Source organism: Gilliamella sp. ESL0405 (assembly GCF_019469205.1).
GTDB lineage: Bacteria > Pseudomonadota > Gammaproteobacteria > Enterobacterales > Orbaceae > Gilliamella.
The window spans coordinates 288,358-346,028 of record NZ_CP048265.1 but is presented as its reverse complement, the minus strand read 5'-3'; the positions used below and the strand labels follow the sequence as shown (position 1 = coordinate 346,028).

Below are 57,671 nucleotides of genomic sequence, written 5' to 3'. Positions count from 1 at the left end.
CCATTCTCTTGTAATTTGTTATCTTAAAATTCTTTATTGATAAACAGTTTTATTTATCAATGACAATGACGCCAGTTTATTGCCACTCTTAGTTGGATTTATTTTCTAGCGCTTCATAAAACGGTGATTAATTTTTTTAAAGACAGTGCAATTAATATTTCAAGATTAAAACATATCTTTCTATTAATAATCTGTCATTTGACAATCAATTGTATTAACGGAAATAGTGCTATGCCGTATTACATACAATAGAGTTTAAATGGTAAGCTTTTTAAGCACAAATTTAAAGCTATAATATTTCACTTTACCCTGATTATTGCGTTAATTTTAGTCAATAGCGCTCTTTTTATTATTCTACTGTTTAATTCGAATAAATAAACATCACTAACTGTCAAAAAAAATCTTAATAATTCTTAACAATTTAGTTTACGATTGTTTAAATTATTAAAAATTGACCAGTTAATAGATTTCGCTTTAATCACGCCGAATTGATATTATAATCGGCGCTTTTTAACAGTTACCTCAATTATTAGCCAATGGCTAATTAAGCGAGCGATAATCAAGTTATTAAATTCGTTTGCTATCCCCAAATTCTTTGTACATGCACGGTGATCTCTTCGCGATCATGATAAAGCTGTTTTGCCTCTATTTGTACATTAATCTGATGATTTTTCAGTTGGTTATGTAGTAGCTCCAAATTTTGTTTGACTTCTTCATAACGCTTTTTCATAGGTAATTTGAGATTAAAGATCGTTTCTCGACACCAACCATTGATTAGCCACTTTGCAATTAACTCAGTCACTTTAGCGGGTTTTTCAACCATATCACAGACCAACCAATAAATATTATGTTTTTTCGGTTCAAATTTAAAACCATCCTCACGAAAGTGTTTAACTTGACCGGTTTCCATTAATTTTTCATTCATTGGTCCATTATCGATGGCATAAACCATCATACTACGTTTAACTAGCTGATATGTCCAGCCGCCCGGGCAAGCGCCAAGGTCGACGGCATTTAAGCCGCCTTTTAAGCGTTCATCCCACTCTTCATAAGGAATAAAAATATGAAATGCTTCTTCCAATTTTAAGGTTGAGCGAGACGGTGCATCAGACGGAAATTTCAATCTTGCAATCCCCATATAAAAAGGCGAATTGTTTTGGCTTAATGAATAGCCAACATAACAGCTATGGTTATTGATAAATAATAAGTGAATAACCGGGCGTGAAGGATTTTGCACTTTTAGTAGAATTCGCTTATTTCTCAGAGCCTGTCTGAGCGGAACAGTAAATTTACGGCAAAACCCCGCTAACGCTTTACCTTCATTGGTATCAGCAACTTCAACCCGCAAATCGCCCGCTTTTTCGACACATCCGGTTAGTGCATCAATTATTGGTGATATGCGATCGTTGGTTGGCAGATCTGTTAGTAGGTCACCAGATACAAACATCTGCCTTGCAAAGATAAGTGTTCTAAATGATAACGTTTTAATAAGGCGCTGTGCATCTTCAGGTTGATAGCATTCAAACACGACATAACCACTGTTATCTTTTACTTTGGCAAAACCGTATATCTCATGCTGTGTGGCTTTATCGGTAATTTCTGCTGCACACTCTTTTTCAAATCCACAACGGCAATAGAGAATAATTTTATTAAGTTTTTGCATATTTCGTTTTGACTCTTTTAACCAACAATTTCAAATAACCTGTTTTAGTCAGATTGAACACTATCTGTGTATAACGGCGCCTCACCTTTTGGACGAGTTTTAAATCGTCGATGCAACCACATATATTGTTCGGGAGCTTTTAAAATTTCCTGTTCGATAGCTTTATTCATAAAGGTTGCAGCTTGAACATCATCATCGACCGGATACCCTTCAAGTGGCGGTGTAACATACACGGTATAATGACCATTTTTTTCACGTTTAGGGGTAAATGGAATAATAGCCGGGTGACCGAGTTTAACTAAAATGCGCGTGCCAATGGTTGTCGCTGCTTTTTCAACTGAAAATAGTGGCGCAAACACGCTATTTTTAGGTCCGTAGTCATGATCGGGGGCGTACCACAGTAATTCGCCATTTTTTAACGCCCGAACCATTCCTTTGGTGTTATAGCGATCTAACATATATTTATTTGATTTCAAGCGGCCTTTAAGCTGAACATAATCCATTACCGGATTATCGTTTGGTCGGTAGACCCCAACTCCCGGATGACTCATACCTAAAATACGGGCACCTAATTCAAGTGTTAAAAAGTGGATGCCAATAAGCAGTACACCCTGACCCGATTGCTGTATTTGGGTAATATAAGAATCACCGACAATCGAGGATTGTTTAGCTAGCCGTTTATCTGACCAAAACCAAGCGATTCCTGTTTCGAAAATAGCAACACCAGTTGAAATAAAATTTTCTCGCAACAATTGGTCTCGTTCTTGCTGTGACTTTTCAGGAAAACAGAGCTTAAGGTTTTGTCTGGCGGTCTCTTTACGTTTACCTATCAATTTCATGGAAAGCAAGCCTAGACCTTTACCAATTTGATAAATGATTGGATAAGGCAATAAAACGATTAGATACAAAATACCAATACCAAACCACGTTAACCAGTAACGAGGGTGTAATAAACGTTTTGAAAAAATGGGGCGTATTTCCTGATTTTGATTCATATTAAGATCAAATAATTATTTAAACAAAGTAGATTATTATATACCAAATCTTGATTTAAGAGGCAGAAAAATAACATGCCCGAGGGTTGCTTTAATCCTTCATCAAGATAAGGCGTTTGCATAAAGCTAATGATTTGAAACAGATGTTAGGGATTAAATTGATTAATCCCTATTGTGAAATTTAACACTTTAACAGCGCTAATTTTATACTCAAACGTATACTATTTCTGAAACTTCTTGACAAACAATTAGACTGCAACCGGTGCTTTAATTGCCGGATAAGGATCATAATCAACGATGTCAAAATCCTCGAAGACATAATCAAAGATTGTCGGTGGTTTACGTTTGATAACCAGTTTTGGTAACGCTCTTGGTTCACGAGTTAACTGTAAATGTGTTTGCTCCATATGATTTGAGTAAAGGTGAGTATCGCCGCCTGTCCAGACAAAATCACCGACTTCTAAATCACACTGCTGTGCAATCATATGCACAAGAAGTGAATAGCTAGCAATATTAAAAGGTAGACCTAAAAAAACGTCACATGAACGCTGATAAAGCTGACAAGAAAGTTTACCTTGTGCCACGTAGAATTGGAAAAAAGCATGACAAGGCGCTAAAGCCATTTGATCAAGCTCACCCACATTCCAGGCTGAAACAATCATCCTTCTTGAATCCGGGTCATGTTTGATTTGTTCAATTAGTTGCGAAATCTGATCGATTTGACGCCCGTCGGCAGCTCCCCATGCTCGCCACTGTTTGCCATACACAGGGCCTAAATCACCATTTTCATCAGCCCATTCATCCCAAATGGTCACTTTGTTATCTTGTAAATACTTTATATTGGTATCGCCTTTTAAAAACCAAAGCAATTCGTGGATAATTGAACGTAAATGACATTTTTTGGTGGTGACCAATGGGAAACCATCTTGTAAATTAAATCGCATCTGATGACCAAAAATAGATAAGGTCCCTGTTCCTGTTCGATCTGATTTAGGTGTTCCTTCATCTAAAATTTTTTGCATAAGTGCTAAATATTGTTTCATGGTTTTATGGCCTTTTTATTAAATCTGTAAGCATATAAAAGAATGAAAATACCACCAAAAATCATTGGTAGGCATAAAATTTGTCCCATACTAATGATGTTTAAAAATAAGCCCAACTGTTCATCGGGTTGTCGGTAGAATTCAATGACAAATCTAAACACACCATAGCAAAGCAAAAATAGACCGGATACACTGCCTGTTGGTCGAGGTTTGCGAATAAATAGATTTAAGATGATAAATAGAACAATCCCTTCAAAAAACATTTCGTAAAGTTGAGATGGATGTCTTGGCAAGATACCATTCAATTGCGAATAAAGCGAGTACCACTCAGGGTGAGACTGCACAAACATAAAATCAGCATGCGCAGATGTCGGAAATAACATGCCAATGGATGAATTGGTAACACGCCCCCACAGTTCGCCATTGATAAAATTACCAAATCGACCAAACATCAATCCGATTGGTACCAACGGTGCAACAAAATCAGCTACTTGCATAAACGTTTTGCCCGTTTTTTTGGCAAAAATTGCTATTACGCAGATGGCGCCAATTAAGCCTCCATGAAATGACATTCCCCCTTCCCACACTTTAAATAGCGTTATAGGGTCGTGCATAAAGGCTTCGAAATTGTAGAAAAAGACATAACCTACTCTTCCACCAATAAAGAGCCCTAAAAAGCCCCAGAAAAGGAGATTTTCAACTTGTTGTGCTGTCCATTGACTATCGGGTTTACTCGCTCGGCGTTTTGCCAGAAAAAGCGCACCAACTATGCCAAATAGATACATCAAACCATACCAATGCAAAGAAATAGGACCTAATGAAAGTGCAACTGGATTAAAATCCGGAAATTGTAAATATTGATTCATTTTTTTACACGCTGTTTGTTTTTTCGTTTATGAACAAAGAAATTAAATCGTTTCTTTTTAGAAACATTTGCTACAGGTAAATCCGATTCAGACTGTATGGTAAATACAGATAAGCAAAATTCTTTCATTGCTTTTCGGTATACATCCCGTTTAAAAGCAATAACCTGTCTAATAGGGTACCAATAGCTTACCCATTTCCAATCATCAAATTCCGGGGTAGAAGACATGTTTAGATTAATCACCGACGGATCAGAAATAAGCTCTAATAAAAACCATTTCTGCTTTTGTCCAATACAAACAGGTTGATTTTCCCAACGAATCATTCTTTTGGGTAATTTATAACGAAGCCAACCATTAGTTACTGACAAAATTTTTACATCTTTTGGTAATAATCCTACCTCTTCATTAAGTTCTCGAAACATTGCCTGCTCAGGCGTTTCGTTTTGTTTTATTCCGCCCTGAGGAAACTGCCAAGAATTTTGCCCGTAACGACGAGCCCAAAGTACTTGACCATACCTGTTACAAATAACTATTCCTACATTTGGACGGTAGCCATCATTATCGATCACTGACTACCTCAAAAAATTTATTTTTTATATAGCTGAATTGTTTCATACATACAGCAATAAATAAATAGAAAAATGATGTTAAACGTATAAATATGCTGTTATTCAGATGTTTTTTTCGCTAATTTGATAATCGTCACGATGTTAATCACCGCAAATGTGATTTCAATAGCCAGACTACCGAGTGAACCTATCACTAAACTATAGATTATCCATAGTGCACTACTGAGTAAGATCAGTAAGCGCATTTGCTGTTGCTGAAAACGAAAAAGCGCAATGGTTACCAGTGTCGTACCGATAACAGAGAAATAGTGAATAAATTGCGTGCAGTCGGGCGTAGTGAGAAAATAAAATATCCACATTAGGGCTATAAAAAACAACATTGCCAACAGGCTTTTGGTATATGCTGAGGTAATATTTCGGAAAATATTGATAATATTTAGGATAGCTGCCGGATAAGATTCGGGACCCAGCAGATAAAAATGCAGTGTCATAATGATATTGACTAGGGTTAATTGATTACGAAAAGCGCTATCTTTACGTTGTAAAAAAGCACTTACGCCAACAAGATAACCTAATATTCCAACCAACTGAGGAACTGTTGTATATTTTTGAATAAAATCAGATCCAAAAAACTGATATAAATACTCCAGATTATCCATTGTTCACTCCTTAGACAAATGGATTGAAATTATACGATCGTTGCGTAATCATTTAACCTAAATATTTAAACGATAAGATGCAAAAAAGCCCAGCATCTCTGCTGGGCTTTCGCTCTAATTTAAAAGTCTGGCGGCACCCTACTCTCACATGGGTAATACCCACACTACCATCGGCACTACGGCGTTTCACTTCTGAGTTCGGCATGGGGTCAGGTGGGACCACCGCGCTATTACCGCCAGACATATTCTGTCTTCTCTTTCTTCAACTGATGCGCATTATCGCATGTCTGCATCAATCGCTCAATCCGGAACAAACTGTTTTATCAATCTTTCATCACCTTTCGATGATTTCTTACTCTCAACTTGCGTAACCCAAAACAACTCCGAGTTGTAAGGTTAAGACTCTCGGTTCATTAGTATCAGTTAGCTCAATGTATCACTACACTTACACACCTGACCTATCTACGTCTTAGTCTCAAACGGACCTTACTGAATCTCTTCAGGGAAAACTCATCTCGAGGCTAGTTTCGTGCTTAGATGCTTTCAGCACTTATCTATTCCGCACGTAGCTACCGGGCAATGCAATTGGCATCACAACCCGAACACCAGCGGTGCGTTCACTTCGGTCCTCTCGTACTAGAAGCAAACCCTCTCAATTTTCCTACGCCCATGGCAGATAGGGACCGAACTGTCTCACGACGTTCTAAACCCAGCTCGCGTACCACTTTAAACGGCGAACAGCCGTACCCTTGGGACCTACTTCAGCCCCAGGATGTGATGAGCCGACATCGAGGTGCCAAACACCGCCGTCGATATGAACTCTTGGGCGGTATCAGCCTGTTATCCCCGGAGTACCTTTTATCCGTTGAGCGATGGCCCTTCCATTCAGAACCACCGGATCACTATGACCTACTTTCGTACCTGCTCGAGCCGTCACTCTCGCAGTCAAGCTAGCTTTTGCCATTGCACTAACCTCCTGATGTCCGACCAGGATTAGCTAACCTTCGTGCTCCTCCGTTACTCTTTGGGAGGAGACCGCCCCAGTCAAACTACCCACCAGACAGTGTCCCTTACCTCGATTCAGAAGTACAGGTTAGAACATCAAACATTAAAGGGTGGTATTTCAAGGATGACTCCACACACACTGGCGTGCATGCTTCATAGTCTCCCACCTATCCTACACATTAAGGCTCAATGTTCACTGTCAAGCTATAGTAAAGGTTCACGGGGTCTTTCCGTCTTGCCACGGGTACACCGCATCTTCACGGCAATTTCAATTTCACTGAGTCTCGGGTGGAGACAGCCTGGCCATCATTACGCCATTCGTGCAGGTCGGAACTTACCCGACAAGGAATTTCGCTACCTTAGGACCGTTATAGTTACGGCCGCCGTTTACTGGGGCTTCGATCAAGAGCTTCTGCTTACGCATAACCCCATCAATTAACCTTCCAGCACCGGGCAGGCGTCACACCGTATACGTCCACTTTCGTGTTTGCACAGTGCTGTGTTTTTATTAAACAGTTGCAGCCAGCTGGTATCTTCGACTGATTTCACCTACGTCCGCATGGGATTTCAATTACCGTCAGCGTGCCTTCTCCCGAAGTTACGGCACCATTTTGCCTAGTTCCTTCACCCGAGTTCTCTCAAGCGCCTGAGTATTCTCTACCTGACCACCTGTGTCGGTTTCGGGTACGATTAACTGTAACCTGAAGCTTAGAGGATTTTCCTGGAAGCAGGGCATCAATTACTTCACTACCTTAGTAGCTCGTCATCACGCCTCAGGGTCTCAGTGACCGGATTTGCCTAATCACACCCCTACACGCTTAACCCACCATCCAATAGGTGGTAAACCTAGCCTTCTTCGTCCCCCCATCGCAGTTACAGCCAGTACGGGAATATTAACCCGTTTCCCATCAGATACGCCCTTCGGCCTCTCCTTAGGGGTCGACTCACCCTGCCCCGATTAACGTTGGACAGGAACCCTTGGTCTTCCGGCGAGCGGGCTTTTCACCCGCTTTATCGTTACTTATGTCAGCATTCGCACTTCTGATACCTCCAGCATGCCTCACAACACACCTTCTACGGCTTACAGAACGCTCCCCTACCCAATACACTTTCGTGCACTGCCGCAGCTTCGGTGCATAGTTTTAGCCCCGTTACATCTTCCGCGCAGGCCGACTCGACTAGTGAGCTATTACGCTTTCTTTAAATGATGGCTGCTTCTAAGCCAACATCCTAGCTGTCTAAGCCTTCCCACTTCGTTTCCCACTTAACTATGACTTCGGGACCTTAGCTGGCGGTCTGGGTTGTTTCCCTCTTCACGACGAACGTTAGCACCCGCCGTGTGTCTCCCATGATTAAACTTGTCAGTATTCGGAGTTTGCATCGGGTTGGTAAGCCGGGATGGCCCCCTAGCCGAAACAGTGCTCTACCCCCAACAGTTACTCATGAGGCGCTACCTAAATAGCTTTCGGGGAGAACCAGCTATCTCCCGGTTTGATTGGCCTTTCACCCCCAGCCACAGGTCATCCGCTAATTTTTCAACATTAGTCGGTTCGGTCCTCCAGTTAGTGTTAACCAACCTTCAACCTGCCCATGGCTAGATCACCGGGTTTCGGGTCTATACCCTGCAACTTTTCGCACAGTTAATACTCGGTTTCCCTTCGGCTCCCCTATTCGGTTAACCTTGCTACAGAATATAAGTCGCTGACCCATTATACAAAAGGTACGCAGTCACACATACCCAACGGTACATGCTCCCACTGATTGTACGTACACGGTTTCAGGGTCTATTTCACTCCCCTCCCGGGGTTCTTTTCGCCTTTCCCTCACGGTACTGGTTCACTATCGGTCAATCAGGAGTATTTAGCCTTGGAGGATGGTCCCCCCATCTTCAGACAGGATATCACGTGTCCCGCCCTACTCTATAAGCTTCCACATAATGCATTTTCGTGTACGGGACTTTCACCCTCTGTCGTGCGACTTTCCAGACGCTTCCACTAATACACTATGCTACCCGCTTGGGCTCCTCCCATTTCGCTCGCCGCTACTTTGGGAATCTCGGTTGATTTCTTTTCCTCGGGGTACTTAGATGTTTCAGTTCTCCCGGTTCGCCTCATCTGACTATGTATTCATCAGATGATAGTGCAGTCACCTGCACTGGGTTTCCCCATTCGGACATCAACGGTTATAGCGCCTTTTATCGGCTTACCGTCGCTTTTCGCAGATTAACACGTCCTTCATCGCCTCTGATTGCCTAGGCATCCACCGTGTACGCTTAATTTCTTAACCTTACAACTCACAGTTGTCTTGGTTTCAATTACGCTTTTTTCTCTTTTCTACTTCTTCACATTCATACTTTCATACAAATGCCTTCCGTAAAAACGAGAACTCGTTTCTTTCAGCTTGTTCCTAATTGTTAAAGAGCTTTATCTTTCTATTTACTCTTAAAAGTAAATACAAACATAATTTAATTTTCAAAAGAGACGGCTTTAATGGTGGAGCTAAGCGGGATCGAACCGCTGGCCTCCTGCGTGCAAGGCAGGCGCTCTCCCAGCTGAGCTATAGCCCCATTATTTTCACTTCTCCACGTCTCAAGCTGGCTCGCTCAATGCCGTTGAATTGGTGGGTCTGAGTGGACTTGAACCACCGACCTCACCCTTATCAGGGGTGCGCTCTAACCACCTGAGCTACAGACCCAATAAAGTGACTCTTTCTTAACAAACAATCTGTGTGAACACTTACGAGCGCTTCGTAAGGAGGTGATCCAACCGCAGGTTCCCCTACGGTTACCTTGTTACGACTTCACCCCAGTCATGGACCACACCGTGGTAAACGCCCTCCCGAAGGTTAAGCTATCTACTTCTGGTGCAACCCACTCCCATGGTGTGACGGGCGGTGTGTACAAGGCCCGGGAACGTATTCACCGTGACATTCTGATTCACGATTACTAGCGATTCCGACTTCATGGAGTCGAGTTGCAGACTCCAATCCGGACTTAGACGTACTTTATGAGGTCCGCTTGCTCTCGCGAGGTCGCCTCCCTTTGTATACGCCATTGTAGCACGTGTGTAGCCCTGGTCGTAAGGGCCATGATGACTTGACGTCGTCCCCACCTTCCTCCGCTTTATCAACGGCAGTCTCCTTTGAGTTCCCGGCCAAACCGCTGGCAACAAAGGATAAGGGTTGCGCTCGTTGCGGGACTTAACCCAACATTTCACAACACGAGCTGACGACAGCCATGCAGCACCTGTCTCACAGTTCCCGAAGGCACTCTCGCATCTCTGCAAGATTCTGTGGATGTCAAGACCAGGTAAGGTTCTTCGCGTTGCATCGAATTAAACCACATGCTCCACCGCTTGTGCGGGCCCCCGTCAATTCATTTGAGTTTTAACCTTGCGGCCGTACTCCCCAGGCGGTCGATTTATCGCGTTAGCTTCGGAGCCCATCACTCAAGGCAACAAACTCCAAATCGACATCGTTTACAGCGTGGACTACCAGGGTATCTAATCCTGTTTGCTCCCCACGCTTTCGCATCTCAGCGTCAGTATCTGTCCAGAAGGCCGCCTTCGCCACCGGTATTCCTCCACATCTCTACGCATTTCACCGCTACACGTGGAATTCTACCTTCCTCTACAATACTCCAGATAACCAGTTTTAAGTGCAGTTCCCAGGTTGAGCCCGGGGCTTTCACACCTAACTTAATTATCCGCCTACATGCCCTTTACGCCCAGTCATTCCGATTAACGCTCGCACCCTCCGTATTACCGCGGCTGCTGGCACGGAGTTAGCCGGTGCTTCTTCTGTAATTAACGTCAATTGATGCACCTATTCGATACACCACCTTCCTCATTACCGAAAGTACTTTACAACCCGAAGGCCTTCTTCATACACGCGGCATGGCTGCATCAGGGTTCCCCCCATTGTGCAATATTCCCCACTGCTGCCTCCCGTAGGAGTCTGGACCGTGTCTCAGTTCCAGTGTGGCTGGTCATCCTCTCAGACCAGCTAGAGATCGTCGCCTTGGTAAGCCTTTACCCTACCAACTAGCTAATCCCATATGGGTTCATCAAATGGCGCATGGCCCGAAGGTCCCATGCTTTGGTCTCTCAACTTTATGCGGTATTAGCAGTCGTTTCCAACTGTTGTCCCCCTCCATTCGGCAGATCCCCATACTTTACTCACCCGTCCGCCACTCGTCATCAAGTGCAAGCACTCATGTTACCGTTCGACTTGCATGTGTTAAGCCTGCCGCCAGCGTTCAATCTGAGCCATGATCAAACTCTTCAATTTAAAGTTTGATGCTCAATAACTGTCTCTGACATTATTCAAATGAATCTTCAGTGTCACTTATCAAGACTTAATTTTTTGAGTCCGTAGACTTTTAATTTTTCGTCTCGCAAGTGCCCACACAGATTGTCTGTTTCTTATTTTTAAAGAGCTGACAGCTTCAATTTAACTTCACAATTGCTTGCTTCAGTTTGCTGTCTCAAGGGCTGCGTATACTACGCTACACCTTTTTATTCGTCAAGATCTTTTTTTAAAAAATTTGATCTTGCTCACTAATCACTTTTCCCGTCTGCTTTCGCTGACGCCGTGTCAGTGGATGCGCATTATAGGCACTTCATTTTTTTTAGCAAGCAAAAAATTGGCATTTTTTTTCGTTTGTCTTATATTTGTTCAGATCAATGCTTTTGGCAGATTTGATTTTCTACAAATATAAATAGGAACATTACGAAAAAACAGATTATTAGCAGAAAAATTGTTGATAAACTCATACGGCAAGCATTATCGCAAAATTATTTATCTAAATGACCAGAATAAAACTAAGGCGCCATATAAAACAGTGAGAATATCTATCAAACTGCACACCATTTCAAGGCTAAGCGCCATGTTATGCGATGATATTTTACCGTCTTGGATTGTCTATATAGGTTCAATTGTATAAATATCAAGCCCCTCTACTTACAATATCAATAAAGTAAATTGCTTGAGATCAAATCATACGCAATAACAATTCATTTTTATCATGATGATTTGATCTTTCAATCTATTTTGCTGCTGATCAATAACAAAGAGTGAGAAAACAAAAAACCAGTGCTTCGACTTGAATGCACTGGCTTTTTCGGTCAACTAATAATTATTCTTTAATCGTAGTTGATTTGAATGTGGATCAATAAATCCTATCGACTACCACCAATGAGAAATTTGGCTTTATCTCTGAAAATAAATTTTATTAGATTAGCAATTAGCACACTTATTAATAGTGTTGAGATTAAAAAGCTTATTGCTCCTAAGGCAGCTAGCTCACCATTACCAGTTTTAATGATGTCGCCAAATGGTGAGGCGATAACTTGTTGCTCTAACAATAATATGACAATTTCATGTATAAAGTAGACAGGAAAACTGATGTTAGCCATATAAGAGAAGAATTTATAAACTTTCCCTTCATTTGTTTTATGATTAATACTATCTAAAAAATAGAGTGCTAAGATAAATAAGACAATTTTTTGTAGCGTGTCATAATAAAGGTTTTCTACCCCAAAATAACTAACATAACGATAAGCATAGGGTATAAACAGACACAGGCAAAAAAAGAACATAACCAAAATTAAGTTATCTTTAACCGCTTTCATGATCTTTTCATAATTCTGCTTAATCATCATACCGGTTAAATAAACTGGTCCATAATGTAAGAGATTCAATAATGGCTTAGTAAAGTCAGGTTTAGTAAACATCACAACCCAAAACATGCAAATTAAACCGGCTATAATCAAACTTTTTTTAGACCAAGAATAAAGTAGTGGCCCCATTAAATAGATAATAATTATCATCGGCATAAACCATAAAGGTAAAAGCGCAGTACCAGTTAACATCATTTTAACTATGGCACTAACCATGCTTGTTTCTGTTGATGAATAAAATGGTAAACCGGATAAATATTGATAATGGAAAAAGAAGAAGCAGAATATCGATACGGATATATAAGGACAAACAACGGTTTTAAATTTGGATAAATAGTAGGTTTTAGTATCAAATTTATAAGTGAGATGTTGAAATAAAAAACCGGCGATTAAAACAAAAAAAGTAGTAAAGTTAAATGCAAATAAATTCAAAAAAGAAAACAGATAACTATTAGCAATTAAACCACTATTTTTAAATACCCCTAAGCTGTGGCTAAATACAATCATAATAATTGCTAAACCACGTAATACATGGATAGAATGAATTTTCTGAGCTTTTACTGATGTCATTTTCAAATACGGATAGTTAACAGATTTAATTTGCAATACATTAACACATATTCTTACAGAGAAAACTAGCTTTTACAAAAATAAAAAAACAAAATAAATCTTGACAAAAATAGACTTTAAATCCTTACATTATAATAAATATTTTCGCTTCGCTATTTTGCTAACTTTTTAGCTGCAAATGAACAGATAGGAATAATTTCCCGTTGTTCTTGCTGTAATTTTTCAACCACCCGATCTAATAATTTATCAGCAATGCCTTGCCCACGATAAGACGGCTCTATATAAGTATGATCAATCGTTGCTTTATTTTGCCCAATACGAGTAAAGGTCATTTCACCAACTTGATTATCATTTTCATCACAAACATAAAACCGATTTTTATCTTCTAAATAATGTAGTGACATAAGTTCTTTCCTTATTGACTGTTTTTAAGATTTATCGAGCGACTGCTAAGCTCACAGATGATTAAGAAAGGTAAAGACTACTTTAATATAAACGAATAATTTGCAGAAACGAAGTTTAAATCTAAAAGGTGAATTTTTGCCGATAATAACTTTAGCGCTATAAACTTCAAAATTTCACCTAATTGTTAGTTATATTACTTTGAATAACATTGCTTGAGCAATTTAAAATCAATCAATATTAAAATAAGCGTTTTGCTGTATTATATAAATCCATATCAAATGGTCGTTTCATGGTGTTGATCGCTTCGATAATATCGTGATGTACTAATTTGCCATTTTGTACACCGACACAGCGCCCAGCGTGTCCTTGCTGTAATAATTCTACCGCAAAAGCACCCATACGAGAACCTAAAATACGATCGTAAGGCACTGGTGAGCCACCACGTTGTACATGGCCTAATACTGTTGCCCTGGTTTCATGATGAACCGCCGCTTCAATATCAGCAGCTAGCTTATTCACATCGCACATATGTTCTGTAACAGTGACGATGGCATGTTTTTTCCCTTTTGCAAATCCTAATTTGATCTCTTCAATTAAGTCTTCTTTAGTATAAGAAACTTCAGGAATAATCATAAATTCACAGCCGCCAGCAACCGCTGCATTTAAGGTTAAATCACCACAATCACGTCCCATAATTTCGATAACCGAAATACGGTGATGCGAAGAACAAGTATCACGTAATCTATCAATTGCTTCAACGGCAGTGCTTAGTGCAGTGAAATAACCGATTGTGTAATCAGTCCCACGAATATCATTATCTATTGTGCCTGGTAGACCAATACATGGAAAACCTTCTTCCGTTAATCGCATTGCTCCCATATAAGAGCCGTCACCACCAATAACGACTAATGCATCGATTTGATGTTGTTTTAAGTTAGCAATAGCTTTTTGCCTAACTTCTTTATCTTTGAACTCCGGAAATCTTGCAGAACCTAAAAAAGTACCGCCTCGAGTAATAATATCCGATACACTCGAACGGTCTAACTGTGTGATTCGATTTTCACAAAGACCTAAGTAACCGTCATAAATACCAAAAACATCCAGACCTTCTGTTAGTGCAGTTCTTACTACACCACGAATAGCTGCATTCATCCCCGGTGCATCACCACCACTGGTTAAAATACCTATTTTTTTTATCATACAAAATAACTCCAAATTATTGACTTTTGGCTATTATAGAGTCTTAACAGATATCTAACAATAGAAGATAAAAGCTATTTTGAATGATTTTTCTACTGATTTTTTTCAGTAGGTACAACCGAGAGAGGATCTTGATGAATAATAACTTTTGCCGGAGAGAACTCTTTTGAGATGCTTTTTTCGATAGCATCAGCAATAGCATGCGCTTTAATTAACGGTAGATTATCATCCAGTTCAATATGCAACTGAATAAATTTAACCGGGCCGGCTTGTCTGGTTTTGAGATCATGGAAACCATGCACATCTGAATACATCGCAACAATTTCAGCGATTCTAGTGTTATCACTATCAGGTAATGCACGATCAAGTAGATCTTGAATGGCATTGTAAGCAATTTTACAAGCATTATAAAAAATATAGAGCGATATAAAAAATGCAAAGCCAGCATCGGCATAAGCAACCCCATACCAACTTAAACATAAAGCAATAACAACAGCAATATTCATAAACAAATCAGAAGAGTAATGCAACATATCCGCTTGTATAGCTTTACTTTTTGTGACTTTAATGACATGTCTTTGATATAAAATTAATGTTGCAGTAAAAACAGTAGAAATAGTTGATACCACAATACCTAGTAACGGCGTTTGAATACTGGTTGGATAGATCATTGATTTGATACTTGATAGCAATAACACCGTTGCAGAGCCGATAATAAAAGTACCTTGCGCTAACGCCGCTAGCGATTCAGCTTTACCATGACCAAAGGTATGGTCGTCATCAGCAGGTTTTAATGCATAACGAACTAAAAAGAAATTAAGACCAGACGCTAATAGGTCGATACCGGAATCTAACAATGACGCAAATAAGCTCATCGACCCGGTTAGCCAACAGGTAATTAATTTAATGATTATCAGAAAAGTAGAAATTAAAACAGCACTTAATGTCGCTCTTTTAACTAACTTTTCATACAATGCTGAAGATTGCATGTAATGGCTATTGATAGTTATCGATGCCAAGCGGTAAAACAAGTTGCTTTGCAACTTCCGCCGCTTTTTCAGCCCCTAATAAAGCATCAATGATTTTTAATGCAAAATCAATTGACGTTGCCGGGCCTTGACTGGTGATCACTTTGTGTTGTACATCAAAATAAGCTCTATCAGATTTCCAATGTTTAAATGCATCTTTAGTCGTCGGATAACCGGTCATGTATGCATCAGGAAGTAAATTATGATATTGAAACACCATTGCTGGTGATGCGCAAATCGCAGCGATAATGTTACCGGCTTGATGCGTCTGTTTTAATTTTTCAATCAGCGCCGGGCAATCTCTGAAATTTTCAGCGCCTTTTAAGCCGCCCGGTAAAATCACAATATCAAAATTAAGGTCTTTAACTTCGTTAAATGTTTTTTGCGCTAAAATTGTTACGCCTCGTGAACATTTAACTTCACGTGTTTGGGAGATACTGGCATCGGTCACTTCAATGCCTGCACGGGTTAAAAGGTCAATAACAGTCACTGCTTCTGTTTCTTCACAGCCTTCTGATAAAAAGATTAATGCTTTTTTAGTCATCATTACACTCCTTTTAACCCTAATGATTTAACACAAATTTGACAGCACAAAATTATTCGCATCTTTCAATTTTGGCCCCTAACTTTCTTAATTTGTCTTCTATATTGTCATAACCACGATCGATATGATAAATACGATCAACAATAGTTAAGCCATCGGCAATACAACCGGCTAACACCAAACTAGCTGACGCACGTAAATCAGTTGCCATAACTTGAGCGCCACTAAGTTTTTCAACACCATGAGTGATTAAGGTATTACCTTCGATTTCAGCTCTTGCACCCATACGAATAAGTTCAGGTACATGCATAAATCTATTTTCAAAAATGGTCTCTTTAATAATACCGGTACCTTGTGCAACCATATTAAGTAAAGAGAATTGTGCTTGCATATCAGTTGGAAAGCCCGGATGTGGTGCGGTATGGATATTAACCGCTTGAGGTTGTTTACCTTGCATATCTAAACAGATCCAATCATCACCGGTTTGGATATCTGCACCGGCTTCTTTTAGTTTTGATATGACGGCGTCAAGTAAACTAGGATCGGTATTACGACAAGTTATTTTACCTTTTGATATGGCTGCTGCAACTAAAAAAGTACCAGTTTCGATACGATCAGAAACAATTTCATGCACTCCGCCACCTAAACGTTCAACCCCTTCAATCTCAATACGAACAGTACCGGCACCTGTTATTTTCGCGCCTAAAGTATTTAAAAATTTAGCTGTATCTACAATTTCAGGTTCACAAGCAGCATTTTCAATAATGGTTTTACCTTCTGCTAATGTAGCTGCTGACATAATTGTCACAGTCGCACCAACACTGACTTTATCCATTACAATATGTGCGCCTTTTAATCGACCATCCACTGATGCTTTAACATAGCCTTCATCAAGGGTTATGGTTGCCCCGAGTTGCTGTAAACCGGTAATGTGTAAATCAACGGGTCTTGCACCTATCGCACAGCCACCGGGTAATGAAACCTGTCCTTGACCAAAACGAGCAACTAATGGCCCTAAAGCCCATATTGATGCACGCATTGTTTTAACTAAATCGTAAGGTGCGCAATAGTTATTAAGTTGGCTTGCATCAAGTTTAATGGAGCCATTACGTTCACACTTCACTCCTAATTGACTTAATAAAGCTAAAGTCGTATCAATATCTTTTAATTTAGGAACATTTTGTAACTCAACAGGATCTTGCGCCAAAATTGCAGCAAATAAGATAGGTAGTGCCGCATTTTTAGCACCAGAAATAACAACTTCGCCATTTAAAGATGTTGGGCCGATTACGTGAAACTTTTCCATTATTAACTCGTTATTGTAAAAAATTGTCGGTATTATAAAAGTTATTTTAAGATAGATAAATGCATTTTATTAAATATATTGTTATCTTTAGGCTTTAAATAAGTTACAACAAATATAAATGATATAAAATAACGTATTTAACCATGGTTACTGTTAATCAATGATTGACTCTAATTAATTGACATTTTATAGTGAAATGTCTTTAGTTGAATAATTTTGCTAGTTTATAAGAAACTAAAAAGTTATCATTCATAATATTATGCAATAAAACTTTACTGAGTAAGAGAAAACCTATGTTTGATTCAATTGCCAAAGCAGGAAAATACCTCGGTCAAGCAGCTAAACTCATGGTGGGCATTCCCGATTATGATACCTATGTGCAACATATGAAGTTGACGCATCCCGATCAGACCCCAATGACTTATGAAGAGTTTTTCAAAGAGCGGCAAGATGCACGTTACGGCGGTAAAGGTGGTTTTAAATGCTGTTAACCGTGAGAGATAAGTAATGACAGACCAGCTCCCTTCTTCTTTACTGCCCGCCACTTTACTAACTGGTTTTCTCGGTTCCGGTAAAACAACGCTGATCAATTATCTGTTAAAACATCATCATGATGAGAAAATAATCATCATTGAAAACGAATTTGGTCCGGTCAACCTTGATAGTGAATTATTAAATACCAGCACAGATATTCAAATTGTCGAAATGACAAATGGTTGTATTTGTTGTACCGTGCAGGGTGAACTTACCGAAGCACTACATCAATTACATGCTCAACGAGCCAGCGGAGAGCTGCAATTTGATCGGCTTATTATTGAAACTACAGGCCTTGCCGATCCCGCACCGATTATTCAAACGTTTTTTATTGATGATTTAATCCGTCAAGCCATTGAACTTGATGCAATTATTACTCTCGTTGATGCCCAACATATTACTCAACAGTTAGATGAGCACCGTGTTGCGCAATCACAAATTGGGTTTGCCGATCGCATAATTATCACAAAAACAGATTGCATTGATGATGAGCGAAAATCTCAAGTATTAAATAGAATCAATAAAATTAATAATAAAGCACAAATTTTTCAAGCCATTAAGGGGGAAATCCCGAAATCACAATGGCTAGACATTCATGCCTTTGATTTGAACGATGAGCTTAATATTAATCAAGGCTTTTTTGTCATCAACCCTTCAAAAAATCAAGAAGTTAATTTCAAATCTATCCCCTATGCCAAACCGTCTAACGCTTGGAATGATAATATCTGTTCTTATCTGTTTGAAGCCGGAGAACTTGATCTTAAAAAGATTGGCAGTTTTATGGAAAGTTTAGTCGAGCAGTACGGAAATGACATGTTACGTTACAAAGGGGTATTGGCAATTAAAGATAATGAACAACGTTTGATTGTTCAAGGTGTACATAAAGTGGTTGGATTTGACTATGGCTCACCATGGCAAGATCCAGCGCAAAAAGTGTCTCGCTTAGTGGTGATTAGTCGTAAATTACCATTTGAAACCTTAAATGAAGCATTTTTAAAAACGGTTGCCAATTAACGCTTTGATTGAAAAAGCACATTTAATATTTGTTTTTTATACTGAAACGTAGGGTATTTCTGAAAGTTCTTGACAAAAATAACGAATCTCATCAATCATTGTACGAATAAACACATTTTGCAATAAATTGTGTTAATATAAGCGCCATTCAAAAGCTCAAAACTAACGAAATAAAAGCATGGATTACGATATTGCAATTATTGGTCTTGGACCAGCCGGCAGTACACTAGCGCGTCTACTTAGCTCATCTTTCAAAGTTATTGCATTAGATAAAAAACATCAAACTGGTGATGAAGGGTTTCATAAGCCATGCGGTGGATTATTAGCCGATGATGCACAAAAAGCTTTTGTCAGACAAAATTTAAATTTACCAAAAAGTATTTTGACCGATCCTCAAATCTTCAGTGTCAAAACATTTGATTTACAATCAAAACTTGTGCGTAATTATCAACGCAGTTATGTCAGCTTTGATAGGCACAAATTTGATCTTTGGTTGAAATCTCTCATCCCGGAAAATGTCACGGTTCTACATAATACGTTATGTAAAGAAGTGAGAAGAGTCATTGATGGCTATCAAGTTACTTATCAAGACGAAAATAAAGTAGAACATAACATCACCGCACAATATGTTGTCGGGGCTGATGGTGCTAATTCAGTTGTCCGAAGAATGCGTTATCCAAATCATTCGATAAGGCAATATGTTGCCATTCAACAATGGTTTGCTGAAAAAAATCCGCATCCTTTTTATTCATGTATTTTTGATAATGCGACAACTAATTGCTATGCCTGGAGCATTTCTAAAGACGGATACTTTATTTTTGGTGGTGCCTTTGCCAAAAAAGAAGCCAATGAACATTTTGAGTTATTAAAAGAGAAATTAACTCAGCAAGGATTTGTTTTTGGTGAGCCATTAAAAACCGAAAAATGTTTAGTCGTTTACCCAAATCGATTCCGTGATTTTTATACCGGTAATGAAAACATATTTCTAATCGGCGAAGCCGCAGGATTTATCAGTGCCAGTTCGTTAGAAGGAATTAGCTACGCGCTTGATAGCGCTGAAATTTTAAGCAAAATATTCAATGATCGGCACCCCAAACCGAATAAACGTTATTATCAAAAAACCATGCCACTACGCATCAAACTGTATAGCAAAATCATTAAGGCCAAATTTTTAACCACACCATTATGGCGTAAATTAATCATGGCAAGCAAAATCCAACACATAAATACAATAAAGTAATTAGTACGTGTTAGCAGTTCACTCTGTCAAATAGTAATGAAATAAAAGGAAATAATGAGTATGTTTGATGTAAACGATCTGATTCGTTTTAATCACGAATGGTCAGAAAAAATAGAATTAGAAGATCCGGATTTTTTTAAACAGCTTGCAATTGCTCAAAATCCTAAGTTTTTATGGATTGGTTGTTCTGATAGCCGAGTCCCTGCTGAAAAGCTGATCAAATTAAAGCCCGGCGAATTATTCGTTCATCGTAATGTCGGTAATTTAGTCATTCACACCGATTTAAATTGTTTATCAGTCGTACAATATGCGGTTGATGTGCTTGAAATAGAAGATATTATTGTATGTGGTCATTTAGGCTGTGGTGGTATTCGTGCGGCGGTTGAAAATCCGGACTTAGGCTTGATCAATAATTGGTTATTGCATATTCGTGATTTATGGTTTCGTTACAGTTCGTTAATTGGTGAATTTCCGGCTAATATCCGTATGGATATTTTGTGTGAACTAAATGTTATTGAACAAGTCTATAACCTTGGCCATTCAACCATTATCCAATCGGCTTGGCAACGAGGAAAGAAAATCAACTTACATGGCTGGGTTTATGGTATTGATAATGGCAAGATCACCGATTTACACATCAGCTCATCCAGCAGTGAAAATTTAGAAATCAATTATCGTGAAGCGATTTCTTACCTGTTAAATCTACACAAATCACAACAATAATTTTAGGATGGATCTTTAAAACGGTAGATGACTTGATTGCTACTTCCTCGCCATAATAGCCTTGGTTCGGCAAGTTCTTGCACAAACTTGCCATCGATAAGTACATCAATATAAGGAATAACCGCTTGTTGTTCAGCGGTTAATTCGTCAAGTTTATACCCTGTCCATAACCAGATATCTTTATTCTCACACTCAGATTTCACCCGTTTAACCAATTTTAATATTGCCGGGACATTTTGCGGATGCAACGGATCACCGCCGGAGAGGGATAACCCTTGACGTTTAATTTCGGTGTCTTGTAAATCTTTAATAATTTGATCTTCAAGTGATTGTGTAAATGGCGAACCAGAGTTTAATCCCCAAGTACTTTTGTTATAGCAGCCGGGACACTGATGTACACAGCCTGCTACAAAAAGTACACAGCGAGTCCCTTCGCCATTAACCACATCGACTGGATAGTAACGATGATAATTCATAAGTTTTTCATGAATAATTAGCCAATTTGACCATTATTTAAGTGTTTTACTCGTCGTTTCACTTCTTCTTGCTTGCCAGCATTAAACGGACGAGCATCAGGACTACCTAAATAACCACAAACACGACGAGTCACAGAGACCTTTGATGAATCATGATTGCCACAACTAGGACAAACAAATCCTTTGCTGGTACATGAAAATTCACCCGTAAAACCGCATTCATAACACTCATCAATCGGAGTATTAGTACCATAATATGGAACACGAGTATAACTATAATCCCATACATCTTCTAATGCTTTGACATTATTGATCATATTTGGGTATTCGCCGTAGCAAATAAAGCCACCGCTGGCAACGGGTGGATAAGGTTTTTCAAACTCGATCTTCTCGTATGGATTAACCTTTTTCTCAACATCAAGATGAAAACTATTTGTATAGTAACCTTTATCCGTCACGCCCGGTATGACACCAAATTCAGCCGTATCTAACCGACAGAAGCGATCGCATAGATTTTCACTCGGTGTACTATATAAACTAAAACCATATCCGGTTTCGGCTTTCCATTGTTCAACAGCTTTACGCAGATGTTCAACAATTGCCACACCTTTAGCTCGTAATGTGTCATTATCAAACGGATGTGTTTGGTTGCCATAAAGTGCATTTAAGGTTTCATGAAGCCCGATATATCCTAATGAAATTGATGCACGACCATTTTTGAAGATTTCAGAAACGCTGTCATCCTCTTTTAGCCTTACGCCACATGCCCCTTCCATATATAAAATAGGTGCAACACGGGCTTTAACACCATCAAGACGAGCGATACGCGTCATAAGTGCTTTTTTGCAAAGTGCAAGACGTTTATCTAATATTTCCCAAAAACGCGTTTCATCACCTTTAGCTTCAATAGCGATACGTGGTAAATTTAAGCTAATTACGCCCAAATTATTTCGCCCATCATGAATTTGCTCGCCGTCTTGCTCATAGACACCTAAAAAGCTTCGGCATCCCATTGGCGTTTTAAATGAACCGGTGACTTCGACAACTTTATCGTAATTCAAAATATCCGGATACATACGCTTACTTGCACACTCTAAGGCAAGTTGTTTGATGTCATAATTTACATCACCTTGTTTATGATTTATGCCATCTTTAATCGCAAAAACCAATTTTGGGAATACGGCAGTTTTATGATTTTTACCTAAACCTTGAATACGGACTTTTAAAATAGATTCTTGAATCAAGCGTGATTCCCAGCTTGTTCCCAAACCAAAACCAAACGTCACAAATGGCGTTTGACCATTAGCAGTATGTAACGTGTTGACTTCATACTCTAAAGATTGGAAAGCATCATAACACTCTTTTTCGGTACGACTTTCAGCATAAGCTTCCGGATTTGGAATATCCCATTGTTCAGCAATTTTTTTATGTTTTTGATAACTGATTGTGACAAATTTTGCCAAAATCTCATCAATACGATTAATGGTTGTGCCACCATAAATATGGCTTGCAACTTGCGCAATAATTTGTGCGGTTACTGCTGTGGCTGTCGCAATCGATTTTGGTGGTTCGATTTCGGCATTCCCCATTTTAAAACCATTTGTTAACATGCCATCTAAATCGATTAACATACAGTTAAACATGGGGAAAAAAGGCGCATAATCTAAATCATGATAGTGAATTTCACCGCAATCATGAGCATGAGAAATATCTTTCGGTAATAAATATTGTTTAGCATAGTGCCTTGCAACAATTCCAGCGAGTAAATCACGCTGAGTTGGGATTACTTTGCTGTCTTTATTAGCGTTTTCATTTAAAATAGCGACGTTACTTTGTTCAATCAACCCTCGAATATCTTGATTTAAACGACTGCGCTCTTCACGAGCACGATCACGATCATGACGATATTCAATATAAGTTCTGGCTAGTTTTTTATAAGGACCTGACATCAACTGATTTTCAACAGCATTTTGAATTTCATTAATATCGACACTGTCTCGTTCTGCCATTTGATTGGTAACAACTCGAGCGACAGCTGCACAATAATCAGGATCTTGAACGTTAGCTGCAACAGCAGCTCTGACAATAGCATCTTTAATTCGAGTCTCATTAAACGCAGTTTGACAGCCATCTCGTTTGATTACAACAGGCATATATACTCCCCTCAACATTCATTAATAATTAGCGCTTGGCATAGGCTTGGTATCAACATAAATATTCATTGTAATTATTAAGAACAATTCATTTTTTGTCAGAATATTTGGTTTTACTTGATAAAGACCAGGATTTTCACATCGCTTAAACAACACTATATATAGTGGATATAAATGAATTATACACCATATATTGTGCTTTTCTAGATTTTTTAATAAATAAATTTGCTTGACAACGCTAAAGCTAATCGCCGCCAGTATTTTTTTTCATAGCGAAAAAAGAAACGACATAAAACAGATTAATCAAGAAAAGATAACTGAATTAGAGTGCAATTTTCATTGCACTCAATTTGAAAAGTTCAATAACAAAACAACACTATTTATGACTCAATGTTTAACCAATCAGTATGGAAAACACCTTCTTTGTCGATTCGTTTATAAGTATGTGCACCAAAATAATCCCGCTGAGCTTGAATCAAATTAGCGGGTAGCACAGCTGAACGATAGCTATCGTAATAAGCTATAGCTGAAGATAATGTTGGCACCGGGATCCCTTGTTGAACAGCTAAAGACACAACATCCCGTAATGATTGTTGATAAGCTTCAACTGTTTGGCAAAAATAAGGGGCAAGCAGTAAATTATCGATGTGATTATCAGCCGTATATGCATCGGTAATTTTTTGTAAAAACTGAGCACGTATAATACATCCGGCTCTAAAAATTTTAGCTATCTCGCCATAATTAAGTTGCCAATTATAGTGCTGTGAAGCCGCTTTTAACTGTGAAAAGCCTTGCGCATAAGAGATGATTTTACCCATATATAGCGCTTTACGCACTTTCTCTATTAACGCTTGTTTATCACCCGTAAAAGCAACCTGTTTTGGACCTTTCAAAATATTCGATGCCGCAACACGTTGCTGTTTAATGGCTGAAATATAACGTGCAAAAACCGACTCAGTTATCAATGATAAAGGTTCACCAAGATCTAAAGCGCTTTGGCTTGTCCATTTACCGGTACCTTTATTCCCGGCGGCATCTAAGATTTTATCAATTAAATAATCACCATTTTCATCTTTAAATCTGAAGATATCAGCGGTAATTTCTGTCAGATAGCTATCTAATTCGCCTTTATTCCAATCCGCAAAGACATCAGCAAGTTCATCATTAGTCAAACCGACGACATGTTTTAATACCCAATAGCTTTCAGCAATCAGCTGCATATCACCATATTCAATACCATTATGTGCCATTTTGACATAATGACCGGCACCATCGGGACCAATATAAGTTACACATGGCTCACCATTTACCTTCGCGGCAATTTTCTCTAAAATTGGGGCAACTAATTCGTATGCCTCTTTTTGACCGCCAGGCATGATAGATGGTCCTTTTAATGCACCTTCTTCACCACCAGAGACACCTGCACCAATAAAGTTAAACCCTTCATCAGAAAGCATCTTATTACGGCGAATGGTATCTTCAAAATAGGCATTACCGCCATCGATAATAATATCACCTTTATCTAATAGTGGTCTTAATTCATTGATAACAGCATCAGTACCTTTACCAGCTTGTACCATAATTAAGATTCGGCGAGGCTTTTCTAAAGAGTTCACAAAATCTTCAATGGTAAAATAAGGAACCAAGTGCTTATCAGAATGTTCAGCCATGACTTGTTCTGTTTTATCTTTAGAACGATTATAAATCGAGACAGAAAATCCGCGACTTTCAATATTCAGCGCTAGATTTCGCCCCATAACGGCCATTCCAATAACACCGATTTGTTGTTTAGACATGATTTGGCTCCTTAATTTAATCTCAAATAACCCTGTTAATAAGGTTGTTTTTACAACATCTTTAATTTAAAAAGTTCTATAAATTATAAATTACGCTATATTTTGCCACAAAAAAAGCCGTATCAGTATATAACACGGCTATTTTTCATTACTTTAATAATATTTTGTACTGACTGCGCAAATCATGAACGCTTCATCATTTCAAAAAACTCGTCATTGGTTTTAGTCATGGCAAGTTTATCGATTAAAAATTCCATTGCGTCAATCTCACCCATTGGGTTAAGTATTTTGCGTAAGATCCACATTTTTTGTAGTTCATCAGGTGAGGTCATTAAGTCTTCTTTACGCGTACCGGAACGGTTAAAGTCAATAGCAGGGAACACACGGCGCTCAGCAATTTTACGCGATAAATGGACTTCCATATTACCCGTACCTTTAAACTCTTCGTAAATAACTTCATCCATTTTAGAGCCGGTATCAATCAGCGCAGTAGCAATAATGGTTAAGCTTCCGCCCTCTTCGACATTACGGGCAGCACCAAAAAAGCGTTTAGGACGATGTAAAGCATTTGCATCTACACCACCCGTTAATACCTTACCAGATGAAGGAATAACAGTGTTATATGCACGTGCCAAACGGGTAATTGAATCTAATAAAATAATGACATCTTTCTTATGTTCGACAAGACGTTTTGCTCGTTCAATTACCATTTCAGCGACTTGAACATGGCGAGCCGCTGGCTCATCAAATGTTGATGCAACAACTTCACCTTTCACTAATCGTTGCATTTCGGTCACTTCTTCCGGGCGTTCATCAATCATTAAAACAACTAATTCACATTCAGGATGATTGACCGCTAAACTTTGTGCAATATTTTGTAGCAACATTGTTTTACCCGCTTTAGGTGGGGCCACAATCAAACCACGTTGACCTTTACCGATAGGCGATGCTAAATCAAGAACTCTGGCTGTAATATCCTCAGTTGAGCCATTTCCGCGTTCCATGCGTAATCGAGAGTTGGGGTGAAGTGGAGTTAAGTTTTCAAAAAGAATTTTATTGCGGGCGTCTTCAGGTTTATCATGATTTACTTCATTAACTTTTAATAAAGCAAAATAACGCTCACCTTCTTTCGGTGGTCTAATTTTACCGGCGATGGTATCACCCGTTCTTAAATTAAACCGTCGAATTTGGCTAGGAGAAACATAGATATCGTCCGGACCTGCTAAATAAGAACTATCGGCCGAGCGTAAAAAGCCAAATCCATCTTGCAAAATTTCCAGCACACCATCACCAAAGATATCTTCTCCACTTTTGGCATGTTGTTTTAAGATTGCAAAGATAATGTCTTGTTTTCTAAGGCGGGCAAGGTTTTCAAGCCCCATTGTTTTTTCCCCAAGCGCTACAAGCTCAGAGACAGAAGTGTTTTTTAATTCAGTTAAATTCATAATTTTAAAAATTCTTGAGGATAAAATTGATATGTTTGCAATTACTGCTAAATTTGTATATTTCTTTCATTTACTTATAAAAAATTCTCTTTCTAACAATTCACAAACTTAATCTATTGTTAAACTTTTGATGATAATTATGTGTATAGGTTTATAGAATTTTCACCACTTTACCAAGAAAAACAAAGGATTGCTGAAAGGGGTTCTTGTAAGAAGCTAGCAATGTACACTAAAAAAACGGGCATGTCTATATTAAATTATAGATTTTGCCCATTTTTAAGCGAAATAGTGTAGAAAAACAAAATAAGCGTAACAATAATTACGCTTATTTTATTGTAATGGTGGATAGAATAAGAAACTAAAGTTGCGCATCAATAAAGCTTTTTAGCTGTGCTTTAGATACTGCACCTACTTGTGTTGCGACCACTTTTCCGTTTTTAAAAATTAATAAAGTGGGTATTCCACGAATGCCAAATTTAGGCGCAATATTTGGGTTTTCTTCGACGTTTAATTTGGCAATAACAATCTTATCACTATATTCTGATGCAACTTCTTCCAAAATTGGGGCAATCATTTTACATGGTCCACACCACTCAGCCCAAAAATCCACTAAAACAGGTTTTGTTGATTCGTTGATAGTTTTATCAAAAATACTTTCTGAAAGTGCAACGATATTATGACTCATAGTCGTAATCTCCAATAATATAAATTTTATGGTTTTAATGTTAGGACATTTTACCGCTCTGTGCTAGTAATTATTTTAATAGGACATAATTATTAGTGATGCACTAGCTGTTAATATGTTATAATCGAAAAATTCTGATAATTATCTTTGACAACCACAATGATTCAATCATATCTTACAAAAACGACTTTTAGTCAGTTTCCTTTACATCCTTTAGTTATCAAAGCACTTGAAAAAAAGGGTTTTACTTATTGTACGCCTATTCAAGAACAAACGTTACCTTTTACTACAAAAGGTATTGATATTGCAGGACAAGGGCAAACAGGAACAGGCAAAACTATCGCTTTTTTAGCCTCAACCTTTAGTCACTTATTGAATCACCAACCGCTTGCTGATCATAGTATTAATCAACCTCGAGCAGTTATTATTGCACCTACCCGTGAATTAGTTGTACAAATTTACAATGATGCGCAAATATTATCTGAGGAAACCGGTTTAAAATTAGGTCTTGCTTATGGTGGCGATGGTTATGATAAACAATTAAAAATGCTATCAGCAGGTGTGGATATTTTGATAGCCACTACCGGACGATTAATCGATTATGCTAAGCAAAATTACATCAATCTGGAATCGATTCAAGTTGTGGTGTTAGATGAAGCAGATCGGATGTTTGATTTAGGATTCATTCGTGACGTTCGTTGGATTTTCAGACACATGACACCACCACAAAAGCGCTTAACAATGCTCTTTTCAGCAACCTTAACCCACAACGTGCGTGAACTTGCCTTTGAGCATATGAACAATCCACAATATGTAGAAGTTGAGCCCGAACAAAAAATTGGCCACCGTATTAAAGAAGAGCTGTTTTTCCCTTCTAACGAAGATAAACTGGCTTTGCTACAGACCCTTATTGAGGAAGAGTGGCCTGATCGTTGTATTGTATTTGCTAATACCAAAGTTGCTTGCGAAAAGATTTGGCGCCATTTAGTCGCTGACGGTCATCGTGTTGGATTACTAACCGGTGATATCGCACAAAAGAAACGTCTATCGATTCTTGAGCAGTTCACTCGCGGTGATTTAGATATTTTAGTGGCAACTGATGTTGCTGCACGTGGATTACACATTCCAAATGTAACACATGTATTTAACTATGATCTGCCTGATGATTGTGATGATTATCGACATCGGATTGGCCGTACCGGCCGAGCGGGTGCTGAAGGCTATTCTATTTCATTGGCTTGTGAACGTTATTCACAGAATTTACCTGCAATTGAAAAGGCTATCGATCATGCCATTCCGGTAAGCCAATATGATCCAAATGCGTTGCTAACCAATTTACCTGTACCTAAAACATTTAAAAGAACAACACGAAGAAGAACGTCATAAAAAGAAAAACCTCATAAATAGTTACAACGTTAGCTAAAAACAATTAAATACCATCACTAAGGTGCTTATGCCTGTGATGGTATTATCTTAATCAACAATTAATTATAAGCTATTAATACCTACTCTTTTTTTTCTAAAAAAGATTGGTAATCTTTTTCAATTTCTTTGATTAATGTTTCAGATAACGATGCAACATGCCGACCATTTAGCGAACCATATAACGTAAATAACAGATTGCTTGAAATATCTGGTTTTTTATTCTTTATTCGGTAAAAAGCTTCTAAATATCCGATTTCGATAAATTTTTCTAAATCTGTAATCCCAACACTGTACAATAATTTTTCCAATGAAAAAGTAATATTCGGTAGTGATTTAATACGCTTCTGTTTTTGTTCTTTTTTTTCATGCAGATCAAGTTCAGCATATTCAATTACCATTTTTACAATGGGAAGTAATTTTTGATGATCTTTCAACAAATCATCGCTAACTTTATAATAGTCAAGCTGCTTAGTTGCAATCCCTGCAGGTAAATTTAAAGGTTGCATGCCCAATTCAATAAAAATTGAGCGATAAAAAGCGTGCCCTCGTAAATAAAAATTTTGTTTATCAATCCAACCAAACATGATCTGTTTGCTGTTAATGCTAAACCCACCAAAAAACGTTTTAATCGACACATCTTCAAGACAAGAAAATTGTTTTAAGATTTCATTTGCAAATATAGAACTCATAATTTACTTCCATTTAAACTTAATAAAACAAATAACTTACATAAGTTACTACTCAATTTAAACTATCTTAAAATTTCTAATCCACAAACTATTTTTTTTATAAATTCATCATTATGGGATCTTCCTTCCATAAATGAATATAAAAAATATTTGTGCTTGATAAATTGAATTTTTGTGGGGCTAAATTCATTTATGATATTTGGTTGTTTATTAAGTAGACTGTTCTTAATAAATCTTTAAAAAGAAAAGCTGCTTTTACATTGTTATTCTGCTTAAATAATAATACAATCAGTACTTATTCGTTTAATGGTGCTTTTTTGTCAGATATAATCAATATGATCAAAAACCTTATTACTTTATTTTTTGTGTTTTGTTCATTTATCGCTTCAGCCGATAAAGTACCGTTAATAGAGTCACTAGCGCTTTGCTCGCCTGAGTTTTTTAAGGATGTTTATGCATCTAAAGATGAATTGAAAGCGCATACCAATATTGAAGTTTTTAATCAAAATCAAGCTTATATTCCTGTTGAAAATCGCGCCGATACAACCAAAAACTATATTTACTTTAAAACCCCAATTTTATATAAAAATCTTAAGATTATCGGTTATTATGATAGCGCAATGAATCTGGATAAAATGGGTAAATACTATTTTTGGGGATTTATTATTGATAATGATATCGAGCAGATTAAAGATGCTTTAAATTTTCTCAATTGGAAAAATATGGAAGATAATTTGCTCTATATTGCTAATCCAATGATTCGCAACATCAACGATGATATTCAAGTTTGGCGTAAAAACACTGGCGCCGTTGTTGGTGTTAAAACCATTCCAGCACCGAATACCACTGAAAAACTACTGTTACTTGAGAAAGGTGATAATATGCGCCTTCTAATCTGTTCTATTCAAGGGGTTGTAACCCAAGAGTTACTTAAACAGGAAAGACCGGATATTCGCTACTAAGTTAAATAGCGGATTCATCCATTTCCCCGGTACGAATTCGTATCACTTGCTCCACGTTGTAAACAAAGATTTTACCGTCACCGATCTTGCCTGTTTGAGCCGTTTTCATAATTGTTTCAATGCACATTTCTAAAATATCATCAGGCACAATAAGTTCAATTTTAACTTTAGGTAAAAAATCGACCATATACTCTGCACCACGATAAAGCTCTGTATGCCCTTTTTGGCGACCAAAACCTTTAACTTCTGTGACTGTCATACCGGTAATACCTTGATCGGCTAGTGCTTCTCGAATGTCATCGAGTTTAAATGGTTTGATGATAGCTTCAATTTTTTTCATAGTTTTGCCCTTAATTCGAGATTACCAGTTCTTAAATCCAAAAGCAGATGTAATTGGATATCGTCTGCCTTTACCAAAGTTGCGTGCTGTAATTTTTGGTCCTACCGCTGACTGGCGCCGTTTATACTCATTAATATCCACCAATTTAATGACACGTCTTATTGTTGATTCATCATAACCTTGCTCAATAAGTTGTTCAACGGAAAGATCCTGCTCTACATAACCTTTTAAGATACCGTCTAAAATATCATATGGCGGTAAGCTGTCCTCATCTTTTTGATCAGGTGCAAGCTCTGCTGAAGGAGGACGAGTGATCACTCTTTGTGGAATAACATAAGAACGAGAATTACGATATTTTGATAACGCAAAAACCATTGTTTTTGGCACGTCTTTAAGTACATCAAAACCACCAGCCATATCGCCATAAAGTGTTGCATATCCGACCGACATTTCACTTTTATTACCGGTTGTTAGTACTAATCGACCACGCTTATTCGAAAGCGCCATTAAAATAACACCCCGACAACGTGCTTGTAAATTTTCTTCTGTTGTATCTTTTCGGGTACCTGCAAACATTGGGCTTAAAGATGACATAAATGCATCAAACATTGGTTCAATCGATATAATATCAAATTCAACGCCTAAAATTTCGGCTTCTTCTTTAGCATCAGCAACGCTGATATCAGCAGTATAACGAAACGGCATCATCACCGCTTGAACTTTATCTTTACCTAATGCATCAACAGCAATAGCTAGTGTTAAAGCCGAATCAATACCACCTGATAGTCCTAAGACAGCACCGTTAAAACCATTTTTGGTGATATAATCTCGCGTTGCCAGTACAAGCGCATCATAAACAGACGCAAGCACATTATCTTCTTGGCTATCAATTGCTTTATAAGCTTGCCCTAATTGAAAACGAGCGACTTGCTCTTCAAAAGATTTTAATTGGCAAACGATATCGCCATGCTCATTACAAACAAAAGAGTCACCGTCAAATATCAGCTCATCTTGACCACCGACTTGATTGACATAAATAATCGGTAATTGTGTTCTTGTTGCATGGCGCTTAACCAGTTCATGCCGATATCTTGGCTTCTCAATATCATAAGGGGAAGCGTTAACGGTAATGATAATATCCACTTGCGCTGAACTTAACTGATCAATTGGTTCATCTTGCCAAAGATCTTCACAGATCAATAATCCCAGTTTTTTTCCTTTAAAATCGACAACACAACTTTGATTACCTGCGGTAAAGTATCGTTTTTCATCAAATACATCATAATTTGGTAAACACTGCTTATGGTAACAAGCCAATTGTTTGCCATTTGAAAATAATGAAAGAGCATTATAAATATGTCCGTTTTGCCAATGTGGGTGACCCACAATAACTGCGCACTGCTTACTTGCTTGCAAAATAGAGCCTAACGCTTTTTGACAACGATCTTTGAAATCAACACGATAAATTAAATCTTCCGGCGGGTAACCACAAATTGCCAGCTCAGAAAACACAATAAGATCATCAGCGGTATGGTTGTGCATCAGCTCAATAATTTGTTGGGTATTTGTTTCAATATCGCCAACACGCCAGTTTTTTTGCGCTAAAACAATAGATAAAGACATATAAAATTCAACATCGCTTTTAAAAATTGGCATTAATTTTAAATGATTCTATGTTGCGCTGCCACATTTTTATCGCTAACATGCAACAATATATCGACTTTGAATTGTCCGGAAATCATCATGCAAAAGATCTTAAATGTTGCCCTCGAAAACCGCAGTTATCCTATTACAATCGGTGAAAACCTCCTGTCCCAGTTTCAACCATTTAAACTCAAAGCAGGTCAACGAGTTCTTATTGCAACCAATGAAACTATCGCCCCATTGTATTTAGCTACGTTAACTGAAATGTTGGAAAAAAGCGGCATTAAAACAGATTCTGTAATTGTTCCTGACGGTGAAAAATATAAAACCATGGAAACATGGAATACCATGCTAACTGCCTTATTAGCTAATAATCATACCCGTAGTAGCACACTTATTGCGCTCGGTGGTGGTGTGATTGGCGATGTAGCGGGATTTGCAGCCTCTGCTTATCAACGTGGTATCAAGTTTATTCAAGTTCCAACAACGTTACTTTCACAGGTTGACTCCTCTGTTGGCGGTAAAACGGCTATTAATCATCCGTTGGGAAAAAATATGATTGGGGCATTTTATCAACCGCAATCTGTTGTCATTGATCTTAATTGCTTAAAAACCTTACCTCAGCGTGAACTGTCAGCCGGTTTAGCTGAAGTGATCAAATATGGCATTATTTTAGATAGTGCGTTTTTTAGCTGGTTAGAGCAGCACATTGATGATCTATTAAATTTAGATGTTAATGCATTAAGCTACTGTATTTATCGTTGCTGTGAACTTAAAGCGCAAGTTGTCGCCGCTGATGAAACTGAACAAGATATGCGAGCAATTTTAAATCTTGGCCATACTTATGGTCATGCAATTGAAGCTGAACTTGGCTACGGTAATTGGTTACATGGTGAAGCAGTTAGTGTGGGAATGGTTATGGCAGCTCAGAGCGCTGCCCTATTGGGTAAGCTTTCTGTAACGGATATTGATCGCATCAAAAATTTACTGATTAAAGCGAAGTTACCGATTACTAAACCGGCGCAAATGTCAATTGAATCCTATATTCCGCATATGCTTCGTGACAAAAAAGTCTTGTCTGGCAAACTTAGATTGGTTATTCCAACTAAAATTGGTCATGTGGAAGTGATTGACGGCATAGATAAAACTATCGTGTTAGAGTCAATTGCACGTACTTAAACGCTACGTTGAAATTAGCTTATCTGCAATAAAAAAAACAGGAGTACAATTGATGTACTCCTTTTACTTTATATTTTGCTAAGCAAAATTACCTTATCTTTTTTTAACCCATTTATAAATCATATTTAATACTAAGCCAATAAATGCAACCCCAATTGCCACATAAAAGGCGTTAGTATAATTTCCACCGTTATTGGCCAATATATCTGCTGTTAATTTTGGCGCAAAGAAAGCAGCCGATGAGTAGCCAATAAAGATAACACCATAATTCACGCCTTGATTAATCGGGCCATAATTTTCCATTACCATTGGTGGAAAAACGCCCATAACACCACCAAAACATAAACCGAGTGCAATAATACCTATGGCAAAGCCAATTTGAGAAGGGATAAATAAGAATGAAACAAAAGCTAGGATGATAACTGAAAAAATGATATCTAACGTTTTGTTACGCCCTAGTTTGTCTGATACCGTTCCCCATACCACTCGCCCGGCACAATTACTTAATGAATACAAACTGACATAAAATGCCGCAATAGCTGACGTTAATCCGAACATTTTTTGCCCAATGCCAGATGCATTTGAGGCTATCATTAATCCGGAGAAAGCGCCGGCACCTAACATAAAAAATATGAGGTAAAAATATGGCGTTTTAAGCATCTGTTGCCAATTTTTATTCACAATAGCTTTAGCTTGTTGATTATTGGCCGGTGTCCAACCCGCAGGTTGATAGTTGGCGGGCGCAACTTTAATGAATAAACTTGCTATGATAATGACAACCATATAAGCAAAGCCTAAAAACTTAAATGCACTAAGCACATCATAGTGTTCAATTAAAGCATTTCCGATAGGTGCAGCAATAATTGCTGCACCGCCCATACCGGCGGTAATAATACCGGAAGCAAGCCCTCTTTTGTCCGGGAAAAATTTAATGGTATTACTTAAACATCCCGAGTAAGCAAGTCCTTGCCCAAAACCGCTTAATAAACCATAGGTAATATAAAGCATGAAAGGCGAGGTAACAAAACCAGTCAATACAAAGCCAAGCGCAAAGAGTAATCCACCTAAAACGCTCGACCATTTTGCCAGTCCCTTATCAGTCAAAAAGCCACCGAGAATCATTGGGATCGGACCGACTGCCGAATTAATTGCAAAGGCAGTCATGACCTCTGACATACTCCAACCTTTTTCGATACTTAAAGGACCTGCAAACACGCTGAAAGCATAAATTGCACCGGTACAAAGTAAAATAGAGGTTGATGCAATGAGTATAAGCCATCGATTAGTATACTTATTTTCCGTCACCATAATTAGACTCCATTCTTGAACTTAAATCCTTTAATGCTGTTTTTCCGGCAATTCGACCAAACGTAAATATGTCTGTTAATGAATTACCACCGAGTCTATTACCTGCATGAATTCCACCTGCGACTTCTCCGGCAGCATATAAACCAGAGATTTTATGCCCGGCTTCATCAAGCACATGTGTTTGGGTATCAATTTTTAGTCCGCCCATGGTATGGTGCACTGCCGGTTTTCTTGGCGTGGCATAAAATGGGGCAATTTCGACTTTTAAATCGAACACATCTTTACCAAACTCAGGATCATATTTTGCGTCGACATAGGCGTTATAATTGGTAATTGTCTGTTTAAACACTTGCGCATCCATACCCAGTTTTTCGGCTAATTCCTCTAAAGTATCGGCGCAAAACAGTGTGCCAGCGGCAATTTGTTTTTCAATTTTTTCTTGCGAGGTATTATAAGCTGTCTTTTTAATGGCCTCATCGGCGATTAAGTAAAATAATCCACCATTATCAATAGCTGCTTGGGTTAGCTTATCCCGGCTACCATACTCATTAACAAAACGCTTACCTTGTTTATTAACCATAATAAAATTTTGTGGCGGCACTTGTAACCCACTAAACAAAGCACCGGTGTCAGGGTCAGAAACAGGCATCATTTGTGAAAATCCCATACCAACTAAATCAGCACCAACACTTTGTCCTAATAGAATTCCATCACCAGTAATCGCAGGAGAGTTCGAGGTCTTGATATCATCATCAATTTCAGTCCAATACGTGTTGTACTGTTTGAGCATTTTGGTATTGGCGCCAAAGCCACCAGAAGCCAGAATAACCGCCTTAGCTTCCACGGTAACTTTTTTATTATTCAGACCTTGACCAATCACACCACAAACATGTCCATTATCGACAATTAACTCTTTAACGGCTGTATCAGTAATGATGATGCCACCATGATCTTCGACATATTTTTGTAACGCAGAAACATACGCATAACCTTCGCTTTTTAAAGGTTTATGACCTCTACGCCATAACGCGCCAACGGGCATAGTCACATCATGTTTATCAAATTCAACGCCAATATCTTCGAGCCATTTAACTGATTCTAGCGCTTCATCAGTTAAGATTTTAACGAGGTCATATTGACCATAAATCACATTACCGAGCTGGTCTGTTCGTTTACCACCCAGATAAGTTTGAATTCGGTGAAGCAATGGCGAATCAAACAAGTAACCGGTTTTATCTTTATTTTCTGCTAAATAGGCATTAATTTGATCTTTTAAAGCTTTAAAGTCTGCCAGATACTCCGGATCAATCGTCGTTTCATCAATAGCGACGATTTCTGATAGCGTGTGGCTTTCTCCAGCAATAGCATTAAACGTGTTTTGCCATTTAGGATTTGCCGCATTCATTGGTCCCCCTGTTCGAACGGTATTACCGCCAACAGCCGGGAATTTTTCAACCACAATGACCTTTTTACCTTCTTGTAAAATACTGGCTGCTGCTGATAAACCAGCACCTCCGGCACCCACGACAACCACATCGGTGGTATATAGCGCATCACTATTATCAACTGCACTTGGGGCTTTCGGTCTTTTTCGTAACACATCAGGATTAGCGCCAGCCATTTTAATTGCTTTGGCAACCCCATCAATCACCCCATTACTGGTTACCGAAGCACCCGATATAAGATCAACATTGAGCGTTTGACCTTCCAGAATTTGAGACGGAATACGTTTAAATACGACATCGGCAATACCTTCTGATTCGCCTTGCGTATCAATATCGATCGATTCAATGCGATCGCTCGATAGGGTAACAATCATCGGCAAATCGCCATTATGTCCCGGTGCTGTCACGCTATATTTTCCCGGCTCATAGCTGATTTCTTCAGGAACATTAAGTAAGTTAACAACTTGTGTGAAACGTAAGAAACGTAAAAAACAGCTATCGAGAAAATCAATGGTACGTTCAGATTTCAAATTGCCCTCTTCATCAAAAGCTTGATGAGCGCGCCCGAGTAAAAATTCAGACCCCGGCATCACCGTAGCATTCACGCCTGGCGCATCAAGAATTTGACGCAAATGAAGTTGTGCTCGTGATGATCCTTGCACATCATAAGATGCACCAACAATCATAACGGGCTTACCGTCAAAAGGATGTAAATTGAAAGACAACCATTCAATAATACTTTTCAAGGCTGAAGGTATAGAGTGATTATGCTCTGGCGTGGCAATAATCACGCCGTCTGCTTGCATAATCTTCTCATTAAAATTTTGAATAACAGGGCTATTAGATTGATCATCTGTTTCATTAAACATTGGCACATCGGTCAATTCTAATAGTTCAATTTCAGCTTTGTTGGCAAAATGTCGTTGCATAAATTGCAGCAACATACGGTTATAAGACTCTTTAGCATTCGTGCCTACAATTCCGATTAATTTCATGATGATGCTCCTTCTTCTGCCGCTTGTTTCCAACTAAATTTTTTATTTTGTTCAGTATTAAATTTACCTGTTTGCAGTAACTTATTTGTTAATTCCACAAATAATAAAAATTCATCGAAACACTCATCCAATTCTTTAACTTTATCGGCATAAACAAGATTACCTTGCTCATCAAAAGCTTGTAACGATTGCCCTAGCAAAAATTCCGAGCTAGGCATAATACGTGCTTTTAATTCCGGCGCATCTAAAATTTGGCGCAAATGCGCTTGGGCTCTTGAAGAACCAAGCATGCCATGAGAGGCACCAACAATCATGACACATTTATTAATGAGAGGGCGAGTTGTATAAGAAAGCCATTCAATAACACTTTTTAATGCTGCTGTTATTGAGTGATCATATTCTGGCGTTGCAATTATGACTCCGTCAGCCGCCTCAATTTTATCGGATAACGCTTGAACTGCGGCCGGTGGTGTTTTATCACTTGGCTCATTAAATGCAGGTAATGATTTAATTTCGCACACTTCAATTTCTGCTTTATCGGCAAAATGCGTTTTCATAAAATGGAGCAATTTTCTATTAGTGGAACGATCGGAATTGGTCCCAACTATACCAACAAATTTCACTTTAAAACCTCACTTAGTACCTTTCGGCACAATTTTTTAATATCAATATTTTGTAATACAAATTCTTTCGCAAATGGCACAAAATGATAGAATCAATTATTGTTATTTTAAGTATGTTGACTAATGTGCAAATGATTATGTAAGCTAGTGTAGAACAGAAAAAAATATTTGTGAAATAGCTGATTAATTATAGACTTATAAGTAATTTGTTATAATTAAGTGGGATAGAGCGAGATAACTAGAATGGCTAAAATTAATTCACTTATTATGTTGCAATATATTGATGTTTTACTAAAGCACGGCAATTATACTAAAGCCGCCCAAAATCTGTATATATCACAATCATATTTAACCCAAACTATCAAAAAAATTGAAAGTGATCTGGGTACCGAAATTATCAACCGGCAGACAACACCGTTACAATTGACCGAAGCTGGAAAAATCTACTATGAATATCTTGCTTCATTAGTCGATAAACAAGAAACATTTAGAAAGAAAATCCAAAAATATACTGACAACAACTATACTGTTATTCAAATCGGTGTCTTACCTAGCTTAGGAACTTATTTATTACCGCTGTTTTTACCGACTTTTATGCAAAAGTTTCCCCATATAAAGATCGAATTACACGAATATGTCCCCAAAAATAGTGAAGAAAAAACCGAAAATCAAACACTCGATTTTTTTATCGGGCAAAACGCTGAAACGATTTCACCGAATTTAATCAGTCATAAATGTGGTAAACACTGTTACTATGCACTGATACCGGAAAGCTCAAAATTGTATCAAAAAAATGCCAAAAACATTGCTTATAATCATGAGTTTATGAAAGGTTTATTACAAGAAAAGCTGCTGCTAACTTCACACGGTTCCACCATTCGACATCAAATTGAATATCTCATTCAAAAATATAAAATCCAACCAAACATCATATTGGAAAGTAGTAATATTTTTACGATTGTTGAGCTTGCCAAAAAAGGGGTTGGTGTGACTTTTATACCGGAAAGTGTCAGCATCAATAATAAACCGGATGATGTTGCTTACAACTTAATTCCATTACCTTTGGAACTCATTTCACTGAGTTATTTTATTGCATACTCTGCCAATAAAACGCTTAGTGTTGCAGAAAAGGAGCTGATCAAACTTTTTGTATCATCTTTTGATAAAAAAGAACAGACCAATAATTTAAAAGTTAAATAAAACCAGTTAATTAAATTTAAATCAACAACCCTTTTGAGCTCGCAAATTCACGATTTACGGTCACAACCATTCCTTCGATATTTGCCATTTTGTTTATCCGCTGAATAACTTGTCTGGCATCATTGCCATACAGTTGTGTTGTCCAAATTTCGCCATCAAGCGCATGCTCGCTCACAATAGTTATACTTTCTACATCAGTTTGAACAGGATAACCGGTTTTGCTATCAAAAATATGGTGATAAGTTTTACCGTTATAACAAAATGTTCGTTCATAAATGCCCGAAGTTACCACCGACTGATTCTTGATTTTCAAAGCAGCAATGACATTGCCTCTGGCTAAAAATGGATTTTGAATGCCAACCTGCCAATATCCATCATCATGAAAAGGACAATCGCCAAAAGTTAATACATTGCCCCCTAAATCGATATAAGCTGATTTGGCATGTTGCTGTTTAAAAAACGCAATAATTATATCAGCAAAATAGCCTTTGGCTAATGCACCAAGATCAATTGCCATGCCTGGTTTTGTTAAAAATACCGACTGATTTGTGTCATCTAAGATAATGTCATTAGGATCAATGAGTTGTAATCGTTCGTCGATCTCTGCTTTTGAAGGATAACGTGCATCTGCAAATCCTACCCGCCAAGCTTGAATTAGCGGACCTATAGCAATATTTAAAAAACTATTTTCAGCCAAACTATGCGTTTTACCTATTTTGATGAGGGTAAAAAGATCTGATTGTAATTTTACCGGTTTGATACCGGCATTAAGATTAACTTGCATCAGTTCTGAACTCGAATTGTTAGCACTAAATCGGCGCTCATAGTCAATTAATCGCTTTTGAGCTTCGTTTAATATCTGTTGTGGGCTGTCATGCTGTAGCCAGATTTGAATTTTTGTGCCCATCAAATTAAGTACACACTTATCTTGATTCATTTTACTGATTCCTAGAATTAATCTTTCAACACATTATAGCGATAAAATTGTGAAAGCGATCTATTAGAATAAATGCACTAAACAAAGAACTAGCCAATCAAAATGTAAATATATCATTACACCCAATATCTCTAAGTCATTTTTTATCAGGTTATCATCTATAAAAAAGAGTTTAATTATATAGTTTAATCTATAAGAAATTCGAAATTATGTAAAATTCCAAAAATTTAGTTTACTGATATGTATTTTTGTGTTTACATAATGAGCGTTTATGTAATTAATATTTTACATATAAAATATTTGAATGATTTTAACAAGGAAAATAAAAATGTTAAAAGATACACTGAATAATGTCCGAATCCATGACGAACATATGTTGGTAACACCAGAAGAAATAAAAAAGCTTTACCCACTGTCAGTTGAATTAGAAAATCAAATTGCATCTTCTCGTCAAACGATTGTCGATATTTTAGAACGTCGTGATCATCGATTACTTATTGTTTGTGGTCCTTGCTCGATACATGATCCTGAGGCAGCAATAGAATATGCTCATAAACTTAAGAAGCTTGCCGATGAAGTTAAAGATAACCTATTTATCGTTATGCGAGTATATTTTGAAAAACCAAGAACGACTGTTGGTTGGAAAGGGATGATAAACGATCCCCATATGGATAGTTCGTTTGATATTGAACATGGTCTAAAAAAAGCACGTAAGTTACTTCTTGATATCACAAAAATTGGTTTACCTATTGCAACAGAAGCATTAGATCCTAATACTCCCCAATATATTGGCGATTTGATTAGTTGGGCAGCTATTGGAGCACGAACAACGGAATCGCAAACACATCGGGAAATGGCATCGGGTCTATCAATGCCTGTCGGTTTTAAAAATGGGACTGACGGTAGCTTAGATGTTGCAATTAATGCCATGAAATCGGCTTCAATGGGGCATCGTTTTGTGGGCATCAATCAACAAGGTCAAGTAACTGTATTACAAACATTAGGCAATCCACATGGTCATGTCATTTTACGTGGCGGCAAAACACCTAATTATGATGCTGAAAATGTCGCACTGTGTGAAATTCAAATGCAAAAAGCCGGGCTATTACCAAACTTAATGATCGATTGTAGCCACGCTAATTCAAATAAAGATTATCGCAACCAGCCAATTGTGGCCAACTCAATTATTGAGCAAATTGAACATGGCAATAACTCAATTATTGGTGTGATGATTGAAAGTAATTTGAATGAAGGGAATCAGTCTTCTGAGCAACCCAAAGAAAACTTTAAATATGGGGTATCAGTAACAGATGCTTGTATTAGTTGGGAAACAACTGATCAGTTATTACGAAAAATGGATACCCTTTTAGCTAAGCCACTTACTGACAGGCAAAAACAGCCACCTAAAATTTAATGGTTTTATGACCAATGATATAGTATCGCCGACAAAGTGTCGGCGATTTTATTATCCAAGTTGTTTACGCGCGTTACGGAATATGCGCATCCAAGGGCTATCTTCCCCCCAATTATCAGGATGCCAAGAATTGGTCACAGTTCTAAATACCCGCTCAGGATGAGGCATCATAATCGTTGCACGCCCATCTTGCGACGTTACCGCTGTGATACCATTTGGTGAGCCATTTGGATTAGCAGGATACTGCTCAGTAACTTGCCCAAAGTTATCGATATAACGTAAAACAATTAAGTTTGACGCTTCTAAATTAGCTAGGTGCGCTTCATCTTTCACTTCAACATGCCCTTCACCATGCGAAACAGCGATTGGCATATGTGAGCCAGCCATATCGCTAAACAGTAAAGAAGGACTTTGTTGGATTTGAACTAAACTAAAGCGTGCTTCGAAGCGCTCTGACACATTTCGCACAAAACGTGGCCATAACTGAGCGCCAGGGATAAGATCTTTTAAATTGGACATCATTTGACAGCCATTACACACCCCTAACGATAATGTGTCATTTCGCTCAAAGAACTGTGCAAATTCATTACGCACTTGTTCATTAAACAGTATTGATTTAGCCCAGCCTTCACCTGCACCTAGAACATCCCCATAAGAGAATCCGCCACAGGCAACTAGCGTCTTAAATTGATTTAGCGATACTCGACCTTTTAATAGATCCGTCATATGGACATCAATTGCTTCAAAACCTGCTCTGTCAAACGCTGCTGCCATTTCAACATGAGAGTTAACCCCTTGTTCACGTAAAATGGCAACTTTTGGTTTTATGCCTTTAACAATATAAGGAGCGGCAATATCATCTTGCAAATCGAAGGTTAATTTTACATTTAGCCCCGGATCGCTTTCATCTTGTTTTGTTTGATACTCTTGATCAGCACATTGCGGATTATCTCGTAAACGTTGCATTTGCCACGTCGTTTGTGCCCACCATGTACGAAGCGTTAAACGTGATTCACTATAAATGACCGCTGATTTATTTCGTACAATAAATTGTTGTCCAACTTTTGCTTGCCCCAGAAAATGAACTGCATGCGATAAACCAAAGCGATTAAAACAAGCCATGACATCATCTAAACGATCATTAGCAACTTGAATAACAGCACCTAACTCTTCGTTAAATAACGAGGCAATAAAGTCATGGCCTAGTGTAGTAATATCAACATCAATGCCACAATGGCCTGCAAAAGCCATTTCTGCTAATGTCACAACTAATCCACCATCAGAACGATCATGGTAAGCCAAGAGCATATCTTGAGCAACAAGGCTTTGTATTGCTTGATAGAAAGCGGCAAGCTCTTTGGCATCATGCACATCGGCCGTTTTTTGTCCTAAACTTCGATAAACTTGAGCGAGTGCGGTGGCACCTAACGCCTGATGACCTTTAGAGAGATCGATTAGCAATAACGTATTATCAACATTTGTGCTGAGCTGTGGTGTCACTGTTTTACGGACATCTTCAACTCGCGCAAAAGCTGAGATAATTAATGATAATGGCGATGTCACTGATCTTTGTTCGCCATTTTGTTGCCATGTTGTTTTCATTGACATGGAATCTTTGCCAACAGGGATCGCTAATCCTAAAGCCGGACACAGCTCTTCCCCAATGGCTTTAACCGCTTGATAAAGCCCCGCATCTTCACCGGGATGCCCCGCTGCTGCCATCCAGTTTGCTGAAAGCTTGATGCGTTTAATATCACCAATATTAGTTGCCGCTATATTGGTAATGGCTTCGCCTACCGCTAACCTTGCTGATGCGGCAAAGTTTAGTAATGCAACCGGTGCACGCTCACCCATTGACATAGCTTCACCATAATAACTATCTAAACTGGCGGTTGTTACGGCACAATCCGCTACCGGAACTTGCCAAGGACCAATCATCTGATCTCGAGCAACCATGCCAGTCACAGAGCGGTCACCAATGGTGATTAAAAATGTTTTTTCGGCAACAGTGGGTAAATGTAATACACGCTTTACAGCATCATAGAGATTTATGTCAGTAGTTGAGAAATTATCACCAGACGCTTGATAAGTTTTGACGTCTCTTAACATTTTAGGTGTTTTACCCAATAATACATCCAGCGGTAAATCGATCGGATTATTATTAAAATATTCATCATGTAACTTAACTGATTTGTTAGAAGTGGCTTCACCAATGACCGCATAAGGCGCTCGTTCACGTTGGCAAAGCTTATCGAACAAATCTAGACTATCAGGATGTATTGCCAGAACATAACGTTCTTGCGACTCATTACACCAAATTTCGAGTGGTGTCATACCGGGTTCATCATTCAAAATTTTACGCAATTCAAATTGACCGCCACAACCACCGTCGCTTACTAACTCTGGCATAGCATTGGATAAGCCACCAGCACCAACATCATGAATAAATAATATCGGGTTATCTTTGCCTAGCTGCCAACAACGGTCGATCACCTCCTGACAACGGCGCTCCATTTCCGGATTATCACGTTGAACGGAGGCAAAATCGAGATCGGCATCAGATTGACCCGATGTCATCGATGAGGCTGCACCACCGCCTAACCCAATATTCATTGCTGGCCCACCTAAAACAATCAATTTAGAGCCAGCAGGAAACTCGCCTTTTTGAATGTGTTCACGACGAATATTTCCCATTCCTCCAGCCAGCATAATCGGCTTGTGATAACCACGCAGTTCATAACCGTTATAACTGTTAACGTGTTCTTCATAGGTACGGAAATATCCCAACAATGCAGGTCGACCAAACTCATTATTAAATGCCGCCCCACCTAATGGGCCATCAATCATAATATCAAGCGCCGTCACAATGCGATCTGGTTTACCAAAATCTTGTTCCCACGGCTGCTCAAAGTTGGGGATACGCAAATTAGATACGGAAAAGCCTACTAAACCGGCTTTAGGTTTTGCTCCACGCCCGGTTGCGCCTTCATCGCGAATTTCACCACCACTTCCGGTTGCCGCTCCCGGCCAAGGTGATATTGCTGTTGGATGGTTATGGGTTTCAACTTTCATCAAAATATCGGCATATTCTTGATGATATTGGTAAGTTTGATTCTCACTATCAGCAAAAAAACGCCCGACTTGAGAGCCGTCCATAACCGCTGCATTATCTTTATAAGCAGATGAAACATAGTCTGGCGTTTTTTCAAATGTATTTTTGATCATCTTAAATAACGATTTAGACTGTTTTTGACCATCAATAATCCAATCAGCATTGAATATTTTATGTCGGCAATGTTCTGAGTTAGCCTGCGCAAACATGTAAAGCTCTACATCCGTTGGATTGCGATTAAGTTTTTGGAAGCTTTCAACTAAATAGTCGATTTCATCAGGTGCTAATGCTAAACCTAGTTTAACATTTGCTACTTCCAAAGCCTTACGACCTTGCGCGAGCAGATCAATGGTAGTAACAGGTGCTGGTGATTTAACTTTAAATAATAATTCTGCTTGTTCCAAAGAAGTTAATACCGTTTCCATCATGCGGTCATGAATGAGTGCCAAAAAATCACTTTTTTGTGCCGCTGTTAATGATGAATCAACTTGAACATAATAGGCAATGCCACGTTCTATGCGATGGATTTGGGTTAAACCACAGTTATGCGCAATGTCGGTGGCTTTAGAAGACCATGGTGAAATAGTTCCTGTTCTTGGGGTAACTAAATATAGCGTTTTGTTGGATTTATCCAAAATATCAATTTGAGCGCTTTTAGGACCATATTGTAATAATCTTTCGAGCGTTGCTTGTTGAGTTGAATTTAATTCCTCAACTAAATCAACAAAATGCAAATATTGCGCCTCAATATTGATAACAGGAATCGATTTTTCACGGCATGCGGATAGGATTTTACTAATACGAAATGCAGATAAAGCAGAAGAACCAGCTAAAATTTTCATGCTAAGTACTCTTTTTAAGCCAAAACAGGTAAAAATAGAGCAATATTATAAAAGAAAGTCAATGAGCTGGCTATAATTAAAACAACAGATATTTTTTCTAAAAAGTGTCTGGTTTTATTAATCGATGCTGATAAATCTAATACAATATTGTATATATTGCTTTGCAATATTTTGTAGTCAAAATACTTTTAGTTACGCTCTTTAAGCGACTTAATATTATTAGGTAAGTATGAAATTTAATCATTCTATTGAGTAATTAAGGATTTACTGTAGATTAAGATAAAAAATTAGCCTCTTTTCTAACTAATAATTAAAACAAAGATCATTCATTAGTACCCATTCTAAAATATAAGGAATAATAAAGTGGAGTTTATTTTTGCTTTACTCGTTTTTATAATCATCATTGTTTTACTTTGTATTATTGCTTTTTTGAAACAGTATATTACTGTTCAACAAGAACAAGTGGCTGAGTTACAAAAAAAGCTATCACAGCTTACGCTAGAGAATATCGTTGCAGATAGAAACAATTGTAAGCCGTTAGATTGTGCAACTTTAGATAAACAATCACTATCAATGACCTCACAAATAGATAGTACTAACAAATCCAGTCAAATAGCCACAGAGACAAAGATTAATCATCACGCCTCATCTATAAATAGTGATCAAAATAATAAAGCGGCAAATAAGCTCAATAAATCTCATCGAGTAGTTAAAACTAGTTTCAGTTATAAGCTCTTTAGTTGGTTTATCATCGGAAATAAGATTACTCAACTGGGTATTGCGATACTTTTTTTAGGATTGAGTTCTTTATTTAATTATATTTTTCAACATCAACAAATTACCCCTGAGTTAATAATTTTGGGTGCGTTAGTTATCAGTTTTGGTTTATTAATAATTGGTTGGAAATTAAGACATAAACGTAAAATATATGCCGCTATTTTACAAGGTGGTGCCATTGCTATTTTATACCTTATTACCTTTGCCGCCTACCTATTGTATGGATTTATACCATTAACACTGGCTTTTCTATTGTTAGTACTGATTTGTGCAGTGAATATTTTATTTGCTGTTTTACAAAAAGCGCAAACTTTAACTTTCATTGCGTTTATCGGTGGCTATCTGGCGCCCATGGTTTTATCCAATAGCTTGGATAATTTGATTGTGTTATTTAGCTATTATCTAATATTATCAAGTCTTATTTTGGTTATTAATATTATTCAATCCTGGCGAATCCTTATTTTAATTGGTTTTTTCTTCTCTTTTATTCCACAAATTTTCATATTAAAAGAGCACTTTCGTCCTGAAATTTATACACAATGGCAGATATATATCATTGTTAATATGCTAATTTACGGTATTTTGGCGACTTTATTACCTTTGACAAAAACGCAGACGCATCAACGTCATCCAAATTGGGGTGATTTTATTTTACTATTTGGTACACCATTGTTAGGTTTTATTTTGCAATATTCCATTACCTGTCAATGGCAGTTTGGACCATTAGTCTCAGCATTAGCTTTTGGCCTTTTTTATATTATTGGCGCTTATCTTATATTTCGTCTGTGGTTAACATCTGAAAAAAACCTCTTTTTATCATGGCTTGCTATTGGTGTTACCTTTTGCTCACTCATCGTACTATTCGTCGTCGATATGTCTTTAACTTCTTTGGTTATATTACTCGGTGGAAGCGCAGTGGGCTGGATAATGTTAACTAAAAAAAGCTATCGTATGGCTGCATTAAATATCATTATTATTTTCATAAGTTTCATTTATACATGTGGGGCTATTGAAACGACAGAGTCTAATAATATTTTAACCATTTCAATCTTGAGTATAACTAGCTTAACTTTATTAATTAACGGATGTTTATGGCATTATTATGCAAAGAATATCGATTATGTTATGTTTATTAAAATAGGGTATTTAGTTTTTACAATAGCAATATGGATTGCAATGATAGCAATTAGCGCAGCTATAATTACCAATTATAATATGCCATCAATACTTATGCCTTATCTGTTAGGCTTTACAGTATCAACTTGGTTATGGTATTTACTTGGCAAGATACTTAATTGGCAAGCGCTCAGGTATTCAGTCTTTATTTTATGGTTTGTTATACCTTCAATATTGTTGTTTAGTAAATTCTATCACTACTACTATTTAAATTTTGATATTTGGAATTTAGTTTGGGTTATTGCCCTAATTAGTTGTTACTATTATTTAGATAGTCTTAAAAAATTGACCACCAATAATAATGTTCAATCAGCAAATCAAACTATTCATGTATTACTTATTTTATTGCATCTTAGTTTATTTTTTATGATTTTAATTGGATTCTATCGTGAGATAATGCATTTAATTAATCAATTAGTAGAATGTTATTCGCTGAAATGGTGCATTATCATGACTTGTGAAAGTTGTATTATTTTAATTTTCTATCTACTCATTAAGTACCAAACCACGGCAAAACAATCACTTTTGAAATATTATTGGACAGTCGGTCTACTGCCTGTCGTTATCTTGATAGTATACCAGTTGTCCGTAGGACTTATCTTGAGTAGAGATATCATTCACGGTTATGTTATCCCAATATTTAATCCATTAGAGGCCTGTGCCATTTTTGGCATAATAATGCTCAGCATTTGGATAAAAGTTAAGGAACATATTTTACAATTAGATACGGATAATATTTCTTTGAATACTTCAAAGATACTACTTAACTTGCTTATTTTTTTCTGGGTAAATAGTATTTTACTGCATGCTTTAGCCCAAGCAACAGATACAGTTTGGCCAGCTCTTTATTTATGGCAAGATAATCTCATACAGGTATCAATTTCACTATTTTGGATGTTAAGTGCAGTGATATTAGTCATCATTGGCAATCATTTTTCAAAGCGGAGTATTTGGTATACCGGGGTAAGTATTCAAGCGATAGTTATCATAAAATCGATATTTGTTGATTACAACGAACTCGATAGATTGGCCAATGCATTAGCCTTTATTGGCCTCGCTTTGTTTATGTTGATTATTGGTTATTGTGCACCATTACCTTCCGAAAACAACGCTAAGGATAAAGAATAAAATTAATCATAAAGTAATCAACAGGGGGCAGATGCGTTATTAACGTGTCTGCCCAATAGATATCGTCAATGGAAGATTAACCGCAAAGGTCTTATGCGATCAGCAATTTTTATCTCAAACAAAATTTTTTTAAATTTGTTTAATAAAAAATTGAAAAAGAAAAATTGCCGACATCGGTCGGCAATGATTATAAATTATGCTACGTTAGAGCTATCTCTCAAACCTACTGTTCGATTAAAGACTAAATGATCTTCAGTTGCATATTTACTGTCTAAACAAAAGTAACCTTCACGTTCAAATTGATATGCTTGACCAACTTTAGCATTTTGTAAGTTTGGCTCAACAAAGCCTTGTTTGATTTCTAAAGAAGCTGGGTTAATAGTGGATAAGAAATCTTCCGCAGCTCCCGGATTTGGCGTATTAAATAAGCGATCATATAGACGGATTTCAGCCGGTTTAGCAAATTTAGCTGACACCCAATGAATAACCCCTTTAATTTTACGACCGTCTTGCGGATTTTTGTTTAAGGTATCGGGATCATAACTACAAAAAATAGTTTGAATATTGCCTTGCGCATCTTTTTCAACTCGATCAGCCCGAATGACATAGGCATTACGTAAACGCACTTCCTTACCTAACACTAAGCGTTTGTAATTTTTGTTTGCTTCTTCTCTAAAATCGGCACGATCAATATAAATTTCACGAGTAAATGTCACTTCTCGATTACCTAATTCAGGACGATTAGGGTGATTTGGGCAGCTAAGGACTTCATCAATAGTATCGGAGAAGTTTTCAATAACAACCTTAACCGGATCAAGGACTGCCATTGCTCTAGGTGCATTTTCGTTAAGGTCTTCACGTATACAAAATTCTAATGTACTCATTTCGACAGTATTTTCTTGTTTAGTGACCCCTATACGACGACAAAACTCTCGAATCGAAGCAGGTGTATAACCACGACGACGAAGACCCGATACCGTAGGCATACGTGGATCATTCCAGCCATCAACTATTTTTTCTGATACCAATTGAGTTAATTTACGTTTTGAAGTAATTGCGTACTCTAAATTTAATCGTGAGAACTCATATTGATGAGGTCGAGCTTCAATTGTAATATTATCTAATACCCAATCATATAAGCGACGATTGTCTTGAAACTCAAGTGTACAAAGTGAGTGAGTGATATTTTCAATCGCATCAGAAATACAGTGAGTAAAATCATACATTGGGTAGATACACCATTTATTACCGGTTTGATGATGTTCAGCAAATTTAATTCGATAGAGCACCGGATCACGCATCACAATAAACGGCGAAGCCATATCAATTTTGGCTCTTAGGCAAGCTTTCCCTTCAGCAAATTTGCCTTCTTTCATTTGAATAAATAGCGCTAAATTTTCATCGATACTTCGATCACGGTATGGGCTATTTTTACCCGGCTCAGTAAGCGTACCGCGATACTGACGAATCTCATCGGCTGAAAGTTCATCTACGTAAGCAAGCCCCTTATTTATTAGCTCAATGGCATACTCATAAAGTCGATCAAAATAATCAGATGAGTAACAGATTTCACCGTCCCACTGGAAACCTAACCAACGTACATCTTCTTTGATAGATTCAACATATTCAATATCTTCTTTAGCCGGGTTGGTATCATCAAAACGTAAATTACATTTACCCTGATAATCTTGGGCTATGCCAAAATTTAAGCAGATTGATTTAGCATGACCGATATGTAAATAACCATTCGGTTCAGGCGGAAAACGGGTATGCGTGGTTTTATATTTTCCAGCAGCCAGATCGGCATCAATAATTTGACGTATAAAGTTAGTTGGACGAGTTTCAGTCTCTGTCGGTAGTGAACCGCTCATAAAAAACCTCTGATTATTTGTTTACTAATGACGAATTTAAACTTAGTTTTGTCATCTTTATCATTTTGACCAAAGAATATAACAAATTTTTTGTTTTTCTGAAATGGGAAAACCGGGTATTTAAATTCGCTCAAATATTTTTTGCTTAAACACCCCCATTTTCTGAAACTTCTTGTCAAGAATAATATCTAATGCATCATTCTTAAATATTGTTGATCATACTTTTAATTGTGCGTAACTGACTATTTTTACTCAAAACGATTGAGTGTTACTAAGCGATAACAATCGCATATGAGTGACGTTTTTTGACAAAGCGCATGGCTGCAATCCTAACTGAGTTAATAGCTGGCGATAATAAAAAACACTATTTAATTTTGCGTTTTTATTTGTCATTAAGCCCACAAAATAGTCAGCAAATCACTATTTTGACTCGGTTTGGTTGATGAGCTATTTTAGACTCATGACAATAACGATAGCTTACTCATCACCCGATTTTAAAGAAACAACAAATCTGGCACCACCCAGCGGGCTGGTGACGACAAAGGCTTTACCACCATGAAATTCTGCCATTAATTTTACATAAGCTAACCCAAGACCATATCCCCCCGTTGAACGAGTTCGACTGGTATCGAGTCTAGCAAATGGCATAAAGATTTTTTCACGGGCATCAAATGGGATCCCGGCACCGTCGTCATCAATTTCAAAAATGACTCTATTTTCTTGTTTAGATATATTTAATACCGCTTTATGCGCTGCATACTTAAACGCATTGAGTAATAAATTTTTAACAATCGTTTCAACAAGGTTTATATCAACGCTAGCCCGTGCATCTTGGCAATTACAGGCTAATTCAAAACCTTGCGGTTTAAATAATTCTAGCGATTGGCAAATCTTTTCGCCTAACTGTTTTAACGAGACAGTTGTATAATTTAATTCGATATTATTTTGATGCATCTTAAAGTAACTTAAGCTGGCATTAATCAGCGTTTCAAGTTCATTAATATCATCACTTATCCCTTTTTGAAGCTGTCGCTTTTCCTGCTCATTATCACTTTCTTCAAGCATACTTAATTCAAAACGCATTCGTGCCAAAGGTGTTCTTAGCTCATGCGCCATAGCATGAGAAATGGTTTGATTGGTACTCACTAAATGTTCGATATGGGTTCCCATGTTATTGAGAACATTGGCGAGTGGTTTAAACAACCAGCCTTTAACATTATGAGTTCTAGCCTTTAAGTTACCTTGTCCGAGTTGCTCAGCGGTTTGTCTAATATGGACTAAATCTTTCCACACTGCGCTAAAAGCAAAATAGATTAAAATAAAAAAGACTATTGCGCTAAACAGCGCCCAAATAATAAGAAAGACACTTAATGACATGGTATTTGATTCTAAAATATCACGCATTAAAATAGGCCCCAATTGGAGTATATTGCCATTATTGAGATCCATATACACCACCTCTTTGTCGCCATCATAAGCAAAATCGAGTTGCTCTAATTCTTTTTTTATCGAATGAGGTAATGGCGTTTTGGCCGATAACACTTTTATTGGATAACCAAAATAGGGCTGTAATTCGTTTACCACTTCTTGCAGAGGTTTATCTTTGTTTTCATCAATTTGTTTGCGAATCAAGTTAACGGTACCACGCTGTGATTCACGAAACACAACATGGTCATCGGGCATATCAGTTAATGATGAAGGCAATGAGTCGAAAACTAATAATGCACCATAGGCAATGACACATTGTAATGAAAGTAAGATAATAAGATAAAATACGATACGACGATTGAAAAATAGCGGTTTAGCTAATAGTTGTCTCAATGATTATCTCCCTCTCGCATAAATAAATAACCTTTACCCCGAACAGTTTTGATTCGTGACGGGTTATCCGGATCATCAAGCAGTTTGCGACGTAATCTTGAAATACGTGCATCAATCGATCGGTCACTACCATCAAAATCGATTCCTCTGACTTGCGAAAAAATATCATCGCGCGACAAGATTTTGCCGGCATTGCTGGCTAATAACCAAAGTAGATCAAATTCTGCTGTAGTCAGATCGATCTCTTGATTATCGAGTAGTACTTTGCGATTTTCACCGTCAATAATCAGATTATCAAAGATTATGGATTTATTGTTTAATGTGATAACTTGATCTTTTGCGTTCTCTTTATCAGATTCAATTTGTTTGCGACGCAGTAATGCTCGAATACGGGCCAGCAGTAATCTTGGCTCAATCGGTTTTGCCAGATAATCATCAGCACCTAACTCTAAACCGACAATTTCATCGATATTATCTTCGCTAGCTGTCATGATCAAAATATAATTGGTAAACCATGTTCGTATATCTCGGCAGATATCAAAGCCAGACTTTTCGGGTAACATCACATCTAAAATGACCAAGTCGGGATTGATTTCCTGGATTTTTTCTTCAGCACCTTTACCACTATTATGCCAATCAACAAGATACCCTTGTCGAATTAGATAAACTTGAATTAAATTGGCTAGCTTTTCGTCATCTTCGATGATTAATATATGTTCACTCATTAGTCTTTCTCATTACCGTAGCTTGTACTTAGAGAGACTCTATTATACAGGCAATTTTCTGCTCGTTACAAAATATATACAAAGAGGCTACAAAGTTTAATGCAACTCTATGAGAAAATTTGCGCCAATATATTTAAATAGGCTATTTTTATTTTAAACATGAATAATTTTTCATCAATTGCAAATCATCTTTTTTCTCCAGCTTATGCACAACATCGAACTCCGATTGTATTGTGTGATTTCGATGGCACAATCAGTGTTAAAGATGTCACTGATACTTTGCTAAGCCATTTTGGTCAAGATGGCTGTGATGAGCTTGAAGAACTATGGGTTAGTGGCAAAATTGGTTCACAAGAGTGTATGAGTAAACAGATCGCACTAATGGATGCCAGTTTAGAAGAGCTTAACGAAGTTTTGTCGCAAATTGAAATTGATCCGGCGTTTAAATCCTTTGTTGATTATACCGAAAAAAATAACATTCCGGTGCATATTGTCAGTGACGGCTTAGATTATGCAATCGAATTTGTGTTAAAACGCCACGGTATTGAGAATTTACCGATTTTTGCCAATAAATTATTGCATGATAATGAGCGAAGCTGGCGTTTAGAATTTCCTTATGCAAATAAGGACTGTATCAAACAAAGTGGTAATTGCAAATGTAATCATGTCAAAAAACAGCAATATTTTCCACAAATTCTGTATGTTGGCGACGGAACATCTGACTATTGTGTGTCTCATCATGTGGATTTAGTTTTTGCCAAAGACAAACTTATTCAATATTGTGAAAACAATAACATTGAGCACTGTGCTATTAAAAGTTTTGCTGATGTAACTGAAGCGTTAAAACAGTCTCAGCAAGCGCTTATCCCAGTTATGATGGTAAAATGATACAGGAACAATAATGAGTACAATTGAAGATTTATCTTATTTTTTACCAGGCAATAAAAATGGCGTGCTTTTAATTCATGGATTAACCGGCACACCTAATGAGATGCGAATATTAGCTAATGGTTTACATAAAGCAGGATTCACAGTTTATGCCGTTCAATTAGCTGGCCACTGTGGTACCGAAGAAGATCTTTGTAAAACAACATGGCAAGATTGGTATAAAAGTGTGCAAGATGGCGCAGATTATTTGGCTCAACACGTAGATAACCTATTTGTAGCAGGATTATCCATGGGCGCACTGCTGGCACTTAAACTTGCCGCTGATAGACCAAACCAAATTAAAGGTGTTGGCGTGTTGGCTCCAACATTTTATTATGACGGTTGGAGTATGCCTTTTTGGGCAAAAAAATTCTTCTTTTTGTTGGTCTATTTAAAAAAACTTGGCCTCTTTCAAAAAGTCTCTTTTATCGAAAAACCACCTTACGGTCTGAAAGATGAAAGAATTCGTGCGGTAGTTTCAGAAAGTATGCTAAGTGGTGATGCGGCATCAGCAGGACTTGCAGGCAATCCTTTTCCGGCATTAGCAGAAATGCAATTATTAGCTAAAAATGTACGTCAAGCACTGCCTAAAGTTACATCACCTTGTTTGATTATGCACTCAGGCAATGATGATATTGCCAATATTGATACTAATGCCAGATTGGTTGAAAAAAAGGTATCGGGATCCACAAAATTAGTTGTACTCAATGATAGTTATCACTTAATTACTATCGATAGCCAGCGCCGTGAAGTTATCAAAGAATGTGCTTCATTTTTCAATGAAATTGCGCAAGGAACAACAGCATAATGACACCTTTAGTTATCTTCCTTTGGGTCAGCAATATCTGTTTTGATACTTTGGGGCAAGTTGCCTTTAAATATGCAGCGATATCGCCAAACAATCGAGATGGTTGGTATTATTGGATTGATTTGGCTAAAAATCATTGGATTTGGATCGGTATCGTCTCGTATGTTGCAGAATTTTTATTGTGGCTAGCATTTTTGACCTTAGTGCCATTATCACAAGGTGTACTGCTTGCCTCGTTTAATATTATTACCATAATGTTAGTCGGTCGAGTGCTGTTTAAAGAATTACTCACGTTTTATCGCATCATTGGTATGTTACTAATCACAGCCGGTGTGATCTTTGTTGGGATGTCTTAATATGGCTAGATTCTATTTGATTGGTTTTACCGTCCTTCTATTTTTTGACACTATTGCGCAATGTAGCTTTAAATTAACAGCTATCCACGCTCAACCATTGGCAATGAGTATTGAATGGTTAGTAAGAGTATTTACCAACCCATGGATATATATATCCATTGCCGGGTATGTACTAACGTTTTTCACTTGGATGACGTTATTAAAAAAGGCGCCGGTAGGACCAGCTTTTGCCGCCTCTCATTTTGAAGTCGTTACGGTAATGATTGCATCGATTTGGTTGTTTAATGAACAAATCACTTTATATAAATTGATTGGCACCATACTGATTATTTCGGGAATTTTATTTTTAGCCCTAGCTGAAAGTCAGATAGCTAAGCAAAATAAAGATAACCATTCACACTAAATTCAAATCTTAAAGATAATAATGTCGGCGGCATACCATCACAATGCCGCCACTTATTTGTTGCTGTTACCTTACTATTTAAGCTAATGCATTTAATAGCGTTAAATTAAGCTGATGCTGCTCTTGCTGCCAATCGTTTAATTTATCCGGAGAGATGGCGGGTTGTTTATCTAACGAACTAAGCAAACGTTTAAACCAATTAGCCGGTTGCCAAATTGACAGTTCACCGGTAATGTCACTGCCGATAATACGCTGCTTAATTGATGATATTGTATCAAGCAAATGATAGGTTTGTAGTTGTCCTTGATCCCAATTGGTATGAATGACTTTCTCACTTAGTGCATCTTTATCAATGGATAGATAGATCGGCTCAGCACTGTGATACTGTTCAGATAAGAAACCGGCAATCAGATCATCAGGCGTATCAAAATGGCGAAAGGCATGACCTAAACCAATTTTTTTAGCCCATTTAACATTGACATCCAAACTCCAATAAGTCAGTTTTTTGTGAAAAAGTGGTTTCCATCTATTTTCCCAAAAATGAGATAGACCGATATCATTAGAGGTGATGCCTAAGACATGAACATGGCTAACAAAGGGTAAGCTGGCAACATAGCTAACCCATGAACCACAATGAATACCGAACAAATAACGCATATTATCCGGATGATTATCAAAAATGACGACTTGAATCGGATTGTCGGCGGAATATTGCTCAGCTAAACGCTCAATGAGTAACAGTGAAATATGATGATAATCACCACTTCCCAGCAAAACTGTTCCATAATGTGCCGGTAAAAGTTGTTGAAGTTGTGCATCAAATTTTCGAAAAGCCTTCTTTGAACAACCAAATCGAATAGTGTCTTGCCATTTTGTCACATCAATAGTCGTTGCAGGCGTTATTTCACCCACACTCTGATCGAAGTCAAGTATAACAGGACATGTCATGCTACTTTCTCCTTGTCACTTTCAAAGTGACCAATCAGTTTACTTAATATGAATCTTAATAATGGGTTACGGATATAAACTAAATGCTTAGTTAGCGTAAAATTAGCGCCTAATGATGCTTTCACTTCAGGATCAGTCCAACCGGCAATATAGTGGCTAAACCCTTGTTCAAGAGCGTACTGCAGGTTGACAAACCAACTAACAAAATAGAGATTTAGTTCTCTAGCTTGTGGATACACCATACCAATATACTTATCGACCAGCATATTATTGACAACAAAACAGATATTATATCCAATTAATTCATTATTATGATGATAAGTAAAAATACGTGCTTGTGCTGATTTACTTTGTAATAATTGAATAAAAAACGGTTTGGTTAATTGATCAAAATGAATTTCACTTTGTTCATAGACATTCAGATAAAGTTGATAATATTTATCTAAAATGGCTTGATCAAAAAAACAGTCATCTCCGCTATTTAAAACATTAATCTCTAGTTTTTCCCGTGATTTTAATTTACGTCTAAAATTTTTACGACGACTGTAAGAAAAACGCGAGAAAACCTCATCGATATTATCAAAATCAATAGCAAGCCAAGCCAAAGCCTGCCCTTCAACTTCAATAAATCCTAAATTTTTTAAAGCAGAAATAAGCGCCGTTGAATATTGATTATCTTGTTCACTAAGTAAAGGAGAATCTAATGGTAGATCTTTAACAATAACAAACGGATATTGTTTGGTATAAGCTTTTTTTATATCATCTGCCAGCTGTTTTGCCGTAACTTTGTTAGTCAGTAATCCATATTCAGAAACTGTTGTTCCAACAAAACAGGTTTTCGGTTGTAACCAATGCTGCCATTTTTTGTAGAAAGGTAATTTTTGTACTTTATGTTTAAAATCATCATCAGCAGTCGTCAACAAATCAAACTTAGCACTAAACATCGGCACGTCATCTTGATTTATCCATGCCGAAAAATCCTTTGGCGGATGCAATAAAAAATTTTCGACAATTTCGTT

General features: G+C 37.6%; 44 protein-coding genes, 2 tRNA genes and 3 rRNA genes (1 of these 49 running past the window's edge). 14 read left to right on the top strand and 35 right to left on the bottom strand.

The genetic code is table 11. The features are described from left to right. Positions 1–580: 580 nt before the first annotated feature. The 17 genes from rlmM to murA all read right to left on the bottom strand — a co-directional run bounded on the left by rlmM (position 581) and on the right by murA (position 17,531). Entirely contained in the window at positions 581–1,663 is a 1,083-nt protein-coding gene (gene rlmM / locus GYM74_RS01595) for a 23S rRNA (cytidine(2498)-2'-O)-methyltransferase RlmM (RefSeq protein WP_220218755.1), read from the bottom strand. Positions 1,664–1,707: 44 nt separating this feature from the next. After that, positions 1,708–2,658 (bottom strand): Kdo(2)-lipid IV(A) acyltransferase, encoded by a 951-nt coding sequence (locus GYM74_RS01590; RefSeq protein WP_220218754.1) that lies wholly within the window; start codon positions 2,656–2,658, stop codon positions 1,708–1,710. Positions 2,659–2,906: 248 nt separating this feature from the next. Continuing rightward, complete coding sequence (thyA, locus tag GYM74_RS01585; RefSeq protein ID WP_220218753.1) at positions 2,907–3,701, bottom strand: thymidylate synthase; 795 nt, start codon at positions 3,699–3,701, stop codon at positions 2,907–2,909. Further along, entirely contained in the window at positions 3,698–4,567 is an 870-nt protein-coding gene (lgt, locus tag GYM74_RS01580) for a prolipoprotein diacylglyceryl transferase (RefSeq protein WP_220218752.1), read from the bottom strand. The genes thyA and lgt overlap by 4 nt, the downstream gene beginning before the upstream one ends. Continuing rightward, entirely contained in the window at positions 4,564–5,136 is a 573-nt protein-coding gene (gene rppH / locus GYM74_RS01575; RefSeq protein ID WP_220218751.1) for an RNA pyrophosphohydrolase, read from the bottom strand. Before rppH ends, lgt begins: the two co-directional genes overlap by 4 nt. A gap of 98 nt (positions 5,137–5,234) precedes the next feature. After that, positions 5,235–5,795: a YgjV family protein gene (locus GYM74_RS01570; RefSeq protein ID WP_220218750.1), complete on the bottom strand. Its 561-nt coding sequence runs from the start codon at positions 5,793–5,795 to the stop codon at positions 5,235–5,237. Between the two features lie 125 nt (positions 5,796–5,920). Continuing rightward, positions 5,921–6,036: ribosomal RNA gene (gene rrf, locus GYM74_RS01565) — 5S ribosomal RNA — on the bottom strand. Positions 6,037–6,187: 151 nt separating this feature from the next. Beyond that, positions 6,188–9,086 (bottom strand): 23S ribosomal RNA (locus GYM74_RS01560). A 204-nt stretch (positions 9,087–9,290) separates the two neighbouring features. Next, positions 9,291–9,366, bottom strand: a tRNA-Ala gene (locus tag GYM74_RS01555). 51 nt (positions 9,367–9,417) lie between these two features. Next, positions 9,418–9,494, bottom strand: a tRNA-Ile gene (locus GYM74_RS01550). 55 nt (positions 9,495–9,549) lie between these two features. Next, a 16S ribosomal RNA gene (locus GYM74_RS01545) occupies positions 9,550–11,087 on the bottom strand. Together the 16S, 23S and 5S rRNA genes with 2 tRNA genes alongside form the textbook arrangement of a ribosomal RNA operon. Before the next feature lie 890 nt (positions 11,088–11,977). Beyond that, entirely contained in the window at positions 11,978–13,048 is a 1,071-nt protein-coding gene (locus GYM74_RS01540; RefSeq protein ID WP_220218749.1) for an acyltransferase, read from the bottom strand. A 152-nt stretch (positions 13,049–13,200) separates the two neighbouring features. Then, positions 13,201–13,452, bottom strand: coding sequence for a GNAT family N-acetyltransferase (locus GYM74_RS01535; RefSeq protein ID WP_220218748.1), 252 nt, complete (start codon positions 13,450–13,452; stop codon positions 13,201–13,203). A 238-nt stretch (positions 13,453–13,690) separates the two neighbouring features. Continuing rightward, complete coding sequence (pfkA, locus tag GYM74_RS01530; RefSeq protein ID WP_220218747.1) at positions 13,691–14,653, bottom strand: 6-phosphofructokinase; 963 nt, start codon at positions 14,651–14,653, stop codon at positions 13,691–13,693. 92 nt (positions 14,654–14,745) lie between these two features. Then, the gene (locus tag GYM74_RS01525; protein ID WP_220218746.1) at positions 14,746–15,642 is read right to left on the bottom strand and encodes a cation diffusion facilitator family transporter; all 897 of its coding nucleotides are present in this window, start codon (positions 15,640–15,642) and stop codon (positions 14,746–14,748) included. A gap of 7 nt (positions 15,643–15,649) precedes the next feature. Next, positions 15,650–16,225: a DJ-1 family glyoxalase III gene (locus tag GYM74_RS01520; RefSeq protein WP_370634041.1), complete on the bottom strand. Its 576-nt coding sequence runs from the start codon at positions 16,223–16,225 to the stop codon at positions 15,650–15,652. 52 nt (positions 16,226–16,277) lie between these two features. Then, positions 16,278–17,531 (bottom strand): UDP-N-acetylglucosamine 1-carboxyvinyltransferase, encoded by a 1,254-nt coding sequence (gene murA, locus GYM74_RS01515; protein WP_220218744.1) that lies wholly within the window; start codon positions 17,529–17,531, stop codon positions 16,278–16,280. Between the two features lie 293 nt (positions 17,532–17,824). Between murA and GYM74_RS01510 the strand changes: the two genes are divergently transcribed. The 4 genes from GYM74_RS01510 (at position 17,825) to can (ending at position 21,042) form a co-directional block, all read left to right on the top strand. Then, positions 17,825–18,022, top strand: a complete 198-nt coding sequence (locus GYM74_RS01510; RefSeq protein WP_220218743.1) for a YbdD/YjiX family protein — start codon at positions 17,825–17,827, stop codon at positions 18,020–18,022. Between the two features lie 16 nt (positions 18,023–18,038). Continuing rightward, positions 18,039–19,079, top strand: a complete 1,041-nt coding sequence (locus tag GYM74_RS01505; protein ID WP_220218742.1) for a GTP-binding protein — start codon at positions 18,039–18,041, stop codon at positions 19,077–19,079. Between the two features lie 178 nt (positions 19,080–19,257). After that, positions 19,258–20,319 carry an FAD-binding protein gene (locus tag GYM74_RS01500; RefSeq protein WP_220218741.1) on the top strand — a complete coding sequence of 354 codons (1,062 nt, stop codon included), beginning with the start codon at positions 19,258–19,260 and terminating at the stop codon, positions 20,317–20,319. A 60-nt stretch (positions 20,320–20,379) separates the two neighbouring features. Continuing rightward, positions 20,380–21,042, top strand: a complete 663-nt coding sequence (can, locus tag GYM74_RS01495) for a carbonate dehydratase (protein ID WP_220218740.1) — start codon at positions 20,380–20,382, stop codon at positions 21,040–21,042. A 2-nt stretch (positions 21,043–21,044) separates the two neighbouring features. On the opposite strand, the gene nrdG is transcribed toward can, so the two are convergent. The 5 genes from nrdG to trxA form a co-directional block, all read right to left on the bottom strand. Continuing rightward, positions 21,045–21,518, bottom strand: coding sequence for an anaerobic ribonucleoside-triphosphate reductase-activating protein (gene nrdG / locus GYM74_RS01490; protein WP_220218739.1), 474 nt, complete (start codon positions 21,516–21,518; stop codon positions 21,045–21,047). A 17-nt stretch (positions 21,519–21,535) separates the two neighbouring features. Next, a complete protein-coding gene (gene nrdD, locus GYM74_RS01485) occupies positions 21,536–23,671 on the bottom strand; it encodes an anaerobic ribonucleoside-triphosphate reductase (RefSeq protein ID WP_220218738.1) in 2,136 nt (711 codons plus the stop codon). A gap of 380 nt (positions 23,672–24,051) precedes the next feature. After that, positions 24,052–25,467, bottom strand: coding sequence for an NADP-dependent phosphogluconate dehydrogenase (gndA, locus tag GYM74_RS01480; protein WP_220218737.1), 1,416 nt, complete (start codon positions 25,465–25,467; stop codon positions 24,052–24,054). A 182-nt stretch (positions 25,468–25,649) separates the two neighbouring features. Beyond that, on the bottom strand, positions 25,650–26,912 hold the full coding sequence (gene rho / locus GYM74_RS01475) for a transcription termination factor Rho (protein WP_220218736.1): 1,263 nt from the start codon (positions 26,910–26,912) through the stop codon (positions 25,650–25,652). 358 nt (positions 26,913–27,270) lie between these two features. Further along, complete coding sequence (gene trxA / locus GYM74_RS01470; RefSeq protein ID WP_220218735.1) at positions 27,271–27,597, bottom strand: thioredoxin TrxA; 327 nt, start codon at positions 27,595–27,597, stop codon at positions 27,271–27,273. Positions 27,598–27,756: 159 nt separating this feature from the next. On the opposite strand from trxA, the gene rhlB reads away from it, so the two are divergent. Continuing rightward, the gene (rhlB, locus tag GYM74_RS01465; RefSeq protein WP_220218734.1) at positions 27,757–28,983 is read left to right on the top strand and encodes an ATP-dependent RNA helicase RhlB; all 1,227 of its coding nucleotides are present in this window, start codon (positions 27,757–27,759) and stop codon (positions 28,981–28,983) included. A 119-nt stretch (positions 28,984–29,102) separates the two neighbouring features. On the opposite strand, the gene GYM74_RS01460 is transcribed toward rhlB, so the two are convergent. Next, positions 29,103–29,711: a TfoX/Sxy family protein gene (locus tag GYM74_RS01460; RefSeq protein WP_220218733.1), complete on the bottom strand. Its 609-nt coding sequence runs from the start codon at positions 29,709–29,711 to the stop codon at positions 29,103–29,105. 317 nt (positions 29,712–30,028) lie between these two features. On the opposite strand from GYM74_RS01460, the gene GYM74_RS01455 reads away from it, so the two are divergent. Next, on the top strand, positions 30,029–30,673 hold the full coding sequence (locus GYM74_RS01455) for a hypothetical protein (RefSeq protein WP_220218732.1): 645 nt from the start codon (positions 30,029–30,031) through the stop codon (positions 30,671–30,673). A 1-nt stretch (position 30,674) separates the two neighbouring features. Here GYM74_RS01455 and glnB read toward each other — a convergent pair whose 3' ends face one another. Together glnB and GYM74_RS01445 are read right to left on the bottom strand one after the other, a co-directional pair. Further along, positions 30,675–31,013, bottom strand: a complete 339-nt coding sequence (gene glnB, locus GYM74_RS01450; protein ID WP_065586186.1) for a nitrogen regulatory protein P-II — start codon at positions 31,011–31,013, stop codon at positions 30,675–30,677. 21 nt (positions 31,014–31,034) lie between these two features. After that, entirely contained in the window at positions 31,035–32,669 is a 1,635-nt protein-coding gene (locus tag GYM74_RS01445; protein WP_370634033.1) for an NAD+ synthase, read from the bottom strand. Positions 32,670–32,756: 87 nt separating this feature from the next. Here GYM74_RS01445 and aroB point away from each other — a divergent pair, with 87 nt between their 5' ends. Beyond that, positions 32,757–33,836, top strand: a complete 1,080-nt coding sequence (aroB, locus tag GYM74_RS01440) for a 3-dehydroquinate synthase (protein ID WP_220218730.1) — start codon at positions 32,757–32,759, stop codon at positions 33,834–33,836. Positions 33,837–33,929: 93 nt separating this feature from the next. Here aroB and GYM74_RS01435 read toward each other — a convergent pair whose 3' ends face one another. From GYM74_RS01435 to GYM74_RS01425, 3 genes are read right to left on the bottom strand one after another with little or no spacing between them, the layout of a single operon-like run. Beyond that, positions 33,930–35,144 (bottom strand): OFA family MFS transporter, encoded by a 1,215-nt coding sequence (locus GYM74_RS01435; RefSeq protein WP_220218729.1) that lies wholly within the window; start codon positions 35,142–35,144, stop codon positions 33,930–33,932. Further along, positions 35,128–37,584: a flavocytochrome c gene (locus GYM74_RS01430; RefSeq protein ID WP_220218728.1), complete on the bottom strand. Its 2,457-nt coding sequence runs from the start codon at positions 37,582–37,584 to the stop codon at positions 35,128–35,130. Before GYM74_RS01430 ends, GYM74_RS01435 begins: the two co-directional genes overlap by 17 nt. Next, a complete protein-coding gene (locus GYM74_RS01425) occupies positions 37,581–38,207 on the bottom strand; it encodes an NADPH-dependent FMN reductase (RefSeq protein ID WP_220218727.1) in 627 nt (208 codons plus the stop codon). The genes GYM74_RS01430 and GYM74_RS01425 overlap by 4 nt, the downstream gene beginning before the upstream one ends. 243 nt (positions 38,208–38,450) lie before the next feature. On the opposite strand from GYM74_RS01425, the gene GYM74_RS01420 reads away from it, so the two are divergent. Continuing rightward, positions 38,451–39,407 (top strand): LysR family transcriptional regulator, encoded by a 957-nt coding sequence (locus GYM74_RS01420; RefSeq protein WP_220218726.1) that lies wholly within the window; start codon positions 38,451–38,453, stop codon positions 39,405–39,407. Between the two features lie 16 nt (positions 39,408–39,423). Here GYM74_RS01420 and GYM74_RS01415 read toward each other — a convergent pair whose 3' ends face one another. After that, complete coding sequence (locus GYM74_RS01415) at positions 39,424–40,344, bottom strand: FAD:protein FMN transferase (protein ID WP_220218725.1); 921 nt, start codon at positions 40,342–40,344, stop codon at positions 39,424–39,426. A 328-nt stretch (positions 40,345–40,672) separates the two neighbouring features. Between GYM74_RS01415 and GYM74_RS01410 the strand changes: the two genes are divergently transcribed. Next, positions 40,673–41,758, top strand: a complete 1,086-nt coding sequence (locus GYM74_RS01410; protein WP_220218724.1) for a 3-deoxy-7-phosphoheptulonate synthase — start codon at positions 40,673–40,675, stop codon at positions 41,756–41,758. A gap of 51 nt (positions 41,759–41,809) precedes the next feature. Here GYM74_RS01410 and purL read toward each other — a convergent pair whose 3' ends face one another. Next, positions 41,810–45,712, bottom strand: a complete 3,903-nt coding sequence (gene purL, locus GYM74_RS01405; protein WP_220218723.1) for a phosphoribosylformylglycinamidine synthase — start codon at positions 45,710–45,712, stop codon at positions 41,810–41,812. Positions 45,713–46,075: 363 nt separating this feature from the next. Between purL and GYM74_RS01400 the strand changes: the two genes are divergently transcribed. Beyond that, on the top strand, positions 46,076–48,793 hold the full coding sequence (locus GYM74_RS01400; RefSeq protein ID WP_220218722.1) for a DUF2339 domain-containing protein: 2,718 nt from the start codon (positions 46,076–46,078) through the stop codon (positions 48,791–48,793). 194 nt (positions 48,794–48,987) lie between these two features. Here GYM74_RS01400 and glnS read toward each other — a convergent pair whose 3' ends face one another. From glnS to GYM74_RS01385, 3 genes are all read right to left on the bottom strand, one after another. Beyond that, a complete protein-coding gene (gene glnS / locus GYM74_RS01395; RefSeq protein ID WP_220218721.1) occupies positions 48,988–50,664 on the bottom strand; it encodes a glutamine--tRNA ligase in 1,677 nt (558 codons plus the stop codon). A gap of 477 nt (positions 50,665–51,141) precedes the next feature. Next, a complete protein-coding gene (locus tag GYM74_RS01390) occupies positions 51,142–52,485 on the bottom strand; it encodes an ATP-binding protein (protein ID WP_220218720.1) in 1,344 nt (447 codons plus the stop codon). After that, a complete protein-coding gene (locus tag GYM74_RS01385) occupies positions 52,482–53,210 on the bottom strand; it encodes a winged helix-turn-helix domain-containing protein (RefSeq protein ID WP_220218719.1) in 729 nt (242 codons plus the stop codon). The genes GYM74_RS01390 and GYM74_RS01385 overlap by 4 nt, the downstream gene beginning before the upstream one ends. 159 nt (positions 53,211–53,369) lie before the next feature. Here GYM74_RS01385 and GYM74_RS01380 point away from each other — a divergent pair, with 159 nt between their 5' ends. Genes GYM74_RS01380 through GYM74_RS01365 form a run of 4 tightly spaced genes read left to right on the top strand, consistent with a single transcriptional unit; the run spans position 53,370 to position 55,704 of the window. Beyond that, positions 53,370–54,098: an MtnX-like HAD-IB family phosphatase gene (locus tag GYM74_RS01380; protein WP_220218718.1), complete on the top strand. Its 729-nt coding sequence runs from the start codon at positions 53,370–53,372 to the stop codon at positions 54,096–54,098. A 13-nt stretch (positions 54,099–54,111) separates the two neighbouring features. Further along, complete coding sequence (locus GYM74_RS01375; protein ID WP_220218717.1) at positions 54,112–54,945, top strand: carboxylesterase; 834 nt, start codon at positions 54,112–54,114, stop codon at positions 54,943–54,945. Further along, positions 54,945–55,301: an EamA family transporter gene (locus GYM74_RS01370; protein ID WP_220218716.1), complete on the top strand. Its 357-nt coding sequence runs from the start codon at positions 54,945–54,947 to the stop codon at positions 55,299–55,301. The genes GYM74_RS01375 and GYM74_RS01370 overlap by 1 nt, the downstream gene beginning before the upstream one ends. 1 nt (position 55,302) lies before the next feature. Then, positions 55,303–55,704, top strand: a complete 402-nt coding sequence (locus tag GYM74_RS01365; protein ID WP_220218715.1) for a multidrug efflux SMR transporter — start codon at positions 55,303–55,305, stop codon at positions 55,702–55,704. Between the two features lie 78 nt (positions 55,705–55,782). Here GYM74_RS01365 and GYM74_RS01360 read toward each other — a convergent pair whose 3' ends face one another. After that, a complete protein-coding gene (locus tag GYM74_RS01360) occupies positions 55,783–56,652 on the bottom strand; it encodes an arginase family protein (RefSeq protein WP_220218714.1) in 870 nt (289 codons plus the stop codon). Then, positions 56,649–57,671, bottom strand: partial view of a GNAT family N-acetyltransferase gene (locus tag GYM74_RS01355; protein ID WP_220218713.1) — the 3' portion only. The gene runs 27 nt beyond the window's last position; 1,023 of the gene's 1,050 nt are visible here — the last part of the coding sequence; its start codon lies off the right edge, out of view; its stop codon occupies positions 56,649–56,651. Before GYM74_RS01355 ends, GYM74_RS01360 begins: the two co-directional genes overlap by 4 nt.

What these genes read in the sequence shown, in the direction of transcription:
- rlmM (WP_220218755.1), bottom strand. Translation starts at nt 1,663, where the DNA reads ATGCAAAAACTTAATAAAATTATTCTCTATTGCCGTTGTGGATTTGAA.
- GYM74_RS01590 (WP_220218754.1), bottom strand. Translation starts at nt 2,658, where the DNA reads ATGAATCAAAATCAGGAAATACGCCCCATTTTTTCAAAACGTTTATTA.
- thyA (WP_220218753.1), bottom strand. Translation starts at nt 3,701, where the DNA reads ATGAAACAATATTTAGCACTTATGCAAAAAATTTTAGATGAAGGAACA.
- lgt (WP_220218752.1), bottom strand. Translation starts at nt 4,567, where the DNA reads ATGAATCAATATTTACAATTTCCGGATTTTAATCCAGTTGCACTTTCA.
- GYM74_RS01570 (WP_220218750.1), bottom strand. Translation starts at nt 5,795, where the DNA reads ATGGATAATCTGGAGTATTTATATCAGTTTTTTGGATCTGATTTTATT.
- GYM74_RS01540 (WP_220218749.1), bottom strand. Translation starts at nt 13,048, where the DNA reads ATGACATCAGTAAAAGCTCAGAAAATTCATTCTATCCATGTATTACGT.
- GYM74_RS01535 (WP_220218748.1), bottom strand. Translation starts at nt 13,452, where the DNA reads ATGTCACTACATTATTTAGAAGATAAAAATCGGTTTTATGTTTGTGAT.
- pfkA (WP_220218747.1), bottom strand. Translation starts at nt 14,653, where the DNA reads ATGATAAAAAAAATAGGTATTTTAACCAGTGGTGGTGATGCACCGGGG.
- GYM74_RS01525 (WP_220218746.1), bottom strand. Translation starts at nt 15,642, where the DNA reads ATGCAATCTTCAGCATTGTATGAAAAGTTAGTTAAAAGAGCGACATTA.
- GYM74_RS01520 (WP_370634041.1), bottom strand. Translation starts at nt 16,225, where the DNA reads ATGACTAAAAAAGCATTAATCTTTTTATCAGAAGGCTGTGAAGAAACA.
- murA (WP_220218744.1), bottom strand. Translation starts at nt 17,531, where the DNA reads ATGGAAAAGTTTCACGTAATCGGCCCAACATCTTTAAATGGCGAAGTT.
- GYM74_RS01510 (WP_220218743.1), top strand. Translation starts at nt 17,825, where the DNA reads ATGTTTGATTCAATTGCCAAAGCAGGAAAATACCTCGGTCAAGCAGCT.
- GYM74_RS01505 (WP_220218742.1), top strand. Translation starts at nt 18,039, where the DNA reads ATGACAGACCAGCTCCCTTCTTCTTTACTGCCCGCCACTTTACTAACT.
- GYM74_RS01500 (WP_220218741.1), top strand. Translation starts at nt 19,258, where the DNA reads ATGGATTACGATATTGCAATTATTGGTCTTGGACCAGCCGGCAGTACA.
- can (WP_220218740.1), top strand. Translation starts at nt 20,380, where the DNA reads ATGTTTGATGTAAACGATCTGATTCGTTTTAATCACGAATGGTCAGAA.
- nrdG (WP_220218739.1), bottom strand. Translation starts at nt 21,518, where the DNA reads ATGAATTATCATCGTTACTATCCAGTCGATGTGGTTAATGGCGAAGGG.
- nrdD (WP_220218738.1), bottom strand. Translation starts at nt 23,671, where the DNA reads ATGCCTGTTGTAATCAAACGAGATGGCTGTCAAACTGCGTTTAATGAG.
- gndA (WP_220218737.1), bottom strand. Translation starts at nt 25,467, where the DNA reads ATGTCTAAACAACAAATCGGTGTTATTGGAATGGCCGTTATGGGGCGA.
- rho (WP_220218736.1), bottom strand. Translation starts at nt 26,912, where the DNA reads ATGAATTTAACTGAATTAAAAAACACTTCTGTCTCTGAGCTTGTAGCG.
- trxA (WP_220218735.1), bottom strand. Translation starts at nt 27,597, where the DNA reads ATGAGTCATAATATCGTTGCACTTTCAGAAAGTATTTTTGATAAAACT.
- rhlB (WP_220218734.1), top strand. Translation starts at nt 27,757, where the DNA reads ATGATTCAATCATATCTTACAAAAACGACTTTTAGTCAGTTTCCTTTA.
- GYM74_RS01460 (WP_220218733.1), bottom strand. Translation starts at nt 29,711, where the DNA reads ATGAGTTCTATATTTGCAAATGAAATCTTAAAACAATTTTCTTGTCTT.
- glnB (WP_065586186.1), bottom strand. Translation starts at nt 31,013, where the DNA reads ATGAAAAAAATTGAAGCTATCATCAAACCATTTAAACTCGATGACATT.
- GYM74_RS01445 (WP_370634033.1), bottom strand. Translation starts at nt 32,669, where the DNA reads ATGCCAATTTTTAAAAGCGATGTTGAATTTTATATGTCTTTATCTATT.
- aroB (WP_220218730.1), top strand. Translation starts at nt 32,757, where the DNA reads ATGCAAAAGATCTTAAATGTTGCCCTCGAAAACCGCAGTTATCCTATT.
- GYM74_RS01435 (WP_220218729.1), bottom strand. Translation starts at nt 35,144, where the DNA reads ATGGTGACGGAAAATAAGTATACTAATCGATGGCTTATACTCATTGCA.
- GYM74_RS01430 (WP_220218728.1), bottom strand. Translation starts at nt 37,584, where the DNA reads ATGAAATTAATCGGAATTGTAGGCACGAATGCTAAAGAGTCTTATAAC.
- GYM74_RS01420 (WP_220218726.1), top strand. Translation starts at nt 38,451, where the DNA reads ATGGCTAAAATTAATTCACTTATTATGTTGCAATATATTGATGTTTTA.
- GYM74_RS01415 (WP_220218725.1), bottom strand. Translation starts at nt 40,344, where the DNA reads ATGAATCAAGATAAGTGTGTACTTAATTTGATGGGCACAAAAATTCAA.
- GYM74_RS01410 (WP_220218724.1), top strand. Translation starts at nt 40,673, where the DNA reads ATGTTAAAAGATACACTGAATAATGTCCGAATCCATGACGAACATATG.
- purL (WP_220218723.1), bottom strand. Translation starts at nt 45,712, where the DNA reads ATGAAAATTTTAGCTGGTTCTTCTGCTTTATCTGCATTTCGTATTAGT.
- glnS (WP_220218721.1), bottom strand. Translation starts at nt 50,664, where the DNA reads ATGAGCGGTTCACTACCGACAGAGACTGAAACTCGTCCAACTAACTTT.
- GYM74_RS01385 (WP_220218719.1), bottom strand. Translation starts at nt 53,210, where the DNA reads ATGAGTGAACATATATTAATCATCGAAGATGACGAAAAGCTAGCCAAT.
- GYM74_RS01380 (WP_220218718.1), top strand. Translation starts at nt 53,370, where the DNA reads ATGAATAATTTTTCATCAATTGCAAATCATCTTTTTTCTCCAGCTTAT.
- GYM74_RS01375 (WP_220218717.1), top strand. Translation starts at nt 54,112, where the DNA reads ATGAGTACAATTGAAGATTTATCTTATTTTTTACCAGGCAATAAAAAT.
- GYM74_RS01370 (WP_220218716.1), top strand. Translation starts at nt 54,945, where the DNA reads ATGACACCTTTAGTTATCTTCCTTTGGGTCAGCAATATCTGTTTTGAT.
- GYM74_RS01365 (WP_220218715.1), top strand. Translation starts at nt 55,303, where the DNA reads ATGGCTAGATTCTATTTGATTGGTTTTACCGTCCTTCTATTTTTTGAC.
- GYM74_RS01360 (WP_220218714.1), bottom strand. Translation starts at nt 56,652, where the DNA reads ATGACATGTCCTGTTATACTTGACTTCGATCAGAGTGTGGGTGAAATA.